55 protein-coding genes and 1 tRNA gene (2 of these 56 only partly in view) are annotated in these 56,495 nt (G+C 65.4%); 49 read left to right on the top strand and 7 right to left on the bottom strand.

The window, feature by feature from the left end; translation table 11 throughout:
* A protein-coding gene (locus LDO27_RS23240; protein ID WP_224044208.1) for a penicillin-binding protein 1A crosses the window boundary here: on the bottom strand, positions 1-2,208 show its 5' portion. 171 nt of this gene lie to the left of the window's left edge; only the first 2,208 of its 2,379 coding nucleotides appear in the window; the start codon lies at positions 2,206-2,208; its stop codon lies off the left edge, out of view.
* Between the two features lie 388 nt (positions 2,209-2,596).
* Between LDO27_RS23240 and pilM the strand changes: the two genes are divergently transcribed.
* The 11 genes from pilM (at position 2,597) to LDO27_RS23295 (ending at position 18,342) form a co-directional block, all read left to right on the top strand.
* Positions 2,597-3,667 carry a type IV pilus assembly protein PilM gene (gene pilM / locus LDO27_RS23245; RefSeq protein WP_224044210.1) on the top strand — a complete coding sequence of 357 codons (1,071 nt, stop codon included), beginning with the start codon at positions 2,597-2,599 and terminating at the stop codon, positions 3,665-3,667.
* 19 nt (positions 3,668-3,686) lie between these two features.
* Entirely contained in the window at positions 3,687-4,322 is a 636-nt protein-coding gene (locus LDO27_RS23250) for a PilN domain-containing protein (protein WP_222209609.1), read from the top strand.
* Position 4,323: 1 nt separating this feature from the next.
* Positions 4,324-5,001: a type IV pilus inner membrane component PilO gene (locus tag LDO27_RS23255; protein WP_224044212.1), complete on the top strand. Its 678-nt coding sequence runs from the start codon at positions 4,324-4,326 to the stop codon at positions 4,999-5,001.
* A complete protein-coding gene (locus tag LDO27_RS23260; RefSeq protein WP_224044214.1) occupies positions 4,998-5,522 on the top strand; it encodes a pilus assembly protein PilP in 525 nt (174 codons plus the stop codon). Before LDO27_RS23255 ends, LDO27_RS23260 begins: the two co-directional genes overlap by 4 nt.
* Positions 5,519-7,696, top strand: coding sequence for a type IV pilus secretin PilQ (gene pilQ, locus LDO27_RS23265; protein WP_224044217.1), 2,178 nt, complete (start codon positions 5,519-5,521; stop codon positions 7,694-7,696). Before LDO27_RS23260 ends, pilQ begins: the two co-directional genes overlap by 4 nt.
* 279 nt (positions 7,697-7,975) lie before the next feature.
* Entirely contained in the window at positions 7,976-8,548 is a 573-nt protein-coding gene (locus LDO27_RS23270; RefSeq protein ID WP_224044333.1) for a shikimate kinase, read from the top strand.
* Positions 8,545-9,651 carry a 3-dehydroquinate synthase gene (gene aroB / locus LDO27_RS23275; RefSeq protein WP_222209598.1) on the top strand — a complete coding sequence of 369 codons (1,107 nt, stop codon included), beginning with the start codon at positions 8,545-8,547 and terminating at the stop codon, positions 9,649-9,651. Before LDO27_RS23270 ends, aroB begins: the two co-directional genes overlap by 4 nt.
* A gap of 79 nt (positions 9,652-9,730) precedes the next feature.
* Positions 9,731-10,864 (top strand): deoxyguanosinetriphosphate triphosphohydrolase, encoded by a 1,134-nt coding sequence (locus LDO27_RS23280; protein ID WP_222209596.1) that lies wholly within the window; start codon positions 9,731-9,733, stop codon positions 10,862-10,864.
* Positions 10,865-10,942: 78 nt separating this feature from the next.
* A complete protein-coding gene (locus LDO27_RS23285; protein WP_224044219.1) occupies positions 10,943-11,668 on the top strand; it encodes a transposase in 726 nt (241 codons plus the stop codon).
* Positions 11,669-11,931: 263 nt separating this feature from the next.
* Positions 11,932-16,740, top strand: coding sequence for a glutamate synthase-related protein (locus tag LDO27_RS23290; protein WP_222209591.1), 4,809 nt, complete (start codon positions 11,932-11,934; stop codon positions 16,738-16,740).
* A gap of 138 nt (positions 16,741-16,878) precedes the next feature.
* Positions 16,879-18,342 (top strand): glutamate synthase subunit beta, encoded by a 1,464-nt coding sequence (locus tag LDO27_RS23295; protein ID WP_222209589.1) that lies wholly within the window; start codon positions 16,879-16,881, stop codon positions 18,340-18,342.
* A gap of 67 nt (positions 18,343-18,409) precedes the next feature.
* Here LDO27_RS23295 and LDO27_RS23300 read toward each other — a convergent pair whose 3' ends face one another.
* Positions 18,410-18,943, bottom strand: a complete 534-nt coding sequence (locus tag LDO27_RS23300; protein WP_224044221.1) for a GNAT family N-acetyltransferase — start codon at positions 18,941-18,943, stop codon at positions 18,410-18,412.
* A gap of 379 nt (positions 18,944-19,322) precedes the next feature.
* On the opposite strand from LDO27_RS23300, the gene LDO27_RS23305 reads away from it, so the two are divergent.
* From LDO27_RS23305 to LDO27_RS23435, 27 genes are all read left to right on the top strand, one after another.
* Entirely contained in the window at positions 19,323-20,306 is a 984-nt protein-coding gene (locus LDO27_RS23305; protein ID WP_377747766.1) for a Bug family tripartite tricarboxylate transporter substrate binding protein, read from the top strand.
* Between the two features lie 146 nt (positions 20,307-20,452).
* Positions 20,453-21,274 carry an ABC transporter ATP-binding protein gene (locus LDO27_RS23310; protein WP_222209582.1) on the top strand — a complete coding sequence of 274 codons (822 nt, stop codon included), beginning with the start codon at positions 20,453-20,455 and terminating at the stop codon, positions 21,272-21,274.
* Between the two features lie 5 nt (positions 21,275-21,279).
* Positions 21,280-22,050: a lipid asymmetry maintenance ABC transporter permease subunit MlaE gene (gene mlaE / locus LDO27_RS23315; RefSeq protein WP_377747767.1), complete on the top strand. Its 771-nt coding sequence runs from the start codon at positions 21,280-21,282 to the stop codon at positions 22,048-22,050.
* Between the two features lie 58 nt (positions 22,051-22,108).
* Positions 22,109-22,588, top strand: coding sequence for an outer membrane lipid asymmetry maintenance protein MlaD (gene mlaD / locus LDO27_RS23320; RefSeq protein WP_222209578.1), 480 nt, complete (start codon positions 22,109-22,111; stop codon positions 22,586-22,588).
* Positions 22,585-23,415: an MlaA family lipoprotein gene (locus LDO27_RS23325; RefSeq protein ID WP_224044223.1), complete on the top strand. Its 831-nt coding sequence runs from the start codon at positions 22,585-22,587 to the stop codon at positions 23,413-23,415. The genes mlaD and LDO27_RS23325 overlap by 4 nt, the downstream gene beginning before the upstream one ends.
* A 233-nt stretch (positions 23,416-23,648) precedes the next feature.
* Positions 23,649-24,272, top strand: coding sequence for an MlaC/ttg2D family ABC transporter substrate-binding protein (locus LDO27_RS23330; protein ID WP_224044225.1), 624 nt, complete (start codon positions 23,649-23,651; stop codon positions 24,270-24,272).
* Positions 24,273-24,429: 157 nt separating this feature from the next.
* On the top strand, positions 24,430-24,714 hold the full coding sequence (locus tag LDO27_RS23335; protein ID WP_224044226.1) for an STAS domain-containing protein: 285 nt from the start codon (positions 24,430-24,432) through the stop codon (positions 24,712-24,714).
* A 401-nt stretch (positions 24,715-25,115) separates the two neighbouring features.
* The gene (locus LDO27_RS23340; RefSeq protein ID WP_222209569.1) at positions 25,116-26,066 is read left to right on the top strand and encodes an ABC transporter ATP-binding protein; all 951 of its coding nucleotides are present in this window, start codon (positions 25,116-25,118) and stop codon (positions 26,064-26,066) included.
* 77 nt (positions 26,067-26,143) lie between these two features.
* A complete protein-coding gene (locus tag LDO27_RS23345) occupies positions 26,144-26,914 on the top strand; it encodes an ABC transporter permease (protein ID WP_222209638.1) in 771 nt (256 codons plus the stop codon).
* A gap of 58 nt (positions 26,915-26,972) precedes the next feature.
* Positions 26,973-27,239, top strand: coding sequence for a BolA family protein (locus LDO27_RS23350; RefSeq protein ID WP_224044228.1), 267 nt, complete (start codon positions 26,973-26,975; stop codon positions 27,237-27,239).
* Positions 27,240-27,303: 64 nt separating this feature from the next.
* On the top strand, positions 27,304-28,554 hold the full coding sequence (gene murA / locus LDO27_RS23355) for a UDP-N-acetylglucosamine 1-carboxyvinyltransferase (protein ID WP_224044230.1): 1,251 nt from the start codon (positions 27,304-27,306) through the stop codon (positions 28,552-28,554).
* A gap of 27 nt (positions 28,555-28,581) precedes the next feature.
* Positions 28,582-29,244, top strand: coding sequence for an ATP phosphoribosyltransferase (hisG, locus tag LDO27_RS23360; RefSeq protein ID WP_222209566.1), 663 nt, complete (start codon positions 28,582-28,584; stop codon positions 29,242-29,244).
* A gap of 32 nt (positions 29,245-29,276) precedes the next feature.
* Positions 29,277-30,602 carry a histidinol dehydrogenase gene (hisD, locus tag LDO27_RS23365; protein WP_224044232.1) on the top strand — a complete coding sequence of 442 codons (1,326 nt, stop codon included), beginning with the start codon at positions 29,277-29,279 and terminating at the stop codon, positions 30,600-30,602.
* A gap of 93 nt (positions 30,603-30,695) precedes the next feature.
* Positions 30,696-31,796: a histidinol-phosphate transaminase gene (gene hisC, locus LDO27_RS23370; RefSeq protein WP_224044234.1), complete on the top strand. Its 1,101-nt coding sequence runs from the start codon at positions 30,696-30,698 to the stop codon at positions 31,794-31,796.
* 4 nt (positions 31,797-31,800) lie between these two features.
* Positions 31,801-32,388, top strand: a complete 588-nt coding sequence (hisB, locus tag LDO27_RS23375; protein WP_224044235.1) for an imidazoleglycerol-phosphate dehydratase HisB — start codon at positions 31,801-31,803, stop codon at positions 32,386-32,388.
* A gap of 86 nt (positions 32,389-32,474) precedes the next feature.
* Positions 32,475-33,098: a MarC family protein gene (locus LDO27_RS23380; protein ID WP_222209557.1), complete on the top strand. Its 624-nt coding sequence runs from the start codon at positions 32,475-32,477 to the stop codon at positions 33,096-33,098.
* Positions 33,092-33,748, top strand: coding sequence for an imidazole glycerol phosphate synthase subunit HisH (hisH, locus tag LDO27_RS23385; RefSeq protein ID WP_224044339.1), 657 nt, complete (start codon positions 33,092-33,094; stop codon positions 33,746-33,748). Before LDO27_RS23380 ends, hisH begins: the two co-directional genes overlap by 7 nt.
* A 172-nt stretch (positions 33,749-33,920) precedes the next feature.
* The gene (gene hisA / locus LDO27_RS23390; RefSeq protein ID WP_222209555.1) at positions 33,921-34,670 is read left to right on the top strand and encodes a 1-(5-phosphoribosyl)-5-[(5-phosphoribosylamino)methylideneamino]imidazole-4-carboxamide isomerase; all 750 of its coding nucleotides are present in this window, start codon (positions 33,921-33,923) and stop codon (positions 34,668-34,670) included.
* A gap of 66 nt (positions 34,671-34,736) precedes the next feature.
* Positions 34,737-35,507, top strand: a complete 771-nt coding sequence (hisF, locus tag LDO27_RS23395; protein WP_224044236.1) for an imidazole glycerol phosphate synthase subunit HisF — start codon at positions 34,737-34,739, stop codon at positions 35,505-35,507.
* A 2-nt stretch (positions 35,508-35,509) separates the two neighbouring features.
* On the top strand, positions 35,510-35,914 hold the full coding sequence (gene hisI / locus LDO27_RS23400) for a phosphoribosyl-AMP cyclohydrolase (RefSeq protein WP_222209550.1): 405 nt from the start codon (positions 35,510-35,512) through the stop codon (positions 35,912-35,914).
* A complete protein-coding gene (locus LDO27_RS23405; RefSeq protein WP_224044237.1) occupies positions 35,911-36,285 on the top strand; it encodes a phosphoribosyl-ATP diphosphatase in 375 nt (124 codons plus the stop codon). The genes hisI and LDO27_RS23405 overlap by 4 nt, the downstream gene beginning before the upstream one ends.
* Positions 36,286-36,311: 26 nt before the next feature.
* Positions 36,312-36,701, top strand: a complete 390-nt coding sequence (locus LDO27_RS23410; protein WP_222209546.1) for a DUF4870 family protein — start codon at positions 36,312-36,314, stop codon at positions 36,699-36,701.
* Between the two features lie 70 nt (positions 36,702-36,771).
* Positions 36,772-37,128 (top strand): histidine triad nucleotide-binding protein, encoded by a 357-nt coding sequence (locus tag LDO27_RS23415; protein ID WP_224044238.1) that lies wholly within the window; start codon positions 36,772-36,774, stop codon positions 37,126-37,128.
* A gap of 145 nt (positions 37,129-37,273) precedes the next feature.
* On the top strand, positions 37,274-37,501 hold the full coding sequence (tatA, locus tag LDO27_RS23420; RefSeq protein ID WP_222209542.1) for a Sec-independent protein translocase subunit TatA: 228 nt from the start codon (positions 37,274-37,276) through the stop codon (positions 37,499-37,501).
* A gap of 85 nt (positions 37,502-37,586) precedes the next feature.
* The gene (gene tatB, locus LDO27_RS23425) at positions 37,587-38,099 is read left to right on the top strand and encodes a Sec-independent protein translocase protein TatB (protein WP_222209540.1); all 513 of its coding nucleotides are present in this window, start codon (positions 37,587-37,589) and stop codon (positions 38,097-38,099) included.
* A gap of 135 nt (positions 38,100-38,234) precedes the next feature.
* Positions 38,235-39,023 carry a twin-arginine translocase subunit TatC gene (tatC, locus tag LDO27_RS23430; RefSeq protein WP_222209538.1) on the top strand — a complete coding sequence of 263 codons (789 nt, stop codon included), beginning with the start codon at positions 38,235-38,237 and terminating at the stop codon, positions 39,021-39,023.
* 231 nt (positions 39,024-39,254) lie between these two features.
* Positions 39,255-40,322 carry a porin gene (locus tag LDO27_RS23435; protein WP_224044239.1) on the top strand — a complete coding sequence of 356 codons (1,068 nt, stop codon included), beginning with the start codon at positions 39,255-39,257 and terminating at the stop codon, positions 40,320-40,322.
* Between the two features lie 497 nt (positions 40,323-40,819).
* Here the strand turns inward: LDO27_RS23435 and LDO27_RS23440 are convergent, their stop codons facing one another.
* Positions 40,820-42,013: a Do family serine endopeptidase gene (locus LDO27_RS23440; protein WP_224044240.1), complete on the bottom strand. Its 1,194-nt coding sequence runs from the start codon at positions 42,011-42,013 to the stop codon at positions 40,820-40,822.
* Positions 42,014-42,033: 20 nt separating this feature from the next.
* Here LDO27_RS23440 and LDO27_RS23445 point away from each other — a divergent pair, with 20 nt between their 5' ends.
* A complete protein-coding gene (locus LDO27_RS23445) occupies positions 42,034-42,780 on the top strand; it encodes a Nif3-like dinuclear metal center hexameric protein (RefSeq protein ID WP_224044246.1) in 747 nt (248 codons plus the stop codon).
* 61 nt (positions 42,781-42,841) lie between these two features.
* Here LDO27_RS23445 and mscL read toward each other — a convergent pair whose 3' ends face one another.
* Entirely contained in the window at positions 42,842-43,261 is a 420-nt protein-coding gene (gene mscL / locus LDO27_RS23450; protein WP_290368853.1) for a large conductance mechanosensitive channel protein MscL, read from the bottom strand.
* A 215-nt stretch (positions 43,262-43,476) separates the two neighbouring features.
* Between mscL and petA the strand changes: the two genes are divergently transcribed.
* The 7 genes from petA to LDO27_RS23485 all read left to right on the top strand — a co-directional run bounded on the left by petA (position 43,477) and on the right by LDO27_RS23485 (position 48,893).
* On the top strand, positions 43,477-44,094 hold the full coding sequence (gene petA, locus LDO27_RS23455; protein ID WP_222209530.1) for a ubiquinol-cytochrome c reductase iron-sulfur subunit: 618 nt from the start codon (positions 43,477-43,479) through the stop codon (positions 44,092-44,094).
* Between the two features lie 2 nt (positions 44,095-44,096).
* Positions 44,097-45,500 (top strand): cytochrome b, encoded by a 1,404-nt coding sequence (locus LDO27_RS23460; RefSeq protein WP_222209528.1) that lies wholly within the window; start codon positions 44,097-44,099, stop codon positions 45,498-45,500.
* A 30-nt stretch (positions 45,501-45,530) separates the two neighbouring features.
* The gene (locus LDO27_RS23465) at positions 45,531-46,274 is read left to right on the top strand and encodes a cytochrome c1 (protein ID WP_224044248.1); all 744 of its coding nucleotides are present in this window, start codon (positions 45,531-45,533) and stop codon (positions 46,272-46,274) included.
* A gap of 182 nt (positions 46,275-46,456) precedes the next feature.
* Entirely contained in the window at positions 46,457-47,068 is a 612-nt protein-coding gene (locus LDO27_RS23470) for a glutathione S-transferase N-terminal domain-containing protein (protein ID WP_222209524.1), read from the top strand.
* A 61-nt stretch (positions 47,069-47,129) separates the two neighbouring features.
* Positions 47,130-47,624, top strand: coding sequence for a ClpXP protease specificity-enhancing factor (locus LDO27_RS23475; protein ID WP_222209522.1), 495 nt, complete (start codon positions 47,130-47,132; stop codon positions 47,622-47,624).
* A 52-nt stretch (positions 47,625-47,676) separates the two neighbouring features.
* A tRNA-Thr gene (locus LDO27_RS23480) sits at positions 47,677-47,752 on the top strand.
* Positions 47,753-47,849: 97 nt separating this feature from the next.
* Entirely contained in the window at positions 47,850-48,893 is a 1,044-nt protein-coding gene (locus tag LDO27_RS23485) for a tyrosine-type recombinase/integrase (protein ID WP_224044249.1), read from the top strand.
* A 12-nt stretch (positions 48,894-48,905) separates the two neighbouring features.
* Here the strand turns inward: LDO27_RS23485 and LDO27_RS23490 are convergent, their stop codons facing one another.
* The gene (locus tag LDO27_RS23490; protein WP_224044251.1) at positions 48,906-49,340 is read right to left on the bottom strand and encodes a hypothetical protein; all 435 of its coding nucleotides are present in this window, start codon (positions 49,338-49,340) and stop codon (positions 48,906-48,908) included.
* A gap of 362 nt (positions 49,341-49,702) precedes the next feature.
* Here LDO27_RS23490 and LDO27_RS23495 point away from each other — a divergent pair, with 362 nt between their 5' ends.
* From LDO27_RS23495 to LDO27_RS23505, 3 genes are all read left to right on the top strand, one after another.
* Entirely contained in the window at positions 49,703-49,918 is a 216-nt protein-coding gene (locus tag LDO27_RS23495) for a DNA-binding protein (protein ID WP_224044253.1), read from the top strand.
* 1 nt (position 49,919) lies between these two features.
* Complete coding sequence (locus tag LDO27_RS23500) at positions 49,920-50,678, top strand: hypothetical protein (protein WP_224044254.1); 759 nt, start codon at positions 49,920-49,922, stop codon at positions 50,676-50,678.
* Positions 50,679-50,904: 226 nt separating this feature from the next.
* A complete protein-coding gene (locus LDO27_RS23505; RefSeq protein WP_224044256.1) occupies positions 50,905-51,390 on the top strand; it encodes a hypothetical protein in 486 nt (161 codons plus the stop codon).
* A gap of 705 nt (positions 51,391-52,095) precedes the next feature.
* On the opposite strand, the gene LDO27_RS23510 is transcribed toward LDO27_RS23505, so the two are convergent.
* The gene (locus LDO27_RS23510; RefSeq protein WP_224044258.1) at positions 52,096-55,341 is read right to left on the bottom strand and encodes a type I restriction endonuclease subunit R; all 3,246 of its coding nucleotides are present in this window, start codon (positions 55,339-55,341) and stop codon (positions 52,096-52,098) included.
* Positions 55,342-55,350: 9 nt separating this feature from the next.
* Positions 55,351-56,495 carry the 3' portion of a restriction endonuclease subunit S gene (locus tag LDO27_RS23515; protein ID WP_224044259.1) on the bottom strand. 136 nt of this gene lie beyond the right edge of the window, so 1,145 of the gene's 1,281 nt are visible here — the last part of the coding sequence; its start codon lies beyond the right edge, outside the window — the gene reads right to left on this strand; the stop codon is at positions 55,351-55,353.

The following is a 56,495-nucleotide window of genomic DNA, read 5'->3' on the forward strand; positions in this document are numbered from 1 at the left end:
CACGCCCTCCGGCGGCTGGCGCTCGGGCGCTTCCGGCATGCCCTTGAGCATCTTGCCCATGTAGCTGATCCAGATCGGCAGCGACAGCCCGCCACCGGTCTCGCGCACGCCCAGGCTCTTGGGCTGGTCGTAGCCCATCCAGGCAATGGCGACCAGCTTGGGCGTATAGCCGGCGAACCACGCGTCGACCGCGTCGTTGGTGGTGCCGGTCTTGCCCGCCAGGTCGTTGCGGCCCAGGCGCTGCTTGGCGCTGTATGCGGTGCCGGTGCGCACCACGTCGCGCAGCATGCTGTCGGCGATGAAGGCGACGCGCCCGTCGATCACGCGGACCGCATCCTGCCCGGCGCGCTGCGGCCGGGTTTCGGACACCACGTTGCCGCGCGCGTCGACCACGCGCTGGATCAGGTACGGATTCACGCGGTAGCCGCCGTTGGCGAACACCGAATACGCGGCCGCCATCTGCAGCGGCGTCACGCTGCCCGAGCCCAGCGCCATCGGCAGATAGGCCGCGTGCTTGTCGGCGTCGAAGCCGAAGCGCGTGATGTAGTCCTGCGCGTACTGCGTGCCGATGGCGCGCAGGATCCGCACCGACACCAGGTTCTTGGACTTGGCCAGCGCGCGGCGCATGGACATGGGGCCCTCGAACTTGCCGTCGTAGTTCTTCGGCTCCCACACCTGGCCGCCGGTATCCGGGCCGATCGACAGCGGCGCGTCGTTGATCACGGTGGCCGGCGAAAAGCCCTTCTCCAGCGCGGCCGTGTAGATGAACGGCTTGAAGCTGGAGCCGGGCTGGCGCCAGGCCTGCGTGACGTGGTTGAACTTGTTGCGGTTGAAGTCGAAGCCGCCGACCATGGCGCGGATCTCGCCGTCCTCCGGGTTCAGCGACACGAAGGCCGAAGCCACTTCCGGCAGCTGGGTCACCGTCCACGCGCCCTTGGCGTCCTGGATCACGCGGATGATCGCGCCCGGCCGGATGCGGGTCTTCGGCTGCGCGTTGCTGGCGAGCGAGGGCGCGATGAAGCGCAGCGCCGCGCCTTCGATCGTGACCACCTCGCCCGACGGCAGCGTGGCCTTGACCTGCTTGGGCGAGGCGCTGGTGACCACCGCCGAGCGCAGGTCGTCGCTGGCGGGATGCTCGACCAGCGCGTCGTCGATGGCCTGCTCGCGCTCGGCCGGATCGTTGGGCAGGTCGATGAAGGCTTCCGGCCCGCGATAGCCGTGCTTGCGTTCGTAGCTCATCACGCCGTCGCGCACCGCTTCGTAGGCCGCGTCCTGGTCGGCCTTGGTCAGCGTGGTGTAGACGGTCAGGCCGCGCGTATAGGTCTCCTCGCGGTATTGCGCGTACATCAGCTGGCGCACGATCTCGGCCACGTACTCGGCGTGGGTCGAGAACTCGTTGCCCTCGCTGCGCACCTTCAGTTCCTCGTGAATCGCTTCCTCGTACTGCGCCGGCGTGATGTAGCCGAGGTCGCGCATGCGCATCAGGATGTATTCCTGGCGGACCTTGGCGCGCTTGCGGTTGACCACCGGGTTGTAGGCGGACGGCGCCTTGGGGAGACCGGCGAGCATCGCGGCCTCGGCGATCGTCACGTCCTTTACCGACTTGCCGAAGTACACGCGCGCGGCGCTCGAGAAGCCGTAGGCGCGCTGGCCCAGATAGATCTGGTTCATGTACAGCTCGAGGATCTGGTCCTTGGTCAGGTTGGCCTCGATCTTGTACGACAGCAGCATCTCGTAGATCTTGCGCGTATAGGTCTTCTCGCTCGAGAGGAAGAAGTTGCGCGCGACCTGCATGGTGATGGTCGACGCGCCCTGCGACAGGCCGCCGCGCATGTTCGCGATGCCGGCGCGCAGCACGCCGATGTAGTCCACGCCGCCGTGCTCGTAGAAGCGGTCGTCCTCGATCGCGAGCACCGCCTTCTTCATGACGTCCGGAATCTCGGCAATCGGCACGAAGTTGCGGCGCTCCTCGCCGAATTCGCCGATCAGCACGTTGTCCGCGGTGTAGATGCGCAGCGGAATCTTGGGACGGTAGTCGGTGATCGTATCGAGCGATGGCAGGTTGGGCGCCGCCACCAGCAGCGCATATCCGATCAGCAGCGCCACCGTGACGATACCCGCAGCCAGGAGGCCGAGCGCCCAGAAGGTGGCTCGCATCCAAAGCGGGCGGCGAGCCGGAAGGGCCGGCTTCTGTTGTGCTGTTGCCATAAGGGAAATACCTAGTAAGGAGTGCCGCGATTATATCGCCCGGCCCCCCGCGATCCCGCCATGCGGTGCCCTTCCCGCCGCAATGGCGCTGTTACAAGATGTAATGCAACTGAACACAGAATGAAGCGAAAGGAAGGTCGGAAGAGGCGCCCGGCGCGTCGCGGTAACGGTGCGGTCAGGGAGCGTCGGATTTTGGCAACGCTTTAATGAGGGGGCTCGCAAAAAGAAAGCGTGGTCAGACCGGCACATTGCCACGCCATACTTTCTTTGTGAGAATCCACCAACAGAAAAGACAAAAAACGTTTCATTCCAAGAAACAGCCGCCCGATTAGAGCATCCATGCCAGGGGCGAGTTCAATGTCAGGGGGTCACCTTGCGACGAGGCATCTTGTCGGGGTTTCTGCGCCGTTCTACGGTCGGCGTGGATATTGGGTCGTCCAGCATCAAGGTGGTAGAGCTGTCCGTCGGGGGCAAGCGCAACGACTACCGGCTGGAAAAATGTGCCAGTGAACTGCTGGACCGCAATGCCGTCGCCGACGGCAGCGTGGTCAATATCGAGGCGGTCGGCACCGCGCTGCGGCGCGCGCTCGGCAAGGCGGGAATCCGCGGCCGGGACGTCGTGCTCGGCGTGCCTTCCATGCTCACCGAATCGCAGACCGTCAGCCTGCCGGACAACCTGTCCGACGACGAGCTGTACGTCCAGGTCGAGTCCGAGGCGCATCGCCTGTTTCCGCCTTCGCAGGCCGTCAATTTCGACTATGCCGTGATCGGCCCCAACGAGACCGAGGGCGGCATCGGCGTGCGCGTGACCGCCACCAACAGCGAACGGGTGCAGGAGCGCGTCACCGTGGCCGAGTTCGCCGGGCTCAAGGCGCAGGCGATGGATGTCGAGGAATACGCCGTCCACCGCTCGGTGGCGCAGATGCTCGCGGTGCCCGAGGCGCTGTCCGAGACCGATGCCAAGGACCTGCCGGTGGTGGCGGTCATCCATCTGGGCGGCAGCCGCTCCAAGGCCATCTTCTACCAGGGCTGGAAGGAACTGTACGAGCAGCCGCTGAACAGCTACGGCGACCAGCTCACGCAGAGCGCCGCGCGCATGTTTACGCTCGACGTGCTCAAGGCCGAGATCAAGAAGCGCAAGAACACGCTGCCGGACAACTGGCGCGCGCAGCTGCTCAAGCCCTCGCTCGAGGCGCTGGGCATCGAGGTGCAGGGCGCGGTGCGCAACTTCCTCGCGAGCTCGAGCCTGGGCCGCGTCGACGAGATCCTGCTCTGCGGCGGCCATGCGTCGCTGCTGGGCGTGCAGGCCGCGATCGAGCAGCACACCGGCATCGCGACCACGCTGGCCAATCCGTTCGCCAACATGGCGACCGCCGGCAAGGTGAACGCGCGCTACCTCCAGCGCGACCTGCCTGCCTACATCGTCGGCGCCGGCCTCGCCTTGCGCGGGCTGCAGTGATCCCGGGGAGGGAATTCGTATGGCAAACAACGCGATCCCGACCGTCAACCTGCTGCCTTACCACGAAGCCCGCAAGGCGGCGCGGCGCAGGCAGGCCTATGGCGGGCTCGGCGCGGCCGCGGGCAGCGGGCTGCTCGCGGTACTGCTCGGCGGCTGGTATATCGACCACCAGACCGCGTCCGTCGATGCGCTGAACCAGGTGCTGATCGCCGAGAACAGCCGCATGGATGCGCAGATCCGCGAGGTCAATTCGCTGAAGAAGGATATCGACGCGCTGCTGCAGCGGCAGAGCGCGGTCGAGAGCCTGCAGCTGCAGCGCAACCGGCCGGTGCAGTTGCTGGAGGAACTGGTGCGCCAGGTGCCCGAAGGCGTCTACGTGACGAGCCTGAAGCAGACCGGCGAGGCTTTCACGCTGGCGGGCATCGCGCAGTCGAACGAGCGCGTGTCCGAGCTGCTGCGCAATCTCGGCGCGGTCGCGTGGCTGGACAAGGCCGAGCTGGTGGAGTCCAAGGCGGTGAGCATGACGAACAACCTGCGCGAGCATCGCCGGCTGTTCGACTTCTCGATGCGCTTCGCCTATCGCGCGCCCGAGGCGCCCGCCGCGGGCGCCAAGCCCGGGACGCCCGCCACCGGCGCCACCCAAGGGAAGGGCTGACATGAAGCTCAATAGCGAAATCTCGCTGTCGGACCTGACGGGCCAGTTCAGCGGCCTGAACCTGAACGAGCCACAGACGTGGCCCGCCGCGCCGCGCGTGGTGTTCTCCGTGCTGGCAGCGGCGCTGGTGCTGGGCCTGGGCTGGCAGCTGTACTGGAGCGGCAAGCTCGAGGAGCGCGATCGCAAGCGCATGGAGCAGGAGTCGCTGAAGCAGTCCTACCAGGCCAAGGTGGCGCAGGTCGCCAATCTCGATGCGCTGCGCGCGCAGAAGCGCGAGGTAGAGCAGCGCGTGGCGCAGGTCGAGCGCCAGTTGCCGGACAAGGCCGAGATGGACGCGCTGCTGGCCGACGTCAACCACTCCGGCGTCGCGCGCGGATTGCAGTTCGAACTGTTCAAGCCGCAGCCGGCGGTGCTCAAGCCCTATTTCGCCGAGATGCCGGTCAACCTGCGCGTCACCGGGCGCTATCACGACGTGGCGCAGTTCAATGCCGATGTCGCGGGCCTCTCGCGCATCGTGTCGATCCAGGGCATGCAGCTGACCGCCGGCAAGGACGGCGCGGGCCTGGCGATGGAGGCGGTGGCCATGGCCTATCGCGCGCTCGATGCCGAGGAGCTCGCCGCGCAGCGCAAGGCCGCCGCCGCGGCGGCCGCGGCCAAGGCGCAGGGAGGCCAGAAATGAGCCGCGCGCCGATACGCCGCGCGAGCGCGCTCGCCGTCGTCGCCGCCTGCCTGCTGGCCGGCTGCGGGCCCAGCGACGAAGACATGCTGCGCCAGTGGATGGCCTCGGCGCGCAGCGCCAAGGTGCCGCCGCCCCCGCCGTTGCCCGAGCCCAAGCCCTATGCGGCGCGCGAGTACGCCGCGCGCAATGCGCCGGAGCCCTTCGCGCAGACCAAGATCGGCGAGCTGACGCGGGCACTGTCCGAGTCGCCGGAAGCGCACCGTCCGCGCGAGGCGCTCGAGGATTTCCCGCTGGAGAACTTCAGGATGATGGGGTCGATGCGCCGTGCTGGCGAGACCTACGCCATCGTGCAGGTTGATAACAAGGTCCACCATATCAGGGTGGGTCAATATCTCGGCCAGAGCTACGGCCGGGTGGTCCGCATCACCGATCGGGAGATCGTGCTGCGCGAATTGGTCCGGGAAGGGGTAGGCGAGTGGAAAGAGAAAATGACCAGCCTGAAGCTGGAGGTGCCGGCATGACGATCCGGCGCTGGCATCGGGCGCGCACGCATGCGTGCGCCACGTTGGCGTGGTTCGCGGTGGCCGCCGCGCTGGCGCTGCCGGGGGCGCAGCGGGCCCACGCGCAGGGCGGCGCGCCAGGCAGTGCGCCCGGCAATGCGATCCAGCAGGTCGAGGCCACCACGGTCGGTGAGCAGACCGTGTTTACCGTCACGCTGCAGGGTCCGCTCGCGCAGCCGCCGGCCGACTTCACCACGCAGAATCCCCCCAAGATCGCGCTCGACTTCGTCGGCATGGGCTTCGCGCAGGGACGGGCGCAGTACGACTACGGCGGCAAGCTGCTCAAGGGCGCCAACGTGGTCCAGATCGGCGACCGTACCCGCGTGGTACTGGATCTCACACGGGCGGCGAGCTACCGCACGCAGTCCCGGGGCAATCAGTTCGTCGTGCTGATCGACAACGTGGCGCCGGCCTCGCGCTCGAGCGCGCCGACTTTCGCCGCCAACAACGCACAGGCGCAGTCGCAGCTGTCGTCGCGGCCGGCGCTTCGTCAGATCGATTTCCGCCGCGGGCCCGACGGTGCCGGTCGCATCGTGGTGGACCTGTCCTCGCGCGACGGCGGCGTCAACATCGCGCAGCAGGGCCAGAACGTGGTGGTGGACTTTCTCAACACCGCGCTGCCGGAACACCTGCGCCGCCGCTACGACGTAAGCGACTTCGGCACGCCGGTGCAGGGCATGCGCGCGACCGACACCAACGGCAATGCCCGCCTGACCATCGAGCCGCGCGGCAACTGGGAGTACAGCTCCTACCAGACCGACACGCAGTTCGTGGTCGAGGTGCGGCCGATCAAGGAGGATCCGGGCAAGCTGATCAGCGGTCCCGGCTATCGCGGCGAGCGGCTGTCGCTGAACTTCCAGAACATCGACATCCGGGCGCTGCTGCAGGTCTTCGCCGACTTCACCAACCTGAACATCATCACCAGCGAGAACGTGCAGGGCAACCTGACGCTGCGCCTGAAGGACGTGCCGTGGGATCAGGCGCTGCAGATCGTGCTCGACGCCAAGGGCCTGGCATCGCGCCGCAACGGCAACGTGCTGTGGGTGGCGCCGCGCGCCGAACTGGCGACCAAGGAAAAACTGGAGCTGGAGTCGCAGCAGCAGATCACCGATCTCGAACCGATCCGCAGCCAGGTGTTCCAGCTGAACTACCAGCGCGCGGAGGATGTGCGGCGCATGCTGATCGGCGGCGGCACGGTGGGCGGCACCACGGGCGCCGCCGGCGTCGGCGCGCAGGCGGGCGCGGCGGCCATGGGCGCCAACCGCATGCTGTCGCGGCGCGGGTCGCTGACCGCCGATGCGCGCACCAACCAGCTGTTCGTGTCGGACGTGGCGAGCAAGCTCGAAGAGGTGCAGAGCTTCCTGATGAAGATCGACATCCCGGTGCGCCAGGTCATCATCGAGGCGCGCATCGTGGAGGCGGACGACAAGTTCAGCCGCAACCTCGGCGTCAAGCTCGGGTTCGCCGGCTCGTTCAACAACGCGCGCGTGGGCAACACCTACAACAACGTGCTGCCCGGCGCCACGTCGGACAATGGCCCGTTCCTGAGCCTGCCCGCCGGCTCCATCAACGGGGCCAGTCCGGCCAACCTGGCGGTGAGCCTGTTCAACAGCGCCGCCACCCGCTTTCTCGCGCTGGAGCTCTCGGCGCTGGAGGCCGACGGCAAGGGCAAGATCATCTCCAGCCCGCGCGTGGTCACCGCCAACAACATCAAGGCGCTGATCGAGCAGGGCACCGAGCTGCCCTACCAGGCGGCCACGTCCAGCGGCGCGACCTCGGTGCAGTTCCGCAAGGCCAACCTCAAGCTGGAGGTGACGCCGCAGATCACGCCGGAAGGCAACGTGCTGCTCGATGTCGACGTCAACAAGGACAGCGTGGGCATTCAGACGACGCAGGGCTTCGCCATCGACACCAAGCACGTGCAGACGCAGGTGCTGGTCGAGAACGGCGGCACGGTGGTGATCGGGGGCATCTATACCCAGACCGAGCGCAACGACGTCAACAAGGTGCCGCTGCTGGGCGATATCCCGGTGGTGGGCTACCTGTTCAAGAACAATGCGCGCACCAACGATCGCACCGAGCTGCTGGTCTTCCTGACGCCGCGCATCCTGAACGACAGCGTCTCGCTGAAATAGGCCCAAATCGCCCGGCGCGGGCGCGATGCAGTAGACTGGCAGGCCGCATCGCGCCGATGCGGCTTTTTTTATGGCCCGTTGCGCCGCAGGCGTCGGAAGCCGCGCCGCGGACGTTGGCAGGGCGGCCGAAGCGGCCGCTTTCTTGCGTGGCCCGCCGCAAAATAAGAAGATGATGCCGTTCCTTACCTGCGGGGACGAAGCCTGCGCCAATGCGCCTGCTGCCGTTCCCGCGACACGCCAGTGACAGCAACCCGTCCGAACCTTTTCTTCGTCGGCCTGATGGGCGCCGGCAAGACCACCGTCGGCCGCACCGTCGCCCGCCGGCTCGACTACCCGTTCTTCGACTCGGACCACGAGCTCGAGGCGCGCTGCGGCGTCCGCATCCCGGTCATCTTCGACCACGAGGGCGAAGCCGGCTTTCGCGACCGCGAGGCGCACATGATCGACGAGCTGACCCGGCGCCAGGGCGTGGTGCTGGCGACCGGTGGCGGCGCCGTGCTGCGTCCGGCCAATCGCCAGTGCCTGAAGGAGCGCGGCACCGTCGTCTATCTGCGCGCCAGCCCGCACGACCTGTGGCTGCGCACGCGTCACGACCGCAACCGGCCGCTGCTGCAGACCGAGGACCCCAAGGGCAAGCTGGAGTCGCTGTACGCCGAGCGCGATCCGCTGTACCGTGAGGTGGCCGATTTCATCATCGAAACCGGCAAGCCCTCGGTGGCCCAGCTTGCTAACATGGTGCTGATGCAGTTGGAGATGGCCGGCTTCGTGGCCGCGGCCACCAGCATCGAACATGGCGACGACGACGGCACGCCGTCGCCGCAGGACAGTCTTCCCAACAAGCCCTCCCGATGATTACCCTCGAAGTCGACCTCGGCTCGCGCAGCTATCCCATCCATATCGGCACCGGCCTGCTCGACCGCGCCGACCTGCTGGCCCCGCACGTGCGCGGCCAGCATGCCGTCATCGTCACCAACGAGACCGTCGGTCCGCTCTATGCCGCGCGCGTCGAGGCGGTGCTGTCGGGCCTGGGCAAGAGCGTGCGCACCGTGACGCTGCCCGACGGCGAGTCGTTCAAGCACTGGGAAACGCTGAACCTGATCTTCGACGCGCTGCTGTCGGCCGGTGCGGACCGCAAGACCACGCTGATCGCGCTGGGCGGTGGCGTGGTGGGCGACATGACGGGGTTTGCGGCCGCCTGCTACATGCGCGGGGTGCCCTTCGTGCAGATGCCGACCACGCTGCTGGCGCAGGTCGATTCGTCGGTCGGGGGCAAGACGGGCATCAACCATCCGCTGGGCAAGAACATGATCGGCGCGTTCCACCAGCCCAATGCGGTGATCGCCGATATCGACACGCTGGCGACGTTGCCGCCGCGCGAGCTGGCCGCCGGCTTGGCCGAGGTGATCAAGCATGGCGCCATCGCCGACGCCGACTACTTCGCCTGGATCGAGCGCCATATCGCCGCCCTCAACGGCTGCGACGCCACGCTGATGGCGCAGGCGGTGCAGCGTTCCTGCGAGATCAAGGCCGCGGTGGTCGCCCAGGACGAACGCGAGGGCGGCGTGCGCGCCACGCTGAACTTCGGCCATACCTTCGGCCATGCCATCGAGGCCGGCATGGGCTATGGCGCGTGGCTGCACGGCGAGGCCGTGGGCTGCGGCATGGTGATGGCCGCCGATCTGTCGCACCGGCTGGGCTTTATCGACATCGAGACGCGCACCCGCATCCAGCGCCTGACCGCCGCGGCGATGCTGCCCGTGGTGGCCCCCGACCTGGGCGCCGACCGCTATATCGAGCTGATGAAGGTGGACAAGAAGGCCGAGGCCGGCCAGATCAAGTTCATCCTGCTCAAGAAGCTGGGCGAGGCCTTTGTCACCACGGTGCCCGATGCGGACCTGCGCGCGACGCTGGCCCACGCCGTGCTGCACCCTCCCGTCGAAGCGCCCGTCGCCTGAGCGGGCGGCCTGGCCTTGCAGCCCCGGCGATGCCCGCGTCGCCGGCGCGCCCGCCGCAGTTGCCCAACCGGATAGCCGCATGACCGATCTCGAAAGCCATCTCGCCCCCTACGCCGCGCGCTCGGCCCAGTCGCGCGGCCGCGTGCATGCCGAAGCGGCGTCGTCCTCGCGCAGCGAGTTCCAGCGCGACCGGGACCGGGTCATCCACAGCACCGCGTTTCGCCGGCTCGAATACAAGACCCAGGTCTTCGTCAACCACGAGGGCGATCTGTTCCGCACGCGACTCACGCACAGCCTGGAGGTGGCGCAGATCGGCCGCTCGATCGCCCGCAACCTGCGGCTGAACGAGGATCTGGTCGAGGCCATCGCGCTCGCCCACGACCTGGGGCACACGCCGTTCGGGCATGCCGGCCAGGATGCGCTGAACGCCTGCATGAAGAACCACGGCGGCTTCGAACACAACCTGCAGAGCCTGCTGGTGGTGGACGAACTGGAGGAGCGCTACGGCGGCTTCAACGGGCTGAACCTGACGTTCGAGACGCGCGAGGGCATCCTCAAGCATTGCTCGCGCGTCAACGCCGCCGCGTTGGGCGAGCTCGGCCGGCGCTTCCTGGAAGGCACCCAGCCCTCGCTGGAGGCCCAGCTGGCGAATCTGGCCGACGAGATTGCCTACAACAACCACGATATCGACGACGGCCTGCGCTCGGGCCTTCTGACGCTGGAGCAGATGGACGAGGTGCCGATGTGGGGCCGTCACCGCGCCGAGGTAATGGAAGCCTTTCCCGGCATCGCCGGCCGCCGGATGATCAACGAGACGGTTCGCCGCATGATCAATACGCTGATCGTGGACCTGATCGACACCACGCGCGGCCATATCGCCGAGGCCGAACCGCGCTCTATCGACGCGGTGCGGGCGGCAAGGCCCCTGGTCGCCTTCAGCCCCGCCATGCGCGAGGAGGCCACCGCGCTGAAGCGCTTCCTGTTCAAGCACTTGTACCGGCACTACCTCGTGATGCGCATGTCGGCCAAGGCGCAGCGGATCATCTCCGACCTGTTCGACGCCTTCATGGGCGACCCGCGCCTGCTGCCGCCGCAATACCAGGGGCACGGCGGCGAGCAGCCCCGGTTGATCTCCCACTACATCGCGGGCATGACTGACCGCTATGCGATTCGGGAGCATCGCCGCATCTTCGCGGTGGGCGAGGGCGTCTGACCGACCCTATCCCGACTGTTCCGGTAAATAGGGACAGATGACGTATCATCGCGCCATGGCGTTTTGCGGATCGCATCCATGGCTCGACTTCCCCGTTTTTCCCCCACCGGCATGCCGACGCTGGTGTTGCAGCGAGGCAACAATCGGCAGCCGGTCTTCCTGGGACCCGACGATTACCTGACCTACCTGGACGCACTGCGCATGGCGGCCCGCGAGCACGATCTGGCGGTCCATGCCTATGCGTTGCGGCCCAACCATATCCACCTCGTGGCCACGCCCCGCGCGCCGGACGCCCTCAGCCTGACCATGCAGGCCGTGGGCCGCCGCTACGCGCGCTACTTCAACAGGACCGCTGGGCGCACCGGCACGCTGTGGGAAGGCCGGTTTCGCTCGGCCGTGTTCGAGCCCGAGGCGTGGATGCTGCCCGCCATGCTGTACGTCGAGGGCAATGCCATACGCGCCGGCGAGGTAATGGCGCCCGCGGCCGATCGATGGAGCAGCTACCGCCACCACGTGGGGATTGAAGCCAGTCCGTTTGTCAGCGATCACTCCGTCTATTGGGCGCTTGGCAACACGCCCTTCGAGCGTCAGTCGAACTATCGGGTCCGCTTCGATGAGGGCCTGTCCATGCGTGCCCTCACCACGCTGCAACGCCACGCGCACAGCGGCTGGCCGTTGGGGGACGACGCCTTCCTCGCCCAACTGGAGCGGCATGCGCCGCGCCGCGTGCAGCCTTTGCCACGCGGCCGGCCGAAGCGTACCGAAACTGCCGCTGGCGATGCGCAGTCGGGTGACGCTACTTAATGTGTCCCCATTTAATGACCATAGTGAAAACAGGGCACGAATAATTATGTTCTGACCCCATTTAATATTTTTGCTAGGGTTTGGTGATTCTCTTATAGTTGCTCCACCCACATTCATTGTGCGGCGCGTCACGCTCGTGTACGCCGCTGCGGCTCCCCGCCTGCTCTCGGTCTCCCCGGTTCGTTTCTCCGGCCCCACCGATTTGCCCGCGCAAGCCGTTCCGGTCGGCAGCGGACAGCGCAGCCTCTTACCGGAATACGCCCGTGGACCAATCGCAAATCCAGCCGGCCCAGACCCTGGCCACCCAGGCCGAGGACCAGACCTCCGCCTTCGTTCCCGCCGGCCGTCCCGCCGCGCAGGGCCTGTACGACCCCGCGAACGAGCATGACGCCTGCGGCGTCGGCATGGTCGCCCATATCAAGGGCAAGAAGAGCCACGAGATCGTGCTGCAGGGCCTGAAGATCCTGGAGAACCTGGACCACCGGGGCGCGGTCGGCGCAGACCACCTGATGGGCGACGGCGCGGGCATCCTGATTCAGATCCCCGACCAGTTCTACCGCGAGGAAATGGCAAAGCAGGGCGTGACCCTGCCGCCGGCCGGCGAATACGGCGTCGGCATGATCTTCCTGCCCAAGGAGCACGCGTCGCGCCTGGCCTGCGAGCAGGAGCTCGAGCGCACCGTGCGCCTGGAAGGCCAGGCCGTGCTGGGCTGGCGCGACGTGCCGGTCGACGGCGCCATGCCGATGTCGCCGACGGTGCGCAAGACCGAGCCGGTGATCCGCCAGATCTTCATCGGGCGCGGTCGCGACATCATGACCACCGACGCGCTGGAACGTAAGCTGTACGTGATCCGCAAGACCGCGAGCCACGCCATCCAGGCGCTCAAGCTCAAGCACGGCAAGGAATACTTCGTGCCGTCGATGTCGGCGCGCACGGTGGTCTACAAGGGCCTGCTGCTGGCCAACCAGGTCGGCCAGTACTACCGCGACCTGCAGGACACCCGCGCCGTCTCGGCGCTCGCGCTGGTCCACCAGCGTTTCTCGACCAACACGTTTCCGGCCTGGGAACTGGCCCACCCGTACCGCATGGTGGCGCACAACGGCGAGATCAACACCGTCAAGGGCAACGTCAACTGGATCAATGCGCGTACCGGCGCGATCTCGTCGCCGGTGCTGGGCGAGGACCTGCCCAAGCTGTGGCCGCTGATCTATCCGGGCCAGTCCGATACCGCGTCGTTCGACAACTGCCTCGAACTGCTGACCATGTCGGGTTACCCGCTGGTGCACGCGATGATGATGATGATTCCGGAAGCGTGGGAGCAGCACACGCTGATGGACGACAACCGCCGCGCCTTCTACGAATACCACGCCGCGATGATGGAGCCGTGGGACGGCCCCGCCGCCATCTGCTTCACCGATGGCCGCCAGATCGGCGCCACGCTGGACCGCAACGGCCTGCGCCCGGCGCGCTTCTACGTGACCGAGGACGACGTGGTGGTGCTGGCCTCCGAAGCCGGCGTGCTGCCGTTCCCCGAGTCCCGCATCGTCAAGAAGTGGCGCCTGCAGCCGGGCAAGATGTTCCTGATCGACATGGAGCAGGGCCGCATCATCGACGACAAGGAACTGAAGGACAACCTGGCCAACGCCAAGCCGTACAAGAGCTGGATCGACGCCGTGCGCATCAAGCTCGACGAGCTCGACGCCAAGCCCGAGGACGTGGCCGCCGAGACCAAGCCGTCGGCCAAGCTGCTGGACCGCCAGCAGGCGTTCGGCTACACGCAGGAGGACGTCAAGTTCCTGATGGCGCCGATGGCGCTGGCCGGCGAGGAAGCGACCGGCTCGATGGGCAACGACTCGCCGCTCGCCGTGCTGTCGTCCAAGAACAAGACGCTGTACCACTACTTCAAGCAGCTGTTCGCACAGGTGACCAACCCGCCGATCGACCCGATCCGCGAGAACATGGTGATGTCGCTGGTGTCGTTCATCGGTCCGAAGCCGAACCTGCTGGAGCTGAACAACATCAACCCGCCGATGCGCCTCGAAGTGTCCCAGCCCGTGCTGGACTTCAAGGACATCGCCAAGATCCGCAACATCGAGCACTACACCGGCGGCAAGTTCCGTTCGTACGAACTGAACATCTGCTATCCGAGCGCGTGGGGCAAGGAAGGCATCGAGGCGCGCATCGCGTCGCTGTGCGCGGAAGCCGTGGACGCCGTGCGTTCGGGCTACAACATCCTGATCGTGTCGGACCGCATGGTCGATCCGAACCAGGTCGCCATCCCGGCGCTGCTGGCGACGTCGGCCATCCACCATCATCTGGTGGAAAAGGGCCTGCGTACCTCGACCGGCCTGGTGGTGGAGACCGGCTCGGCCCGCGAGGTGCATCACTTCGCGCTGCTGGCCGGCTACGGCGCGGAAGCCGTTCACCCGTACCTGGCGATGGAAACGCTGGCCGAGATGGCCGCGGGCCTGTCGGGCGACCTGTCGCCGGAAAAGGCCGTCAAGAACTTCGTCAAGGCGATCGGCAAGGGCCTGCAGAAGGTGATGTCCAAGATGGGCATCTCCACCTATATGTCGTACACCGGCGCGCAGATCTTCGAGGCTATCGGCCTGTCGCGCGAACTGGTCGGCAAGTACTTCCACGGTACGGCGTCGAACGTCGAAGGCATCGGCATCTTCGAGGTCGCCGAGGAAGCGCTGCGCCTGCACCGCGACGCCTTCGGCGAGAGCCCCGTGCTGGAAGGCATGCTGGAGGCCGGCGGCGAATACGCTTACCGCGTGCGCGGCGAAGAGCATATGTGGACGCCGGACTCGATCGCCAAGCTGCAGCACTCGGTGCGCGCCAACGACGGCGAGGGCGCCTACCAGACGTACAAGGAATACGCGAACATCATCAACGACCAGAGCCGCCGCCACATGACGCTGCGTGGCCTGTTCGAGTTCAAGGTCGATCCGTCGCGCGCGATCCCGCTGGAGGAGGTGGAGCCGGCGAAGGACATCGTCAAGCGTTTCGCCACCGGCGCGATGTCGCTCGGCTCGATCTCCACCGAGGCGCACACCACGCTGGCCGTGGCGATGAACCGCATCGGCGGCAAGTCCAACACCGGCGAAGGCGGCGAGGACGAGAAGCGCTACCGCAACGAGCTGCGCGGCATCCCCATCAAGCAGGGCGACACGCTCAAGAGCCTGCTGGGCGAGGGCATCATCGAGAAGGACCTGGAACTGCGCGAGGGCGACTCGCTGCGCTCCAAGATCAAGCAGGTTGCCTCGGGCCGCTTCGGCGTGACCGCGGAGTACCTGGCCTCGGCGGACCAGATCCAGATCAAGATGGCGCAGGGCGCCAAGCCCGGCGAAGGCGGCCAGCTGCCCGGCCACAAGGTGTCCGACTACATCGGCAAGCTGCGCTACTCGGTGCCTGGCGTGGGCCTGATCTCGCCGCCGCCGCACCACGACATCTATTCGATCGAGGATCTGGCACAGCTGATCCACGACCTGAAGAACGTCAATCCGGCCTCGGACATCTCGGTCAAGCTGGTGTCGGAAGTGGGCGTGGGCACCGTGGCCGCGGGCGTGGCCAAGGCCAAGGCCGACCACGTGGTGATCGCCGGCCATGACGGCGGCACCGGCGCCTCGCCGTGGTCGTCGATCAAGCATGCCGGCACGCCGTGGGAGCTGGGTCTGGCCGAGACGCAGCAGACGCTGATGCTCAACGGCCTGCGCAACCGCATCCGCGTGCAGGCCGACGGCCAGATGAAGACCGGCCGCGACGTGGTCATCGGCGCGCTGCTGGGCGCCGACGAGTTCGGCTTCGCGACCGCGCCGCTGGTGGCCGAGGGCTGCATCATGATGCGCAAGTGCCATCTGAACACCTGCCCGGTCGGCGTCGCCACCCAGGATCCGGTGCTGCGCCGCAAGTTCCAGGGCAAGCCCGAGCACGTGGTGAACTTCTTCTTCTTCGTTGCCGAGGAAGCGCGCGAGATCATGGCGCAGCTGGGCGTGCGCACCTTCGACGAACTGATCGGCCGCGCCGACCTGCTCGATACCCGCCCGGGCATCGAGCACTGGAAGGCGCGCGGCCTGGACTTCTCGCGCATCTTCCACCAGGCGCCGTTCGGCAGCGACATGTGCCGCTACCACACGGACCGCCAGGACCACGGGCTGTCGGTGGAGGAAGGCAAGGCGCTGGATCACGTGCTGATCGCCAAGGCGCGTCCGGCCATCGAGAAGGGCGAGCGCGTCTCGTTCATCCAGCCGGTCAAGAACGTCAACCGCACGGTGGGCGCGATGCTCTCCGGCATGGTCGCCAAGCAGTACGGCCATGAAGGGCTGCCCGACGACACCATCCATATCCAGCTGCAGGGCACCGCCGGCCAGTCGTTTGGCGCGTTCCTCGCGCACGGCATCACGCTGGACCTGGTGGGCGACGGCAACGACTACGTCGGCAAGGGCTTGTCGGGCGGCCGCGTGATCGTGCGCGCCCCGCACGAGTTCCGCGGCGATCCGACGCAGAACATCATCGTCGGCAACACCGTGCTGTACGGCGCCATCGCCGGCGAGGCGTTCTTCAACGGCGTGGCCGGCGAGCGCTTCGCGGTGCGCAATTCCGGCGCGGTGGCGGTAGTGGAAGGCACCGGCGACCACGGCTGCGAGTACATGACCGGCGGCACGGTGGTGGTGCTGGGCGGCACCGGGCGCAACTTCGCGGCCGGCATGTCGGGCGGCGTGGCCTACGTCTATGACGAGGACGGGCTGTTCGACAAGCGCTGCAACACCTCGATGGTGGCGCTCGAAGCGGTGCTTGCCGCGGCCGACCAGGAGAAGGGGCAGGGCGAGTCCGGCTGGCACAAGCACGAAGGCCGCCGCCAGCTCGACGAGCACATCCTGAAGGGCCTGATCGAGCAGCACTTCCGCTACACCGGTTCCGAGCGCGCCAAGGCGCTGCTGGCGGACTGGACCACGGCGCGCCGCAAGTTCGTCAAGGTCTTCCCGACCGAGTACAAGCGCGCGCTGGGCGAGATGTACGCCAAGGAACAGGCCGCGCGCGACAGCGACCGGGAAGCCATCGCCGCCTGATCCGCGGCCGGCCGGTCCCGAGGACCGGCCACAACCAAACAGCACGGAGCGCGGCGCAGCGCCGCCTCCTCAAGATACTGACCTCACGGCGAGGCCGGCGTATGCGCCGGCGCGCCACAGCATGACCAAGGAAGCGACATGGGTAAGGCGACTGGCTTTCTCGAATTTCCGCGCCAGAACGAAGGCTATGAGCCCGTCACGAAGCGCGTGAAGCATTACAAGGAGTTCGTATTCCGGCTGACGGACGCCGAATCGAAGCTCCAGGGCGCGCGCTGCATGGACTGCGGCATTCCGTTCTGCAACAACGGCTGCCCGGTCAACAACATCATTCCGGACTTCAACGACCTGGTGTATCGCCAGGACTGGAAGGCCGCGGTCGATGTGCTGCACCAGACCAACAATTTCCCCGAGTTCACCGGCCGCATCTGCCCGGCGCCGTGCGAGGCCGCCTGTACGCTCGGCATCAACGAGGCGCCCGTCGGCATCAAGTCGATCGAGCGCGCCATCGGCGACAAGGCGTGGGAAGAGGGCTGGGTCGCGCCGCAGCCGCCCAAGCACAAGACCGGCAAGACCGTGGCCGTGGTCGGCTCCGGCCCCGCGGGCCTGGCCGCCGCGCAGCAGCTGGCGCGCGCCGGCCACGACGTGACGGTGTTCGAGAAGAACGACCGCATCGGCGGCCTGCTGCGCTACGGCATCCCCGATTTCAAGCTGGAGAAGTGGCTGATCGACCGCCGCATCGCCCAGATGGAAGCCGAAGGCGTGACCTTCCGTGCCGGCGTGATGGTGACCGACGGCGCGCTGCCGGCCGGCATCAAGAACTACGCGAACGAGACCGTGACCGCCCAGGCGCTGATGGACCAGTTCGACGCCGTGGTGCTGGCGGGCGGCTCCGAAGTGCCGCGCGACCTGCCGGTGCCGGGCCGCGATCTGGCCGGGGTCCACTACGCGCTGGAATTCCTGATCCCGCAGAACAAGGAAGTCGCGGGCGATGGCAGCAACGAGATCCGCGCCGACGGCAAGCATGTGATCGTGATCGGCGGCGGCGATACGGGCTCGGACTGCGTGGGCACCTCCAACCGCCATGGCGCCGTCTCGGTGACCCAGTTCGAGCTGCTGCCGCAGCCGCCGGAGGAAGAGAACAAGCCGCTGGTGTGGCCGTACTGGCCGATCAAGCTGCGCAGCTCGTCCTCGCACGAGGAAGGCTGCGAGCGCGACTGGTCGGTCGCCACCAAGGAGTTCATCGGCGAGAAGGGCAAGGTCACCGCGCTGAAGGCCTGCCGCGTCGAGTGGAAGGACGGCCGGATGCAGGAAGTGCCGGGCAGCGAGTTCATCCTGCCCGCCGACCTGGTGCTGCTGGCCATGGGCTTCACCAACCCGGTGGGCTCGGTGCTGGACGCGTTCGGCGTGGACACCGACGCGCGCAAGAACGCCAAGGCCGCCACCGAAGGCGACCGCGCCTACTACACCAATGTGCCCAAGGTCTTCGCCGCCGGTGACGTGCGCCGCGGCCAGTCGCTGGTGGTGTGGGCGATCCGCGAGGGCCGCCAGGCCGCGCGCTCGGTCGACGCCTTCCTGATGGGTCATTCGGAGCTGCCGCGCTAAGCGCCAGCCTTCCGGCCCGCTGGGGCAGAACCCGCCGGTGCGAGCCGCGCGGGTTTTTTTTTCGTCCTTACCGGGCCGCGATACCGGCGCGCGCCATCAGCACGGCGTCCGCGCCGTAGCGCGCCAGCTGCGACGGCGCGTCGTCATCGTTCTTCCCAGTGACGGCGGCGTAGCCGAGCCGCTCCCACCAGGCGGCGGCCGCCTGCACGGCGATCAGCCGCGACGAGCGCAGCCCCGCGGTTGCCGCCGCCGCGCGCGCCGCCTCGTACAGCCGGCGCGCCAGTCCGCCGCCCCGGCCCGCCGGTGCCACCGCCATGTCGTGCACGAACCACGTCAGCTCGTCGGCGGGCCATTGGACGCAAGCCGCCGCCAGCGGCGCGTCCAGCGCGGGAAGGCTGTCCCGCGGCCACGGGTGGGTAAACAGATAGGCAGCCAGGGCATCGCCCCGCGTGGCGACCCAGCACAGCGCGGGCGCAAGCGCCAGGCGGCTCGCCAGCGCGGCGGCGGATTCGATCAGGGCGGGGGGATAGCACTGTTGCTGCACCGCGAGGACCGCGGGCAGGTCGGCGGCCACCATCGGCCGCAGCGAGAACTCGGACATGGCCGGCATTATAGCGGCGCGAAGCGCCGCGATCCGTGCGCGTTGGCCGGCGTAGGCACCGGGAGAGAGCGCATGCGGGGCTTTCAGGGTTGTCCCGGCTATGGTTTACGCGCTTTGTGCTGGCTGTGATGTTGTTCGTACAATTTCCTCCATACCAAGAACAAGCACTGCCTCGCCTTTCCTTTTTCAGCCGACCCAGGTGCCCCGGTCACACCCGGCGGCCCGGAGCAAATCGATGTTCAAAGGACGTAAGCCGGGGCAACGTTCGCGAAATGGGGAGTCCTGGCGGGGCAGACTCTCACGGCGCCATGGCGCCAGTCATCGGCGCATCGGGCGCGGGCGTGGCCGCTGGGGTGCCCTGGCCGTCGCCATCGTTGCCGTGCTGATCGCCCTGTTGGCGTTCTCCCCGCCCTTGCTTGCCGCGCCGCGGGGCAGCGAGCGCGCGGCGGAGCGCTCGGCACTGATGTCCTACCCCGGCAGGCCCATCCGGCTGATCGTGCCGTTTCCCGCCGGCGGCGTGCCCGATGCTGTCGCGCGCATGCTGGCGGAGCGGCTGACGCTCACGCTGGGCGCGCCGGTGGAGGTGGACAACCGCACCGGCTCCGCCGGCACCATGGCCGGCGAAGTGGTCGCCAAGGCCAGCTCGGACGGCCATACCCTGCTGTTCCACCAGTCCACCATGCTGATCCAGCAGGGCGTCGATCCCATGCCCTACGACGTGGTGCGTGATTTCACGCCGGTGGTGCGGGTCGCCTCGGCCCCGCTGTTCCTGGTCGTCGACGCCCGCCTGCCGATGCACTCCCCCGAACAGTGGCTGCATGCCGTCCGGTCCAGCCCCGCCGCCTACAGCTTCGGTTCGGGCCAGGCCGGCACCCCGGCCCATCTGTACGCCGAATACTGGGTGCGCGGCGTGCGTAACGGCGTGCCGCTGGTGACCGCCAAGGGCGAGGCCGCCGTGGTCCAGGAGATGCTGGCGGGCCGGATCAGCGCCTGCTTCTGCAGTTTCGCCACGGTGCAGTCGCATGTGCGCAGCGGCGCGCTGCGGCTGCTGGGCGTGACCGGGGCGGCGCGCTCGCCGCTTGCGCCCACGGTGCCGACGCTGCACGAGACCGGCATGGACGGCTACGGCAGCGCCCCATGGTTCGGCGTGATGGCGCCCGCCAAGACGCCGCGCGCGATCGTCGCGCGGCTTGCCACGGCGCTGCAGAAGGTCACCGCCGAGCCGGAGGTGCGCGAGCGCCTGCTGTCGGCGGGACTGACGCCGCTGGAGGACTCGCCCGACGCCTTCGCCACCGCGATCCGCTCCGAGTCCATCCAGTGGCAGGTCATCCTGCGGCAGGCGGGCGGGCCGATCAACCCCTGACCGGCCGCCCCGACCGCCCCCGTCCATGGCGGGGCTGCGGGCCGGGCGCAACCCGCCCGCCGGGGGGCACGGGCACTGCGCTGCACGCCCGCCGGACAGGCGTAGGTGTTAGCACTTATAATGCGCACCTCCAATGCGGTGCCAACGTGACCGAATCCACTTCCAATATCGTCGAGCTCGATGCTGTTGACTTCGCCTACGGCGATGGCGGCAAGCCCATCCTCTCCGGCCTTTCCATGCGTTTCCCGCGCGGCAAGGTCGTTGCCGTCATGGGCGGATCGGGCTGCGGCAAGACCACCGTGCTGCGCCTGATCGGCGGCCAGGTGCGCGCGCAGCGCGGCCAGGTCCGCTTCAACGGCGCCGACGTCGGCACGCTGGGACAGGGCGCGCTGTACGCGGCGCGGCGCCAGATGGGCATGCTGTTCCAGTTCGGCGCGTTGTTTACCGACCTGTCGGTTTTCGACAACGTCGCGTTCCCGCTGCGCGAGCACACCGACCTGCCCGAGGCCATGATCCGCGATCTGGTGCTGCTCAAGCTCAACGCGGTCGGGCTGCGCGGCGCGCGCGACCTGATGCCCTCGCAGATCTCCGGCGGCATGGCCAGGCGCGTGGCGCTGGCCCGGGCGATCGCGCTGGACCCGGCGCTGCTGATGTACGACGAGCCGTTCGCCGGCCTCGATCCGATTTCGCTGGGCCTGACGGCGCGCCTGATCCGCACCCTCAACGACGCGCTCGGGGCGACCACCATCATCGTCTCCCACGACGTCAACGAGACCTTCCAGATCGCCGACTACGTGTATTTCGTCGCCAACGGGCGCATCGCCGCCGAGGGCGAACCGGAGGCGCTGCGCGCGTCGACCGATCCGTTCGTCCACCAGTTCGTGCACGCGGAGCCCGACGGCCCGGTACCGTTCCATTACCCGGGGCCGTCCCTGGCCGAGGATTTCACGGCGGGGGGCATGCGATGATCGGCATGATCACCACGCTCGGCCGCACCGTGCGCGAGGCGGTGGAAGGCCTGGGCCGGGCCAGCCGCATGATGCTGTCGATGCTGGCGATGTCGCCCGCGGTGCTGCGCCGGTTCCGGCTGGTGTCGGACCAGATCTTCTTCGTGGGCAACCTGTCGCTGGTGATCATCGCCGTGTCGGGCCTGTTCGTCGGCTTCGTGCTCGGGCTGCAGGGCTATTACACGCTGAACCGCTACGGCTCGGAGCAGGCGCTGGGCCTGCTGGTGGCGCTGTCGCTGGTGCGCGAGCTCGGCCCGGTCGTCACCGCGCTGCTGTTCGCGGGCAGGGCAGGCACCTCGCTGACGGCCGAAATCGGCCTGATGAAGGCCGGCGAGCAGTTGTCGGCGATGGAGATGATGGCCGTGCATCCGTTGCAGCGCGTGGTCGCGCCGCGCTTCTGGGCGGGCATCATCGCCATGCCGGTGCTGGCCGCCATCTTCAGCGCGGTGGGCATCTTCGGAGGCTACATCGTCGGCGTGCAGCTGATCGGCGTGGACGCCGGCGCGTTCTGGTCGCAGATGCAGGGCGGCGTCGATGTGCGGGCCGACGTACTGAATGGTGTCATCAAGAGCTTTATTTTTGGTATCGCGGTGACGTTTATTGCCCTGTATCAGGGCTATGAGGCCAAGCCGACGCCCGAGGGCGTGTCGCGCGCCACCACCCGTACGGTGGTGATCGCGTCGCTCGCGGTGCTGGGGCTCGATTTCCTGCTGACGGCGCTGATGTTCGGTGCCTGAGCGTCGCTCGGTACCGGCCTCTCGCCGCGGCGTTGCGGTGGTTGAACAAGAGAATCCGATGAAAAAGAACGCACTCGATTTCTGGGTGGGGCTGTTCGTGGTGGCGGGCATCGTCGCGCTGCTGTTCCTGGCGCTGAAGGCCGGAAATATGAGCGCCTTCTCCTTCCAGGACACCTACGCCGTCCAGGCCCGCTTCGACAATATCGGCGGCCTGAAGGCCCGCGCCCCGGTCAAGAGCGCCGGCGTCGTGGTGGGCCGCGTGGCGGACATCCGTTTCGACGACAAGACCTATCAGGCCACGGTGGTGCTCAATCTGGACAAGCGCTACCAGTTCCCGAAGGACACGTCGGCCAAGATCCTGACGTCCGGCTTGCTGGGCGAACAATACATCGGCCTTGAGGCCGGGGGCGACGAGGCCATGCTGGCCGAAGGCGCGCGCATCACCATGACGCAGTCGGCCGTGGTGCTGGAAAACCTTATCGGGCAATTTCTCTATAACAAAGCCGCCGACGCAGGCGGTGCGGGAACGGAAAAATGAAGAAGCGGCACAGACATCAGCACGCGGGGGTCCGGCGGTGGTTCGCGGCCAGCATATTGGCACTCACCGTCACCGGCTGCGCGACGGGGCCGAACGCCGACCCGCGTGACCCGCTCGAGCCGTTCAACCGCGAAGTCAACAAGATCAACGAGGACTTCGACAAGGGCATCCTGCGGCCCGTGGCCGAGCTGTACGCCGACTTCATCCCGTCTCCGATCCGCACGGCGGTGGGCAACGCGTTCTCCAACGTCAGCGACGTCTATTCGGCGCTGAACAACCTGCTGCAGGGCAAGCCCACGCGCGCCGCCGAAGACACCATGCGGGTGGCGATGAACACGGTTCTCGGCATCGGCGGCCTGATCGACATCGCCACGCCCGCCGGCCTGCCCAAGTACAAGGAAGACTTCGGTCAGACGCTGGGCGTGTGGGGCGTGCCGCCCGGGCCGTTCCTCATCCTGCCGCTGTTCGGGCCCAGCACGGTGCGCGATACGGCCGGCATGCTGGTCGACCGCCAGGCCGACGTGTCGGCCTATCTGCATCCGGTATGGCTTCGCAATACGCTGACCGGGGTACGCATCGTCGACGGCCGCGCGCGCCTGCTGGGCGCCAGCACGCTGTTCGAGCAGGCCGCGCTGGACCGCTACACCTTCCTGCGGGACTCGTATCTGCAGCGCCGCCAGTACCAGATCTACGACGGCAACCCGCCCGACCAGGACGGCGACACTCAGGACGGCGAAGAACAGCAGGTGCCGGAAAGGGCGGATGAGCCCAGCCAGACCCTGCCCGTGCCGGCCGTCCCCTCGCTTGGACCGTCGCTGCGGTTCTGATCCCAGCGGCGCTGTCCGGGCCGAAAAGCCGCCGCGGCGGCACTTCGGGACCGAAAAGTGCGGCGCTGCTGCAACAAAGTGTGAGATGTGGTGCCTCGCGCAGGTGGCGTGGGCACCATGAACTCCCCGGGGTCGCCCGGTATCCAATCACCGCGACTCCCGCCGGTCCCACCGGCGCCACGGCGCTCCGCCACGAGCGGAAGCCGCGAGATTGACTGACAAGGACTTAGATCATGCTCAAGCAACTGTTGCTTCCCTTCATTGCCGCCTTTGCCCTCGCCGGTGCCGCCGGTGCCCAGACCGTGGATGCCAGTACGCCGGACGGGCTGATCAAGGGGCTCGTCGACGACGTGATGAGCACCGTCAAGGCCGACAAGGACATGCAGGCCGGCAGCATCCCCAAGATCACCGCGCTGGTCGAGCAGAAGATCATGCCGAACGCCAACTTCCAGCGCACCACCCAGATCGCCATGGGACGCAACTGGTCCAAGGCGTCGCCCGAGCAGCAGAAGCAGATCACCGAGGAGTTCAAGACCCTGCTGATCCGCACCTATGCCGGCGCCATCTCGCAGATCCGCGACCAGACCGTTCAATTCAAGCCGTACCGCGGCGCCGCCGACGATACGGACGCGACCATCCGCACCCAGGTCGTCAACAAGGGCGAGCCGATCCAGATGGACTACCGCCTGGAAAAGACCGCCCAGGGCTGGAAGGTCTATGACATCAACGTGCTGGGTGCCTGGCTGACCGAGGCCTACAAGGGCAGCTTCAACACCATCGTCGGCCAGCAAGGCGTCGAAGGCGTGATCAAGACCCTGCAGGACCGCAACCGCCAGCTGGCCAACGCCAAGAGCTGAGCCCCGGCCCCGTCCTGCCCGTCCCGCCGGGCGAGACGCGCCGCGGCGAAGTGCTCTACAATGCCAACTCGCTCCCGCTTCGGCGGGAGCGCCGTTTCAGGCCCCGCCGTCGTTACGGCATCACGCTGACCCTTCTCTCTGCACGCCGCTTGCCGCCATGCTGTCGCTCGGAACCTCGCTGACCAACCGGAATGCCGCCGCCATGCTGCGTGACGGGCTGGCGCGCGTCGCACAGGGCGAGGCGGAAATCGATTGCGGCGCGCTTGGCCAGGTGGACTCCGCCGCCGTGGCCGTCATGCTGGCTCTGGCGCGTGCCGCCCAGGCGCGCAACACGGCGCTGCGCTTCGTCGCCGTGCCGCGCCAGCTGGCCGAGCTCGCGACGCTGTATGGCGTCGATGGCCTGCTCGGCCTGACCCCGCAGACCGCTCCCCACCGACATTGAACCGGCATCCGTGGCGCCGTGCGGCACGCGCGCCATCGATGCCCCGGTGTCCCGGCGTCGTCCTCCGACGGATGCCGGCCACCGCGCGCAAAGCGGGAATGTCCCCGCATCCCCTATAATTCCGGGTTATTCGGCCGCCAGGGAACTCCCGGGCAGGATGAGGCACGAAGTGCAGTTCCACGGCGCATCGCGCTCCAAGACCATGTTTCGCCGAAGTAGCGGTGTCCCCCTGTCTGGCCGGTTCCAGCGCATCGGATCATGGTTGCGGCTCGCTCCGATCCACTCCCTGGTCCGTTCCGTGCGCCGTTCCACGATCCACCCCTTGGTGTACCGGGTCTGCTCCGACGAGCCGGCCCGCGCGGCGCTGCCATTGCCGGCACGACCGCACAACGATATCGGCCATGAAAGCCATTGAAATTTCCGACGTCCGCAAGCGCTATCGCCAACTGCAGGCGCTCAAGGGCGTGAGCTTCAGCGTCGAGCGCGGCGAGTTCTTCGGCCTGCTCGGCCCCAACGGCGCGGGCAAGACCACGCTGATCTCGATCCTGGCGGGCCTGAACCGCGCCGACTCGGGCAGCGTCCAGGTCCATGGCCACGATGTGGTGTCGGACTACCGCGTGGCGCGCCGCATGCTGGGCGTGGTGCCGCAGGAGCTCGTGTTCGATCCCTTCTTCACCGTGCGCGAGACGCTGCGGCTGCAATCGGGCTATTTCGGCCTCACGCGCAACGACGACTGGATCGACGAGATCATGGCCAACCTCGATCTGACCGACAAGGCCGACGCCAATATGCGCCAGCTCTCCGGCGGCATGAAGCGCCGCGTGCTGGTGGCCCAGGCGCTGGTGCACCGCCCGCCGGTGATCGTGCTCGACGAGCCGACCGCCGGTGTCGACGTCGAGCTGCGCCAGACGCTGTGGAAATTCATCTCGCGGCTCAACCGCGAAGGCCACACCATCATCCTGACCACCCACTACCTCGAAGAGGCCGAGGCGCTGTGCGACCGCATCGCCATGCTCAAGTTCGGCGAGGTGGTGGCGCTGGACCGCACCAGCAACCTGCTGACCCAGTTCGCCGGACTCCAGCTGGCGCTGACTTTCTCCAAGGGCTCGCTGCCGCCGTCGCTCGAGCCGCTGCGCATGCCGGCCAATCCCGGCGAGCGCGCGGTGCGGCTGCGGCTGTCCGGCTACCAGGTGGTCGAACCGCTGCTGGCCACCTGCCGCGAAGCCGGCTGCGAGATCGAAGACATGGAAATCAACAAGGCGGACCTCGAAGACGTGTTCGTCCAGATCATGAAGCGCGAGCGGGAGGACGCCGGCGCGGTGCCGGGCTCGCAGATGGAGGCCGCGGCATGAAGGCGCAGACCGAAGTTAAGACCGCGCGGACGGCCAAGGCGCCGCTGCATCCGGACGACGCCAACCGCCTCGCGCCCATGGCCGTGGGCGGACTGGTGGGCTTTCGCACGCTGCTGTTCAAGGAGGTGCTGCGCTTCTGGAAGGTCAGCTTCCAGACCGTCGCCGCGCCGGTGCTGACCGCGATCCTGTACCTGCTGATCTTCGGCCACGTGCTGGAAGACCGGGTCAAGGTGTACGACCAGATCAGCTACACGGCCTTCCTGGTGCCGGGGCTGGTCATGATGAGCGTGCTGCAGAACGCGTTCGCCAACAGTTCCTCCTCGCTGATCCAGTCCAAGATCACCGGCAACCTGGTGTTCGTGCTGCTGCCGCCGCTGTCGCACTGGGAAATGTTCGGCGCCTATGTGGTCGCCTCGATCGTGCGCGGCCTGGCGGTCGGCGTCGGCGTGCTGCTGGTGACCGGCTGGTTCGCCGACCTGCACGTGGCCAATGTGGGCTGGATCCTGGTCTTCGCGCTGCTGGGCGCGGCCATGCTCGGCAGCCTCGGCCTGATCGCCGGCATCTGGGCGGAGAAATTCGACCAGCTGGCGGCCTTCCAGAACTTCCTGATCATGCCGGCGACGTTCCTGTCCGGCGTCTTCTATTCCATCCATTCGCTGCCGCCGTTCTGGCAGAAGGTGTCGCACGCCAACCCGTTCTTCTACATGATCGACGGCTTCCGCTACGGCTTCTTCGGCGTGTCCGATGTCTCGCCGCTGTTCAGCCTGGCCGTGGTGGGCACCGCCTTCGTGGTGGTCGCGGCCATTGCGCTGCGCCTGCTCAAGACCGGCTTCAAGCTGCGGCATTGAGCCGCGCGCCAGGACCAGACCAGCGAACGCCGATCGGCGACACTTGAGAGATACCGCCATGCTGCCAACACCGGAACAAGTCAGGAACTACATCGCCCAGGGCCTGCCCTGCGAGCATCTGGAAGTGGAGGGCGACGGCCAGCACTTCTTTGCCACCATCGTCAGCGCCGAATTCGAGGGCAAGCGCCTGATCCAGCGGCACCAGCGCGTGTACGCGGCGCTGGGCGACCGCATGCGCGCGGAAATCCACGCGCTGTCGATGAAGACGCTGACGCCCGCGGAATGGCAGGGCGGCCAGGGCGGCGAACCGGCGGCCAAGGCCTGACGGGGCGCGCGCCCCACGCGATTGCATTGGCCGGGTGCGTCCGCATCCGGCGAACGAAGACGATATGGACAAACTTCAGATCCAGGGCAACGGACCGCTCAGCGGCGAGATCCGCATTTCAGGCGCGAAGAATGCCGCGCTGCCCATTCTCTGCGCGGGTTTGCTGAGCGCGGACACGGTATCCCTGGACAACGTGCCGAACCTGCAGGACGTGCGCACCATGCTCAAGCTGCTGCGGCAGATGGGCATGCGCGCGGACCAGGATGGCGCTTCAGTGACGCTCGGCGGCGGCGCGGTCGATTCGCCCGAGGCGCCCTACGAGATGGTCAAGACCATGCGCGCGTCGATCCTGGTGCTTGGCCCGCTGGTGGCGCGCTTCGGCGAGGCCCGGGTATCGCTGCCCGGGGGCTGCGCGATCGGCGCGCGCCCCGTGGACCAGCACATCAAGGGCCTGCAGGCGATGGGCGCGCAGATCTCCATCGAGCACGGCTACATCCACGCGCGCGCCAGCCGCCTCAAGGGGGCCCGCGTGGTGACGGACATGATCACCGTCACCGGCACGGAAAACCTGCTGATGGCCGCCACGCTGGCCGAGGGCGAAACCGTGCTGGAGAACGCCGCCCGCGAGCCGGAGGTCACGGACCTGGCCAACCTGCTGGTAAAGATGGGCGCACGCATCGAAGGCATCGGCACGGACCGGCTGGTGATCCAGGGCGTGGAGCGCCTGCATGGCGCCACGCACCGCGTCGTGGCCGACCGCATCGAGGCCGGCACCTTTCTGTGCGCCGCGGCCGCGACGCGCGGCGACGTGGTGCTGCGCAACGTCGGCACGGACATCCTCGACACGGTGCTGGAGAAACTGCGCGAGGCCGGCGCCTCGATCGAGGCCGGCGACGACTGGATCCGTCTGGCAATGCAGCGGCGCCCGCGCGCGGTGAGCTTCCGCACCTCCGAATACCCGGCGTTCCCCACCGACATGCAGGCGCAGTTCATGGCGCTGAACTGCGTGGCGGATGGCGCCTCGCGCATCACCGAAACCATTTTCGAGAACCGCTTCATGCACGTGCAGGAGCTCAACCGCCTGGGCGCCAGCATCGCCGTGGAGGGCAATACGGCGCTGGTCACGGGCGTCGATGCGCTGTCCGGCGCCAATGTCATGGCCACGGACCTGCGCGCCTCGGCCAGCCTGGTGATCGCGGGCCTGATCGCCGACGGCGAAACCGTCATCGACCGCATCTACCATCTGGACCGCGGCTACGACCGCATGGAAGACAAGCTGTCCGCCGTGGGCGCAAACATCCGCCGCATCGCCTGAGCGGGAATCACAGGAACAAGAATCAAGATGAGCCCCTCTCCCAACCAGCTGACGCTGGCCCTGTCGAAAGGCCGGATCTTCACCGAGACCATGCCGCTGCTCGCCGCGGCCGGCATCGAGGTGACCGAGGATCCGGAAACGTCGCGCAAGCTGATCCTGCCGACGACCGATCCGGACGTGCGCGTCATTATCGTGCGCGCTTCGGACGTGCCCACCTATGTGCAATACGGCGCCGCGGACTTCGGCGTGGCCGGCAAGGACGTGCTGATGGAGCACGGCATGGCCGGCCTGTATGCCCCGATCGACCTGAATATTGCGCGCTGCCGCATGTCGGTCGCGGTGCCGGCCGGTTTCGACTACGCCAGCGCGGTGCGCCAGGGCGCGCGCCTGGCGGTCGCTACCAAGTATGTGCAGACGGCGCGCGAGCATTTCGCCAAGAAGGGCGTGCACGTCGACCTCATCAAGCTGTACGGCTCGATGGAACTGGGTCCGCTGGTGGGCCTGGCCGATGCCATCGTCGATCTGGTCAGCACCGGCAACACGCTGCGCGCGAACAATCTGGTCGAAGTGGAGGAGATCGTGCAGATCTCCTCGCGCCTGGTGGTCAACCAGGCAGCTCTGAAACTCAAGCGCGAGCGGCTGTCGCCGATCCTCGACGCGTTTGAACGGGCCTCCGCGGCCGTGGTCTGACGACCATGACCGACGGCCCGGGGAATGGAGTCATGAAAGAAGAATCCTTGGCAATACGCCGGCTCGATTCGTCCGAGCCCGGCTTTCCTATCGCACTGCGTCAGGTGCTGGCCTTCGAGGCCGGCGAGGACGAGGCGATCGACCGCACCGTGGCGCAGATCCTGGCGGACGTGAAGGTCCGCGGCGACGCGGCGGTGCTGGAATACACCGCCCGCTTCGACCGCATGGAAGCGGAATCGGTGGCGGCGCTGGAACTGGCGCCCTCGGCGCTGGAAGCGGCGCTGGACGAACTCGAGCCCAAGCGCCGCGCGGCGCTGGAGGCGGCCGCGGCGCGCGTGCGCGCCTACCACGAGAAGCAGAAGATCGAGTGCGGCAGCCATAGCTGGGAATACACCGAGGCCGACGGCACGGTGCTGGGCCAGAAGGTGACGCCGCTCGATCGCGTCGGCCTGTACGTGCCGGGCGGCAAGGCCGCCTATCCGTCGTCGGTGCTGATGAACGCGATCCCGGCCCGCGTGGCGGGGGTCAAGGAAGTGATCATGGTCGTGCCCACGCCGGACGGCGTGCGCAACGAGCTGGTGCTGGCCGCCGCGGCCATCGCGGGCGTGGACCGCATCTTCACGATCGGCGGCGCGCAGGCGGTCGGGGCGCTTGCCTACGGCACCGAGACGCTGCCGCAGGTCGACAAGATCGTCGGCCCCGGCAACGCCTATGTCGCCGCGGCCAAGCGCCGCGTGTTCGGCACGGTCGGCATCGACATGATCGCGGGGCCGTCCGAGATCCTGGTGATCTGCGACGGCACCACCGACCCCGACTGGGTCGCGATGGACCTGTTCTCGCAGGCCGAGCACGACGAACTGGCGCAGTCCATCCTGCTGTGCCCCGACGCGGACTATATCGGCCGCGTCGAGGAAAGCATCCGCCGCCAGCTCGACACCATGCCGCGCCGCGACGTGATCGCCGCCTCCATTTCCGGACGTGGCGCGCTGATCCAGGTCCGCGACATGGAGGAGGCCTGCGAGATCGCCAACGCCATCGCCCCCGAGCACCTGGAGATCTCCGCCGAGAACCCGCGCCAGTGGGCCGAGAAGATCCGCCATGCCGGCGCCATCTTCCTGGGCCGCTATACGAGCGAGTCGCTGGGCGACTACTGCGCGGGCCCCAACCACGTGCTGCCCACCTCGCGCACCGCGCGCTTCTCGTCGCCGCTGGGAGTCTATGACTTCCTCAAGCGCTCCAGCCTGATCGAGGTCAGCGAGACCGGCGCGCAGATGCTGGGCCAGATCGCCGCGGAACTCGCCTACGGCGAGGGGCTGCAGGCGCATGCGCGCAGCGCGGAATACCGGCTCAAGCGCTGAGCGCCGGGCCCCGGCGTCCGCTCCCCAGTTTTTCTTCGTCCGACCGGCCGGCAGGCCGGCGGACGCCATCCCCTCCTACCTGATGAGGAAACCATGCCTGCAGTCGACCCTACCCTGATCGAGCGGATTGTCCGTGATGATGTGCGCGCCATGGGCGCGTATCACGTGGCCGACTCGCATGGTCTGGTCAAGCTCGACGCCATGGAGAACCCTTACGGCCTGCCGGACGATCTGCGCCGCGAGCTGGCGGCGCGGCTGGCGGACGTGGCGCTGAACCGCTATCCGGTGCCGAGCAGCGCGGCCCTGCGCGCAAGCCTGCGCAGCGTGATGAAGGTGCCCGAAGGCATGGACGTGCTGCTGGGCAATGGCTCGGACGAGCTGATCAGCATCCTGTCGCTGGCGGCCGCCAAGCCCGGCGCCAAGGTGCTGGCGCCGGTGCCCGGCTTCGTGATGTACGCGATGTCGGCGCAGTTTGCCGGGCTGGAATTCGTCGGCGTGCCGCTGCGCGCCGATTTCACGCTGGACCGCGAGGCCATGCTGGCCGCGATGGCCGAGCACCAGCCCGCCATCGTGTACCTGGCCTATCCCAACAACCCGACGGGCAACCTGTTCGACGAGGCCGACATGGAGGCCATCGTCAGGGCCGCGCGGGGCCCGGCCAGCCGCAGCCTGGTGGTAGTCGACGAGGCCTACCAGCCGTTCGCCCAGCACAGCTGGATGCCGCGCCTGCCCGAATTCGACAACCTGCTGGTGATGCGCACCGTCTCCAAGCTGGGCCTGGCCGGCATCCGCCTGGGCTATCTGGCAGGGCCGCCGGCGTGGCTGGAGCAGTTCGACAAGGTGCGCCCCCCGTACAACGTCAACGTGCTGACCGAGGCCACCGCGCTGTTCGTGCTCGAGCATGCCGACGTGCTCGACGCGCAGGCCGAGCAGCTGCGCGCCGAGCGCGCGACGGTGGCCGCCGCGCTGGCCGCCCTGCCGGGCGTGACGGTGTACCCGAGCGCCGCCAATTTCCTGCTGGTGCGCGTGCCCGATGCGGCCAAGATGTTCGAACGGCTGCTCGCGCGCAAGGTATTGATAAAGAACGTGAGTAAAATGCACGCATTGCTGGCCAACTGTCTGCGCGTGACGGTCAGCACCCCCCAAGAAAATGCGCAGTTTCTCGAAGCCTTCGCGGCTTCGTTGCAGGATTAACACCATGCGTGTTGCTGAGGTCACCCGCAATACCTCCGAAACGCAGATCCGCGTTTCGCTCAATCTCGATGGCTCCGGACGGCAGAAGCTGGCGTCCGGCGTCCCGTTCCTGGACCACATGCTGGACCAGATCGCCCGCCACGGCATGTTCGACCTCGAGGTCGAAGCCACCGGCGACACCCACATCGACGACCACCATACCGTCGAGGATGTCGGCATCACGCTGGGCCAGGCCGTCGCCAAGGCCATCGGCGACAAGAAGGGCATCACGCGCTATGGCCACAGCTATGTGCCGCTGGACGAATGCCTGTCGCGCGTGGTGATCGACTTCTCCGGCCGCCCGGGGCTCGAATTCCACGTGCCGTTTACCCGTGCCCGCGTGGGCACCTTCGACGTCGACCTGACCATCGAATTCTTCCGCGGCTTCGTCAATCATGCGGGCGTCACCCTGCATATCGACAATCTGCGCGGCATCAATGCGCACCATCAATGCGAAACGGTGTTCAAGGCCTTCGGCCGGGCGCTGCGCATGGCGGTGGAGCGCGACGCGCGCGCGGCCAACACGATTCCATCGACCAAGGGCACCCTCTGACCTTTGCGGCATGACCGCGTCGCACGGGGCCGCCCGCGAGGGCGGGCCCGCGCGCCGAGCACGGGCAGTGTGGCCGACCCCAAACGATGGATACGCTCAAGTCGTTCATCTCCCTGCTGGCGCTGATCAATCCGATTGGAGCGATTCCTTTCTTCATCAGCCTGACGGCGCAGCAGACCGAACTGGAAAAGCTGCGCACGATCAAGATTGCCTCGATATCGGTGGCGATCGTGGTGGGCATGTCGGCGCTGCTGGGGCAGCAGATCATCGAGTTCTTCAATATCTCGGTGGCGTCGCTGCAGGTCGGGGGCGGACTGATCATGATCATGATGGCCATGAACATGCTCAACGCGCAGACCAGCCGCACCAAGGCGACGCCGGAAGAAGAGGACGAGGCGGGCGCGAAGGCCAGCATCGCGGTGGTGCCGCTGGCGCTGCCGCTGCTGACCGGGCCCGGCTCCATCAGCACGGTGATCGTCTACGCGGGCAAGACCCAGCACTGGTATCAGTTGGCCATTCTGGTGGGCATCGGCATCGTGCTCGGGGCGGTGGTGTATCTTGTGTTTCGCGCGGCCGATCCGATCGCCCGCATTATCGGGCGCACTGGCATCAATATCGGCACGCGACTGATGGGTCTGATCCTGTCGGCGCTGGCCGTCGAATTCATCGTGGACGGGCTGAAGACGCTTTTGCCTGTTTTGAAATCATGACTACCATAGCAATTGTTGACTACGGCATGGGCAATCTGCGCTCGGTGGCGCAGGCCCTGCGCCAGGCCGCGCCGGAGGCCGACGTGCGCATCGTGGACGCGCCCGAGGGCATTCGCACGGCCGACCGGCTGGTGCTGCCGGGACAGGGCGCGATGCCGGACTGCATGGCGGCGCTGGGCGCCTCGGGCCTGCAGCAGGCCGTGCTCGAGGCCGCGGCCAGCAAGCCGATGCTCGGCGTGTGCGTTGGCGAACAGATGCTGTTCGACGCCAGCAGGGAAAGTAGGGCCGGTGGCACCAGCACGCCGTGCCTGAGCCTGATGCCCGGCGAGGTCGTCCGTTTCGAGCTCGACGGCATGACGCAGCCGGACGGCTCGCGCTACAAGGTGCCACAGATGGGCTGGAACCGCGTGCACCAGACGGTGTCGCACCCGATGTGGAACGGCATCGCCGACAATAGCTGGTTCTATTTCGTGCACAGCTACTACGTGGTTCCGGAAAACCCCGCGCATACCGTGGGCGAAACCGAATACGGCGCCGTGTTTACCAGCGCGGTGGCGCGCGATAATATTTTTGCCACGCAGTTCCACCCGGAGAAGAGTGCGGCGATGGGCTTGCAGCTTTACCGGAATTTCGTGCACTGGAACCCGTGATGGCGCTCCCGTTGCGGCTTCCGTCGTCCGGTCGGCCCAGTATTCGGTTACCTTTCCGATCGTCCGTCCGGTCCGTAGTCCGCTTCATTGTTCGAACCTTTACCTGCACCACCCGGCACGCACCGCAGGTCGCGTCGGGACACCTTTTCACTCAATCACGCTCGTCACGCTTATGTTGCTCATTCCGGCCATCGACCTGAAGGACGGTCAATGTGTACGCCTTAAACAAGGCGATATGGACCAGGCCACCGTCTTTTCCGAGGATCCCGCCGCCATGGCACGTCACTGGGTTGAGCAGGGCGCGCGCCGCCTGCATCTGGTCGACCTGAACGGGGCGTTCGTGGGCAAGCCGCGCAACGAGGCGGCCATCAAATCCATCATCGCCGAAGTGGGCGACGAAATCCCGGTGCAACTCGGCGGGGGCATCCGCGACCTGAACACCATCGAACGCTGGCTCGACGACGGCCTGTCGTACATCATCATCGGCACCGCCGCGGTCAAGAATCCGGGCTTCCTCAAGGATGCGTGCTCCGCGTTCGGCGGCCATATCATCGTGGGACTGGACGCGCGCGACGGCAAGGTCGCCACCGACGGCTGGAGCAAGCTCACCGGCCACGAGGTGGAAGACCTGGCCCGCAAGTACGAGGACTACGGCGTCGAGGCCATCATCTATACCGATATCGGGCGTGACGGCATGCTCCAGGGCATCAATATCGATGCGACCGTGCGGCTCGCGCAGTCGGTGTCGATTCCCGTCATCGCCAGCGGCGGCCTGTCGAACCTCGCGGACATCGACCGCTTGTGTGGTGTGGAGAACGAGGGCGTGGAGGGGGTGATCTGCGGTCGCGCCATCTATTCCGGCGACCTCAACTTCGCCGAAGCCCAGGCCCTCGCCGACAAACTCGGGGCCGAACAGCAGTAAGCCAGGCAACGCGCCGACGGCGCAGCCGCCGTCCCGCCCGGCGCGGGGTGGCGGACAAGGAAACACATGCTAGCCAAACGTATCATCCCCTGCCTCGACGTGACCAACGGGCGGGTGGTCAAGGGCGTCAACTTCGTCGAACTGCGCGACGCGGGCGACCCGGTCGAAATTGCCCGGCGCTATGACGAGCAGGGCGCCGACGAAATCACTTTCCTGGACATCACCGCGACCAGCGACGGCCGCGACCTGATGCTCCATATCATCGAGGCGGTCGCTTCGCAGGTATTCATCCCGCTGACCGTTGGCGGTGGCGTGCGTACCGTCGAGGACGTGCGGCGCCTGCTCAATGCCGGCGCGGACAAGGTCAGCGTCAATTCGTCGGCGATCGCCAATCCGCAACTCGTCTCCGATGCCACGGCCAAGTACGGCTCGCAGTGCATCGTGGTGGCCATCGATGCCAAGCGCGTCTCGGCACCCGGCGAGCCGTCCCGGTGGGAAGTGTTCACGCACGGCGGGCGCAAGGCCACCGGCCTGGACGCGGTAGCCTGGGCACGCGAGATGGCGGAGCGCGGCGCCGGCGAGATCCTGCTGACCAGCATGGACCGCGACGGTACCAAGAGCGGGTTCGACCTGGAACTGACCCGTGCGGTCAGCGACGCGGTGCCGGTCCCGGTCATCGCCTCGGGCGGCGTCGGCGACCTGCAGGACCTGAGCGACGGCATCCGCCTCGGACATGCCGACGCCGTACTAGCCGCCAGCATCTTCCACTACGGCCAACACACCGTGGGCGAAGCCAAGGCATTCATGGCCCGCGAGGGCATTCCCGTGCGGATGTGATCATGCCGAAGAAGTGGCTCAACAAGGTCAAGTGGGACGACAACGGCCTGGTGCCGGTGATCGTGCAGGAAGTCGGTTCGAACGATGTGCTGATGTTCGCGTTCATGAACCGCGAGGCGCTGCTGCGCACCGCGGAGATCGGCGAGGCCGTGTTCTGGTCGCGCTCGCGCAAGCGCCTGTGGCACAAGGGCGAGGAATCCGGCCACGTGCAGAAGGTGCATGAGATGCGCCTGGACTGCGACGAGGACGTGATCCTGCTCAAGGTCACGCAGGTGGACGGCATCGCCTGCCACACCGGCCGGCATTCCTGCTTCTTCCAGAAATTCGAAGGCGACGCAGACACCGGCGACTGGCAGACGGTCGAGGCCGTGCTCAAGGATCCTTCGGCCATCTACTCCAAGCCATGAGCGATACCCCCACCAGCCAGGCCGACGTGCTGGCGCGCGTTGCGCAGACGCTGGAGTCGCGCAAGCCGGAAAACGGCGGCGACCCCGACAAGTCGTATGTCGCGCGCCTCTTCCACAAGGGCGACGATGCGATCCTGAAGAAGATCGGCGAAGAGGCCACCGAGACGGTGATGGCCGCCAAGGACGCGCGCGCCGCCGGCCTGTCGCGCGAAGCGGTGGACAAGGTCGTCTACGAGGTGGCCGACCTGTGGTTCCATAGCATGGTGCTGCTGGCCCGCCTGGGCGCCACGCCCGCCGACGTCGTCAATGAACTGGCGCGCCGCGAGGGCCTGTCGGGCCTGCAGGAAAAGGCCATGCGCCGCGACGGCTAGCATGGCGGCAACGTCGGGAGAGGGCGATGAGCAATGACTTCACGGGGCAGGTGGTGACCACGGACGCCGAGCGGCTGTCCAGCCTGCGCAAGCTGACGCATATACTTTATGCGCTCTACGCCATTTTCTGGGTCACCGGTGGCATCACGGCGGTAATCGCCATCATCGTCAACTACGTCAAGCGCGACGATGCCCATGGCACTCTCTATGCGTCGCACTTTACGTGGCAGATCAAGTCGTTCTGGTGGTCGGTCGCATGGACCGTCCTCGGCGGCCTGCTGTTTGCCACGGTGGTGCTGATCCCGGCCGCATTCGCGGTGTGGGGCGTGTTGTCGCTGTGGATGCTTTACCGTATCGTCAAGGGCTGGCTGTATCTGAACGACAGCAAGCCGATGTACCAGGACCGGGCGCCCTGACGGCGTGGGGGCGTCCCCATGGGGTCGCTCCGCGCTTTGCGTGACTTTTTGGCTTCGCCATAAAACTTTCATGAACGCACAAGACAATTGCATCTTTTGCAGGATCGTGGCCGGGCAGATCCCCTCGCGCAAGCTGTACGAGGACGACGACATGGTCGCCTTCCACGATATTCACCCGAAGGCACCGGTCCACTTTCTGATCATTCCCAAGTCGCATGTCGAGTCGCTCAACGAGTGCGGGGAGGGCGAGGGCGGCGTGCTTGCTAGAATGCTGCTCAAAGCGCCGCAACTCGCCCGCGAGGCGGGATGCGGGAACGGGTTCCGGACGGTGATCAATACCGGACCCGACGGCGGGCAGGAGGTCTACCATCTCCATATGCACGTCCTCGGTGGACCCCGGGTCGAATGGAAGGCGCCGCTGCCCTGAGGGCAAGGCGCAACACGGTTTCAACGACCGGGCCGGCGGGCCCGGTCGAGCTTCGCCGGCCACCGTCGCCCGGCGCGGCCATTCATGGACGGAGTAACGGGTCCGGGCGGCAAGGTATCGTCCGGGGCTTTATCAGGAGCAGGAAATGGGTTCGTTTAGCATTTGGCATTGGGTCATCGTCCTGGTGATCGTCATGCTGGTTTTCGGTACCAAGAAGCTGCGCAACATCGGGCAGGACCTCGGTGGCGCGGTCAAGGGCTTCAAGGACGGCATGAAGGAAAGCGAGGAAGCCAAGGCCGCGCAGGCCAAGGAACTGCGCGAGCCCACCACGATCGACGTGGACGCCAAAGAGAAATCGCATTCGCAGCAGTGAGGCCGGCCCTTCTGGTGGATACGCGCCCGGCGCGTCCGCGCCTGTGCGCCGTTGAGCGCCAATTCCGTTTCGCACCGGTCCCCGCATGATCGATCTCGGCATTTCCAAACTGGCCCTGATCGGTGCCGTCGCGTTGATCGTGATCGGCCCCGAACGGCTGCCCAAGGTGGCGCGCACCGTCGGCGCGCTGGTCGGTCGCGCCCAGCGCTATATCAGCGATGTAAAGGCGGAGGTCAGCCGCGAGGTCGAGCTGGAGGAGCTGCGCAAGATGCGCACGGAGTTCGAGGACGCGGCCCGCGACGTCGAACGCACCATCCACAAGGAAGTGGATGAGCAGGCCCAGGCGATCAACGAGGCATTCACCGGCGAAACGCCCGGCGGTGCCGGCAGCGGCCTCGAGGGCGGCAGCGGCTACGTGCCGAGCTGGACCAGCGCCCACAAGTCCCACAACGGACGTAAAAGCTGGCGGGTCAAGCAGGGCGCGATGCCGAAATGGTACAAACGCCAGCATAATGTCCGCACCTGGGCGCAGTCCGGCGCTGCACGGGTGAAGCGACACCGGCCGTCGTCCCGTCCCGCCCGCTCGTTCTTCGAATAATCATGCAAAGCCATGGCACCACGCCGGTAGCCCGTCGCGCCGCCGCGGCGCCGGCTTGTCGATGATGCGCCCGCCAGGCCGGTTTTCCGCCACCCACCTTTCGATGCCGTCCGCGCTTGCCGGGCGGTCGACGCCATGAGCGAACCCCGTTCCCAAGACCCCCAGGACGAATCCCCTCAGGAGACGTTCATCTCCCATCTGGTGGAGTTGCGCCAACGCATCGTCCGGGCGGTGGCCGGCGTCCTCGTGATCTTCATGAGCCTGGTCTACTGGGCGCCCGACATCTTCAATCTGTTCTCCAAGCCGCTGATCGAATCGCTGCCCTCGGGCGGCAAGATGATCGTGACCGACGTGACCGGCTCGTTCTTCGTGCCGATGAAGGTCACGCTGCTCGTGGCATTCCTGATCGCGCTGCCGTGGGTCCTCTACCAGATCTGGCAATTCGTGGCGCCGGGCCTGTACCAGCATGAGAAGCGGCTCGTCATGCCGCTGGTCACCAGCAGCTACATCCTCTTCCTGTGCGGGGTCGCCTTCGCGTATTTCCTCGTCTTCCCGACCGTCTTCCACTTCATGGCGCACTACAACGCGCCGCTCGGGGCGGAGATGTCCACCGACATCGACAAGTACCTGAGTTTCGCCATGACCACATTCCTGGCCTTCGGCATCACGTTCGAAGTGCCGGTGGTGGTGATCGTGCTGGTGCGGTTCGGCGTCGTGCCGCTGGAGAAGCTCAAGCAGATCCGTCCCTACGTGATCGTGGGCGCCTTCATTATCGCGGCCATCGTGACCCCGCCGGACGTGCTTTCCCAATTGCTGCTGGCCATTCCGCTGATCGCGCTTTATGAGCTCGGTTTGCTGCTGGCGCGCTTTATCGGCCGGCCTCCGGAAGAAGTCGCGAGCTCCGGGGAAACGCAGACGCATTGAGCCGAAGGGCTCCCCCGCAGGCCCCAAATGGCCTCCGGACCGGGAAATCTGGCTATCGCGCTGTTGCTGACCAGCAACATATTCCGTCGGTAATGTCGGTTTACGTAGAAAAAGCCTTCAGGCCGCCGGGGGGGCTGACACATAATACGCACCAGACGTGAAGCAAAATGCGTCGCCCAAGCACTTGGGCAAGCCAAGATTTCCCAATCAGTTGACAAGGAAAGTGTCGATATGAAGATGAAACTGTTTGCAGCTGCAGTAGCAGCCCTGGCCGCCGGCGGCGCGTACGCCCAATCGAGCGTGACCCTGTATGGCGTGGTCGACGCTGGTCTCGAGTACAACAGCAATGCTGGCCAAACGGGTGAGAACCTGTTCCGCATGGCTTCGGGCAACCAATCGGGCTCGCGTTGGGGCCTGCGTGGTGTCGAGGACCTGGGCGGTGGCCTGAAGGGTATCTTCGTGCTGGAAAGCGGTTTCGAACTGGACGATGGCCGTTCGGCTCAAGGTGGCCGTCTGTTCGGTCGTAACGCCTACGTTGGCCTGCAAGGCAACTTCGGCTCGATCCTGCTGGGCCGTCAACAGACCACCCTGTACGACTTCGCCCTGATCTATGATCCGATGGCCATCTCGACGCGCTACTCGAGCACGGCACAAGCTCCCGAGTTCGCCTCGCGTGCTGACAACGCCGTCAAGTACGTCGGCAAGTTCGGCGGCCTGACCGCGTCGGCTCTGTACTCGTTCCAACGCGATGGCGCTGAAGTCGCTGGCTCGAACGTGTTCGGCCGCGAAATGGGTGCCTTGCTGTCGTACAGCGCTGGCCCGTTCTCGATCGGTGCTGCGTATGACGACCTGCACGTCGGCACGCCGACCGCTCAGGATCCGGTGATCCGCCGCGCTACCGTTGCTGGTACGTACGCATTCGGTCCGGCCAAGGCATTCGTCGGCTACCGTTGGGCGAAGGCCTACGACGGCGCAGTGCTGCCGGGCGCAACCGGCGGCTCGAGCTCGTCGAACCTGTACTGGGCTGGCCTGGCTTACCAAATGACCCCGGCCTTCTCGCTGTCCGGCGCGGCTTACTACCAAGACTTCCGCAACACCGGTGCTGATCCGTGGCAATTCGTCGTGACGGGCGACTACGCGCTGTCGAAGCGCACCGACGTGTACACGTCGCTGTCGTACGCCATGAACAAGGACGGCTCGGCTCTGGGCGTGAGCGGTTTCAACTCGGGCACCACGTTCAACGTGGAACCGGGCAAGGACCAGTTCGGCGCAGTGGTTGGTGTTCGCCACAAGTTCTAAGCTGACGCGATCGTAAGATCGCTGCGACTTGGTTAGAAACGCCGGCATCCGCGAGGATGCCGGCGTTTTGCTTTGTGCGTCCGCATGGCGGCGGTGCCGGACCGCCGCGGTGTGGTTGGATAGCTCTGTCGCCGCGCGTCGGCGGGTCGCCATGCTGGCGCCTGTTCGACCGGGCGACCGGCTCCTTCGGCGGGTTGGGGGTGCCCGGAGTTGAACTTGGCCCGTGGCCGGCCGCCGGGCGCCATGCGGGTCGGTGGAGCTTCGAGCCGTCAAGCGACCGATCCCCCCGATCAAGGCATGTCCCGGCTCCTAGCCTTGGCGCCGGCAAGCAGCGCGGGCCGATCCCGCGTGGGACCCGCGGTCAAGCAGTCCCGCCAACGCCAGCCGTCTTCCCGTACTGCGCATAACAAAAAAGCCCCAACGCGCATCGCGGTGGGGCTTTGTACTTTCCAGCAGTTTGCAGTCTGGCGGCCAGAACCGTGTCCGGCCGCTAAGCGTTATTCCTCTTCCTCCAGCGGCAGTGCGCGCCGTGGCGGGGGAGGCCGCTTGCCGATCGTCACCGTGACCTCGGTCGGCTTGCCACGCCGCACCAGGTTCATCTTGACCGCGGCACCGGGCTTGAGCTGGGCGATGGCGTTGAGAAGCGCGGTGGTATCGGAGATCGACTGTCCGTCGACCGACACCAGCACGTCGCCCGGCTTCACGCCGGCCTTGTCCGCAGGGCCGCCCTGCACGATGGCGGCGATCAACGCGCCTTCCTTGGCGTCCAGGCCGAAGGACTCGGCGATCTCCGGCGTCATGTCCTGCGGCTCGACGCCGATCCAGCCCCGCGTGACCGAGCCCGTGGCGATGATCGACTCCATCACCTGCTTCGCGGTCGAGACGGGAATCGCGAAGCCGATGCCCAGCGAGCCGCCGGAGCGCGAATAGATGGCGGTGTTGATGCCGAGCAGGTTGCCCTGCGCGTCCACCAGCGCGCCGCCGGAGTTGCCGGGGTTGATGGCCGCATCGGTCTGGATGAAGTTCTCGAACGTATTGATGCCCAGGTGGCTGCGGCCCAGTGCGGACACGATCCCCATGGTGACCGTCTGGCCAACCCCGAAGGGGTTGCCAATCGCCAGCACCACGTCGCCGACCTTCACGTTCTCCAGCCGCCCGAGCGTGATCGCCGGCAGGTCCTTCAACGTGATCTTGAGCACCGCGAGGTCAGTTTCGGGATCGGAGCCCACTACCTTGGCGTCGGCCTTGCGGCCGTCGGTCAGGGCGACCTCGATCTCGTCGGCGCCGTCCACCACGTGGTGGTTGGTTAGAATGTAGCCCTCGGCGCTGACGATGACCCCGGAGCCCAGGCTGGACACCGGCTCCTGCCGCTCCGGCAGCCGGTCTCCGAAGAAAAAGCGGAACCACGGATCATCCGCCTGCGGATGCGGTGCGCGCTTCGATCCGTTCTTGCTGGTAAAGATATTGACGACCGCCGGCATGGCCTCCTGCGCGGCCTCGCTGTACGAGCGTTCGGCCAAGGGGCCGGGAACGTTCGGCACGACCTCCTTCAGCGCGACGATGGGCGAACCGGATTGCACCGCGACCCGTCCGCGTTGCAGCCATTCGGGTTTCAGAGTCGCCACAACGAACCACACGGCGAGAACGACCGTGACGGCCTGGGCAAAGAACAGCCAAAAGCGGCGCAACATATTGGGAGTTTGAGCGGAAAATGAAAACAAAAGAGCTTGAATTGTACTTGAACGACCTTCTGGAAGTGCCCCGCTACAAGGATTACTGTCCTAATGGCATGCAAGTCCAGGGCCGGCCCGAAACCGGCCACATCGTCACCGGCGTGACCGCCAGCGTTGCACTGCTGGACGCGGCGATCGAGGCGGGCGCGGACACCATCCTCGTCCACCACGGCTATTTCTGGAAGGGCGAAGATGCCCGGGTGGTGGGCCAGAAGCACGCCCGGTTATCGCGCCTGCTGGGAGCCGATATCAATCTTCTGGCGTATCACCTGCCGCTGGACGGCCATCCCGAATATGGCAACAACGCCCAGTTGGGGCTGCAGCTGGGCTTCGTGCCGACCGGGCGTTTCAGCGACGATGGCCTGGGCTGGATCGGCACGCTGCCGCAAGCCATGCCGCTCGCCGCGCTGGCGGCGCATGTGTCGGGCGTGCTGGGGCGCGAGCCGCTGGCGATCGGCGAGCCGGACCGGCCGATCCGCACGGTGGGATGGTGCACGGGCGGCGCGCAAGGGTATTTTGGCGCCGCGGTCGCGGCGGGAGTCGATGCCTACCTGAGCGGCGAAATCTCCGAGCAGACGACGCATCTGGCGCGCGAGAGCGGCGTCGCGTATCTGGCTGCGGGCCACCACGCGACCGAGCGCTATGGCATACGCGCGGTTGGGGAACACCTGGCGGAGCGGTTCGGCCCGCGCCACACGTTCATCGATATTCCGAACCCGGTATGAAATCGGCGGGCATCGCGCCCGCCGTCATCCTGCCCGCTATCCTTCTATCCCTCTCTCCCGCTCAGCGCTTCAGGCTGTCGCGAATCTCGCGCAGCAGCATGATGTCTTCCGGCGTGGTCTTGGGCGGCGGCGGTTCCTGGGCGCGCAGCTTGTTGATCGCGCGCACCATCAGAAAGATGATGAACGCCAGGATCACGAAGTTGACGAGAATGGTCAGGAAATTGCCGTAGGCAAAGACCGGCACGCCGGCTTTCTTCAACGCATCGAGCGTTCGGGGTATTCCCGGAGGCGGGTCGGCCAGCACGATGAAGAGATTGGAAAAATCCAGTTTGCCGATGACCCGGCCCACCAGCGGCATGATCAGGTCATTGACCACCGAATCCACGATTCTCCCGAATGCGGCCCCGATAATGACGCCAACGGCGAGGTCGACGACGTTGCCGCGCACGGCGAAAGTCTTGAATTCCGAGATCATTCCCATGCCTGGACTCCTTTTGTTCGTTCTTCGGGTTGAAGCGGCCTTGCCGTTTACCCTGCCCCAGGAACGGCCATAACGCAACCCCGAAGGCGCTTTTTCGGTGCCGGGCGTGCATCCGGGGCGTGCATCCGGCGCCACGATCCTTTCATCGGCGCATGTGCCTAAGGTACAATTTACGGTTGACGCAAAATCTAATTTGACATCCCCTGGGGTTTGGAATGAGTGACCAGCAAAACGTGAAGAACGTGGATAAGGGTCGCCGCAATTGGTTGATTGCGACGTCTGTCGCTGGCGGCATCGGAGGCGTGGCGGTCGCGGTGCCGTTCGTCAGTACGTTTGCGCCGTCAGAGAAGGCAAAGGCCGCCGGGGCTCCGGTCGAGGCCGACATCGGTGCCCTGAAGCCGGGCGAGATGATGACCGTCGAATGGCGCGGCAAGCCGGTCTGGATTCTGCGGCGTACCGAGGAAATGCTGGCCTCGCTCAAGAAAACCGAGGGTGAAGTCGCCGATCCGAACTCCGAACTTCCCTTCACGATGGAGACCCCGGAGTACGCCAGGAACGAAACCCGTTCCCGTCCCGAGCACAAGGACGTGCTCGTCGTCGTGGGGATCTGCTCCCACCTCGGTTGCTCGCCTTCCGGTCCTTTCCCCGCTGGTGCCAACCCCACGCTCGGCGCCGACCCCGGCTTCCTGTGCCCCTGCCACGGTTCGACCTTCGACCTGGCGGGCCGCGTCTTCAAGAACAAGCCGGCTCCCCAGAACCTCGACGTTCCCCCGTACCAGTTCCTATCCGACAGCAAGATCGTGATTGGCAAAGACGAAAAAGGAGAGGCTTGATCATGGCGGCCGAAAAAGAAGTCAAGACGACTGGCCTGCTCGGCTGGATCGATGCCCGCTTCCCCGCGTCGCAGCTGTGGGAAGACCACCTCTCCAAGTACTACGCGCCGAAGAACTTCAACTTCTGGTACTTCTTCGGCTCGCTCGCCCTGCTGGTGCTGGTCATCCAGATCGTCACCGGCATCTTCCTGGTAATGAACTACAAGCCCGACGGCACGCTGAACGCGGCCGGCGTGCCGGTGGCGTTCGCCAGCGTCGAGTACATCATGCGCGAAGTGCCCTGGGGCTGGCTGGTGCGCTACATGCACTCGACCGGCGCCTCCGCCTTCTTTGTCGTGGTTTACCTGCATATGTTCCGCGGCCTGCTGTACGGCTCGTATCGCAAGCCGCGCGAGCTGGTCTGGATCTTCGGCTGCCTGATCTTCCTCACGCTGATGGCCGAGGCTTTCATGGGCTATCTGCTGCCGTGGGGCCAGATGTCGTACTGGGGCGCGCAGGTGATCGTGAACCTGTTCTCGGCCGTGCCGGTGATCGGCCAGGACCTGTCGCTGTTCATCCGCGGTGACTACGTGGTGAGCGACGCGACGCTGAACCGCTTCTTTGCATTCCACGTGATCGCCGTGCCGCTGGTGCTGCTGGGCCTGGTCGTCGCGCACATCATCGCGCTGCACGAAGTGGGTTCGAACAATCCCGACGGCATCGAGATCAAGGCGAACAAGGACGCCAACGGCATTCCGCTCGACGGCGTACCGTTCCACCCGTACTACTCGACGCACGACCTGCTGGGCGTGGGTGGCTTCCTGCTGATCTTCTCGGCCGTCATCTTCTTCTTCCCGGAAGTCGGCGGTTATTTCCTCGAGCACAACAACTTCATCCCGGCCGATCCGCTGAAGACGCCGCCGCATATCGCTCCGGTGTGGTACTTCACGCCGTTCTACTCGATGCTGCGCGCGACCACCTCCAGCTTCCTGCCGGTGCTGTGGCTGTTCTTCGCCGTGCTGCTGGGCATGCTGTTCCTGCGCACGAAGAGCATGCGCGTGAAGGGCATCGCCGTCGCGGTCGCCGTGCTGCTGGCTGCGGGCTTCTACTTCATCGAAGCGAAGTTCTGGGGCGTGGTCGTGATGGGCGGCTCGGTCGTGATCCTGTTCTTCATGCCGTGGCTCGACCATTCGCCGGTCAAGTCGATCCGTTACCGTCCGGGCTTCCACAAGACGATCTTGTCGGTATTTGTCGTGGTGTTCCTGGTCCTCGGCTACCTCGGCGTTCAGCCGCCGTCGCCGGTGGGCGAGAAGGTGTCGCAGCTGGGTACGCTGCTGTATTTCGCCTTCTTCCTGGCCATGCCGCTGTGGAGCCGCGTCGGCCAGTTCAAGCCCGTGCCTGATCGCGTCACGTTCAAGCACCACTGAGCCCGAGAGACAGAGGACAAGGACACAAGCATGAAAAAGCTGCTTTCGATTCTCGCGCTCGCCGGCGCCTGCTTTGCCGGTGCGCCCGCCCAGGCTGCGGAAGGGGGCTATCCCCTGGAGCCGGCTCCCGTCAACACCAGCGACCTGTTCTCGCTGCAGCGTGGCGCCAAGCTGTTCGTCAACTACTGCCTGAACTGCCACGGCGCGTCGATGATGCGTTACAACCGCCTGCGCGATGTCGGCCTGACCGATGAGCAGATCCGCGAGAACCTGCTGTTCAGCGCGGACAAGGTCGGCGAGACGATGACCATCGCCATGCAGCACAAGGACGGCAAGGAGTGGTTCGGCGCCGCGCCGCCGGACCTGTCCGTGATCGCCCGCGCCCGCGGCGACGCCTGGCTGTACACGTATCTGCGTACCTTCTACCGCGACGACGAACGCGTCACGGGCTGGAACAACCTGGTGTTCCCGAACGTCGGCATGCCGCACGTGCTGTGGGAGCTGCAAGGCCAGCGCGCCGCCAAGTTCGTCAAGGAAGACCACCACGGCGAGCAGGTGACCAAGTTCGCCGGCTTCGAGCAACTGACGCCGGGCAAGCTCAAGCCGGTGGAATACGACCAGGCCGTTGCGGACCTCGTCACGTATCTGGACTGGATGGCCGAGCCGGCGCAGAACCACCGCAAGCGCCTGGGCGTCTGGGTGCTGCTGTTCCTCGGCGTGTTCACGGTCTTCGCGTGGCGCCTGAACGCCGCCTTCTGGAAAGACGTCAAGTAAGGTAATCGTCCCCAAAGGGGCTAGAGCGGAGGTTGCGCCATGCGACGCCGCCCTGGCCCTTTTCTTTTTGGTTGCATCTGGGGCCGCTTTTGCGGCCTATTTGTAACGAATTTGCTTTCCGATAGTCGGTTCTGACAGAATGTTTGACCCAACTTCGGCTTAGCCCTGCAAGGAATCCAACCATGATGGTGTTGTATTCGGGCACCACCTGCCCGTTCTCCCAACGTTGCCGTCTCGTCCTGTTCGAAAAAGGCATGGACTTCGAGATCCGCGACGTTGACCTGTTCAACAAGCCGGAAGACATTTCGGTGATGAACCCGTATGGCCAGGTTCCCATCCTCGTCGAGCGCGACCTGATCCTGTACGAGTCCAACATCATCAACGAGTACATCGACGAGCGCTTTCCCCACCCGCAGCTGATGCCGGCCGATCCCGTCCAGCGCGCCCGTGCCCGCCTGTTCCTGTTCAACTTCGAGAAGGAGTTGTTCACGCACGTCTACGCTCTCGAGAACGAGAAGGGCAAGGCCGCGGAGAAGAACCACGAGCGCGCTCGCGCCGCCATCCGCGATCGCCTGACGCAGCTCGCACCGATCTTCGTCAAGAACAAGTACATGCTGGGCGAAGACTTCTCGATGCTCGACGTCGCCATCGCCCCGCTGCTGTGGCGCCTGGATCATTACGGCATCGAACTGTCGAAGAACGCAGCGCCGCTGCTCAAGTACGCCGAACGCATCTTCAGCCGCCCGGCCTATATCGAAGCGCTGACCCCGTCCGAAAAGGTGATGCGCCGCTAAGCCGTCCGCGAGGCGGTCCGATTCCGGATCGCCCCGCGCGGCCGACGCCATTGGAAGCTCCATGCCCGAAACGTCCACCAAGCCTTACCTAGTTCGCGCCATTTACGAATGGTGCACGGACAACGGATTCACGCCGTATATCGCCGTATTCGTCGACGCCAACACAAGCGTCCCGCGCGAGTTCGTCAAGAACAACGAGATCGTGCTGAACGTCAGCTTCGACGCCACCAGCGGTCTGGACATGGGCAACGAGTGGATTACCTTCAGCGCGCGCTTCGGCGGCGTCTCGCGCAAGATCGACGTGCCGATGGAGAACGTGCTGGCAATCTACGCCCGCGAGAACGGCCAGGGCATGGCCTTCCCGGTGGAGCGCAGCGTCCCGGACACCCAGGCCGCAACGGAACGCGAACTGAATCCGCCGCCCAAGCTGAGCTCGGTCGACAGCGAAGCGCCGGTGGAAGCGGAAGTGGAAACGGCCCCGCAGGACGACGATCCCAACCCGCCGCCGGTGCCCCGGATAGGCGGCAAAAAGCCCGCCCTGAAGGTCGTCAAGTAAGACCTCGTCAAGGCAGACCGCTTCAAGTAGAATCCCGGTCTGCACCAGACATGCCGGCTTAGCTCATCAGGTAGAGCAGTTGATTTGTAATCATCAGGTGGCGGGTTCGAGTCCTGCAGCCGGCACCATATAAAACAAGGGGTTACGCGAAGTTTGCGTGACCCCTTGTGCTTTCTGGGCGCCGAGAAGTACATTTTCGGTACAGTCAGCTCCCAGAACAGGTACATGGCGACCATTGTCAAGACGCCTTCCGGCACGTGGAAGGCCGTCATCCGCAAGACCGGCTGGCCAACCACGGCCAAGACCTTCCGCACCAAGCGCGATGCCGAGGATTGGGCGCGAAGAACCGAGGACGAGATGGTTCGCGGTGTGTATCTGTCTCGCGCACCGTCCGAGAAACTGACTGTATCCGCTGCGCTAAAGCGCTACCTGGCGGAAGTGTCGACGACCAAAAAGCCGACTACGCAGCGCAGTGAGCGCTTCACGTCCCAGCATCTCGAAGCCTTCTTTGGCAAGTACTCAATGGCGGCGGTCGGCGCCGAGCTGGTCGCCAAATATCGTGACGAGCGACTAGCGGCTAGTAAGTCAAACAACACAGTCCGCATCGAGCTGGCGCTGCTGGGTCACCTCTTTCGCATCGCGATTCAGGAGTGGGGCATCGGTTTGACCTTCAATCCGGTCGCCAACGTCCGTAAGCCGAGTCCTGGAACCGGTCGGAGTCGCCGCTTGAGCATTGCGCAGCAACAGCAGCTGCTCGACGCGGTCAGGGCACACTCTAATCCAATGCTCGGATGGATAGTGACCCTCGCCATAGAGAGCGGCATGCGCTCGTCCGAGATCACTGGGCTCAGGCTCTCACAGGTCGATGTGGAGCGACGTATCGTCAGACTACCCGATACAAAGAACGGGTCTATTCGCTTGGTACCTTTAACGCGGACGGCGACAGAGGCCTTAAGGGCGGCTATCGACAACCCCCTTCGACCTGCCGAAACGGATCTAGTCTTCTTTGGAGAGCCCGGGCGCGACGGAAAGCGGAAGCCCTACGTATTCCAGAAGCTATGGGCGGCGGCCGTACAGAAGCTGGGGCTCGCGGACCTGCATTTCCACGATTTGCGACATGAGGCGGTGAGCCGCTTAGTGGAGGCTGGCATGAGCGATCAAGAGGTCGCGGCCATCAGCGGTCATAAGTCGATGCAGATGCTGAAGCGCTACACCCATCTTCGGGCGGAGGATCTGGTCGGGAAGTTGGATAGACTGATTGGCACGTAATGCGACTCGCCGTCAGCTTGCCTGCTCGGAGTCTTCTGCTACTGCGTTCTCCTCGAGGCGCGCCCAAATGTCAGCGCGCCAAGCCTTCCACTTCTCGATCGAGGATAGGTCGGTCGGATCGACTGCAGGTTCCCCACTGACGCTTCCCAGCATGATCCACTCGGTGAAACGTGGACGATAGCTGCAGACGAGTCGGATCATCTCGATCGTAGGTTCCTCCATACGAAGGACAACCTTCGACCAGTCCGCCGCGGGAATCCGCCCACCCGACTTCCCTTCGAGATACCTGAAAAGGTGCTCTCCGCTGGGGGATGCCCATTCTTTGATCACCCAGTTCAGACGATCGCCCACCGTTTGCCCTTCCCAATCATGTGGGATGGGCGCAGCAAAGGGAAAGCCCTCTTTAGCGGACTGATCGATGCCGGTAGTGAGCCACACCTTTTCCATGGGGTAGCTCTTACACCAAAACTCCAGCATATCGGGCGTGGCGTCTTGCTTCCGATAGTAGAAGTTCTTCCACCGAGCAGCCGAGATGCCGCTAATTTCGGCAAGGACTGTGAACCTTCCCCTGGACGGATACTTATCGTCTATCAGGCATCGGAGCCGCTCACTGACCTCTTGACGATTGGAGTCTCTGACCAATGGCATCTCTCACACCACTTGTGACGTGTATAACAACAGTGTAAATTGAGTACACCATACCGGAATATGGCGTATGCAGTGTCGCCTCGGACGGGGCGATATCAGTGTACTTGAACTTGCGCCACTGAAGCGCTGCTGCCGCTGTCGAAGCGGCCAAAGGAACGTTGATGACCAAAACTGAGCAAATGATCGTCGGCCGGTTCGGCGTCCTGTTGTCACTGGACGACTGTGCCACGTTGTTGAACAGAAGCCCCCAGGGACTCCGCGTCACTCTTAATGGTGACAACGAACTAGCGCAGCGGCTCCGTCCAGCGAAGCTGAAGATCGGCCGCCGAGTGTTGTTCCGCGCGACTGAGCTGGCCAGGCTCTTGGACGAGGCCTGAAATGGGCCGACAACGTACGATCGACGATGCCAGCTTCTGGCGCTCTCCCGCCATCTCCGAATGTACCCAGGAGGACAAGGCGACGTTGCTGTACCTCCTGACCTCCCCGAGCAGCAACGTTATTGGGGTCTACCAAATCGTGATGCGGGTCGCCGCGGCGGAGATGGGCTGGACGCCAGATCAATTGGCACAAGTGCTTCGTCGCCTGCAGGAAGCGCAGCTGATTCGCTTCGACGACAAAAGCAGCTATGTCTGGGTCAAAATCTGGTGGGCACACAACTCGGCCAAGATGGCCGTGGGCCAGAAGCTACGGGAGCGGACGCTTGTTCAGATCTCTCAGATACCCCCGCAATGGGTGGAGGAGTATCTTGCCGATTTCGCGAAGCAGTTGCCGCGTGATCTGCAACAGGCGCTAGGCCTCTTGATCGATGGCAACTTATCCACAGTAGCCGGCGACCTTCAGGGTCGTCAGCTCTCCGATAGCGTATCGGATAGGGTATCCGACCGCGGTGGCCTTAACACTAACTCTATTAATATTCAAAACAGTAACTTTACGGCCGCAGCAAGGGCTACGCCGGCAGCGGGCGAAGTGTCCACCTTCGCAAGGCTGTCTACGCTGTTTGACCTGCCGGCCGCCAATCCCGCTGTCATAGCGCAGAGCACTGACGGGCGGACCGTTGTACCCGGAGTGGCGGAGCTTGAGTTGGCTAAGATTCGGAGCATCCGGTTGAGCCGCGAAGAGCGCGGCGGTCGCGGGTGAAAAAAGCAGCCAATCCCAGCCAATCATCGAAGAGGACGAAACGCATGCCTTTGCCCCCACGGTTAGACGCCGAACATTTGAAGAGCCTATTCGCCGCTGGTAAGCGTCCCGAAGACGTCGTGATGCCGTGTCAGGCATGCGGTGTCATGCCGGCAATCAAGGTCAATCTGGTAGGCGTGGAAAAGCGGCTGTGCTCGCCTTGCCATAGCAATGAGTGTTCCGACAATTGGGAAATCTGGAACAGCTGATACCTTCTGCGCAAGGCACCGAGCCGCAAGCCGTGGTGGAACGATGCCGAGCACTGGGACTGTCGATCGATCAGGCGCGGCGTCTAGCCTCCATGCTGAGCGCTACTGACGCTCACGCCCTTGCCCGCGCGCTGGGGCTCGACACGAGAACATTGCAGCCGCTGAAGGCGCGCCGCTGGCTTTGGATGGCTGCTCAGTCTTCCAGCGTGAGCTACCGCGGAACGCTTACCGAAGACGAGCTGGAAGACATTCTCATCACCGGTACTGTTCCTGTTGGGCGTGAGGCGCATGTTGGGCACTTCGTTGATGAGGTGCCGATCCAGGTGGTCGTTATGGCGATCGAGCAGGTGGCCCTACGTCGAAGGATTCCCATCGGTGAGGTATGGGCGGTCTTCGGCCGGCTCTTGCGCAAGTACGGCTACCAAAAGCAGGCCGCACAGTGGCTTGAAGTGCTGCAGCACTGAATTCCGCCTCGCACCTATCAAGGGCCTTTGCTTCACCGTCACATTCCCCTTCACCGTTGAGTCCAACGCGAACCGCTACGTCGGCCTCCAGGACAGCTTCTGCGCCAGACTCGACGGCAGCTTCGACTTGTGAGCAGCAAGCTCTTGGACAGGATAGGGAATGTACGTACGCGACGAGTCTTGCACGTACACCAGACAAAAGCACTCCGTGGCATTCGCCCCATCGCACTGTTGTCCGTTCCATTCAACTCAGGGCTCCGCCCCGAGACCCATAAGCGCCAGGTGGGGGAGCAGTCGGCGATCTCGTTGTGCCGAGAAGAGCGGCTACGACATGGCGCGTCCAACCTATCCTTTCTTGGTCAAGCTGAACTTTCCGTCTGGCCCCAGATGCATTGCTTGGATGTACTTGCCGCAGCAGCTGGTATCAACATTGCTCCGGCTGAGCTCGATCTGGCTACCGTGGTTGGCAATACCGTGGACCAACTCCGTGCAACTCATCCGGACCGCTGCAATATCGCCTTTGTCGCAAGCTTTCTCAAACCGACCCGCCACCGGTACATCCGGTGAATGCCCGAGCGTGGCCGTTCCCCGATAAGGTGGCAGGCCGGCCTGCAGCGCTCAGCTCGGCTCTGGCGGCCGGTGCCAGACTGCCTTGGCTATCCCGCCCGCTGTCTGCTCGATCAGCGACCTTGAAGAAACCGCGCATTAGATGCCAACGGCAGCTGCATCGATCTTGGTTCCCGACTTGATCATCTCGTAGACCAACGCCACCAGTGGTGCCATGGCCTGCTGGTCGTTCTTCATCACATGCTCGGCTAGGTCGGAATGCGAGGTCATTGCCCGTACGACAGCGGACTGGACTGTGCCCTTGATGTTGCCGCTCATGGCCACCTCGCGCGGGTTGTTCTCGATCTGAGCTATGGTGTTGGCGTCCTCGCGGGCGATATCGGCGATGTGGTTCACAAAGGCAACCTTGTCCGTGAGAGGCGTAGCCTCGCCGAAAATCGAGTTCAGGCGGGCAATCACCTGCCGCAGGTAGACCGGCAGCGCGGCCTGGCCATCGCCGCCGGGGCCCACTGGCTTGAGGATCCGATCGTCCTCGTTGCCTTGGCCGGGGTCAGGTAGCTCCTTCGGTTTGATGTCGAAGCCGGTCAGCAGAAGTGCGGAGACATCGACCTGATCCGGCGGTATGCCTTCCAGACGTTTGGACAGTAGTCGCGCAAAGCTGGCGAAACCTTCGAGACTAGCATCACCGAATTCGATGGTCTGGGCGATGTAGGTGTAGAGGGTCCCAAACCGGGCCAGCCCAGACTTGAAGTTCAGTAACCCTTGGAGCGCATCGGCAGCTTCGTTGCGGCGGGCATCGGCGGCCTTCATGCCATGCTCATTGCCCTGGCCCTTGGCGGCCTCAAAAGCGGCCTCGGCCGACTGGATCTCGCCGCGCAGATTTTGTAGGCGATCGTTAAAGCGCTGGGTTGGCGCACTAGTCGCAGCGTAAAGCTCCTTGTGCTGCGCCTGCTCGCCTGCGGCGTAGGCCGCCGCCGACTTGAAGCGCACCGCAGTGAAGGCAGCCACCTCGGCCGGCGTGTAGATACCGGCTTTTTCCAGCTCGGACTGGAGATCGTAGACTACATTGGCATCCTGGACGGTCTGGATGCGGGCACCAGCATCGTACTTGGCGAACGCGTCCAGCACTACCTGCGGGTCGTTTACGAAGTCGACGACGAAGGTGGTGTCTTTGCCCGGGGCGATGCGATTGAGACGGGAGAGCGTCTGGACGATCTCCACTGGATTGGCGATCTTCTTGTCCAAATACATCGCGCACAGCTTGGGCTGGTCGAACCCCGTCTGGAACTTATTAGCTACGACCATCACCCGGAACTCCGGACGATCGAACACCTTGCGCAGATCGGTGCCATACTGGCGCGGGTTCATGGCGCTTTCGGTGAACTGCTCATCATCCTGGGCGGCGAAGTGGTCGTCCCCCAAATTGTCGTCGGATGGGTGCTTGACCTCCTTGCCTGTCAGCGAACCGGAGAAGGCGACCAGGGCTCGGAAGGCATTGTGCTGCGGATGCGCCTGCGTGTACGCGTCGAACGCCCGCTTGTAGCGCACGGCTGCGGCACGCGAAGATGTCACGATCATTGCCTTGGCCGAGCCGCCCAGCAGTGGAGCGACGTTGGCGGCGAAGTGCTCGACGATGAATTCAACCTTCTGGGTGACGTTAGTCGCATGAAGCGAGAGCCACTTGGCCAGGGCGCGCTTGGCCGCCTTGCTGTCCACGCGCTTGCCGTCCTTGCTTGGCTCGGCCAGGTTAAACGCGGTCTTGTAGGGCAAGTAGCCCTGAAGCACATCCAGGATGAAGCCCTCCTCGATGGCCTGGCGCATCGGGTACTTGTGGAAGGAGATCGGCAAATTGTCCTTGCTCGCCTGCTGACTCGGGTCGGCTGGCCGGCCGAACAGGGTCATGGTGGCGTGCTTGGGAGTGGCAGTGAAGGCGAAGTAGCTGACGTTTTTCGGACGGACGCGCGAGGCCTGGATCTTCTCCAGTAGCTCCTCGACAGTCAGGCCTTCCATGGCATTGGCATCCCGGAGCGCCAGGGTAGCCTGAAGCTTCGAGGCGGCGGTGCCGGTCTGGCTGGTGTGGGCTTCGTCGATGATGACCGCGAAGTTGCGGTCAGCAAGCTTCCCGTTGGTAAGAATCTGCTCCATCGCGTAGGGGAAGGTCTGGATCGTGACCACGATGATGGGAGTCTGGCGCTCCAGCGCTTCAGCCAGTTCTGCCGACTTGCTCCTGCCGGTGTCCTTGTCGCCGATCGCGGCGATCATGTCGTGCTGGTGGTCGATCTGCTGGACGGCGTCCTGGAGTTGCTTGTCCAGCACGGTGCGGTCGGTGACCACGATGACAGAGTGGAACAGAGAATCGCCGTTGGCCGTGCGCAGCCGGATCAGGTCGTGTGCGGTCCAGGCGATGGTGCTGGTCTTGCCGCTGCCTGCCGAGTGCTCACACAGGTAGGGCTGGCCGGGGCCTTTGGCCTTGGCGTCGGCGATCATTCGGGTCACGGCGTCCCACTGGTGGAAGCGCGGGAAGATCAGCGTCTCCTTCCTATGGTGATTGCCGGCCAGGTCGACCGCGTCCTTCTTCTCGGTGTAGACGAAGCTGTGGAAGATGCGCAGCCAATTGTCGCGCTGGCAGACTTGCTCCCAGAAGTAGGCCACCGGGTACTCCCCATCGGCGCGCAGTGGGTTGCCGGCATGGCCGTCCCGGCCCAAGTTGAAGGGCAGGAAGTAAGTGTCGGCGCCGGCCAGTTTGGTCGCCATTCGTATGTCGCTATCCGACATCGCGAAATGGACGACTGCGCCGCGCTTGAAGGTGAGCAGCGGCTCGACGCGACGGGAGGTCGGATCCACCGGCAGTCGGTCGTTCTTGTACTGTTCCACGGCCGCGCCCGCGAACTGGGTGAAGTCGGTCTTGACCTCCGCCGTGGCCACCGGGATGCCATTGATGAAGAAGACCAGGTCGATGGCCAGTTGGCTGCCGGGGCGGTACTTCAACTGCGGCACCACACGCAGACGGTTAGCCCCGTAGCGCTCCCAGGCAGATGGGTCGCGCTTGTCCTCGGGCAGGCCCTCGCTCAGGCTGATCTCGCCCACACCGGCCAGCTTGATGCCGCGGCGCAGGACGTGGACCGTGCCTTCCTTGTTCAGGGCCTGGGCCAGGCGGTCCATGAGGGTGCCCGTGGCCTTGTCACCGTTGCCCGCCACCAGCTTCTCCCACCTAGACGGCTGTGTGGCCTTAATCCACGCGACTAGGTCCTCTGGGTAGAGGGCGTGGTTCTGATCATAGCCGGAAGTCTCGCCCACCAGCCAGCCGCGCGCGGCGAGCTGCTGGACGATGTAGGCCTCAAAGTACTTCTCGCGGTGAGCGGTGTCGGTAAAGGCGGGGTGCATGGCTGGTCCTTATGCCGCGTCTCGGAGGTCAATTTTGCCGGTGACGGCTGCAGTGATGAGGGCGGTGCGGTGCTCGCGCAGCAATTCGATCGAGCGCTCGGTCTTGGCGATCAAGGTATCGATGCGAGCGGTAGCACGGTCTAGGTAGGCGACGATGGCGCGCTGCTCTGGAAGAGGAGGCATGGCGATCATCTGGGCCTTAAGCCATTCATCCTGAACGCGCTTCTGGCCAGCAGATCCTTCCATGTGGCCCTCGGCATAAGAACGGAACCCAGTCGCAGAGAATAGCCACCAGGAAAACTTGCCATCGGTACCTGGCGATGGCCGCAGAACGATGAGCTCCGTTGTGCCAAAGCCGATTCCACCGACCAGCCCTTCTACGCTGGCGCCTTTCCCGTTTTCGAAGCAAGGGGTGATCTTCGCAATGACGGTGTCTCCGTTCGCGAAATATGAGTAACCGGATTCAACCTCACCAATCGGCCGTACCCGCGTAAGGTCCAGCTCGCCGCGTTCGCTGATTGCCTCCATTGGCAAAAAGGAAACTTCCTCGTCGCGGGAGCGCCTAGCGATCTCCCTCTTGGATGGATTGAACGTTAAGAAGCGGCGGGCAGCGCCAATGGTCCAGCTCGCCGGCACCTCCCCCAGCCACTCGACCCCGCTATCCTTCATCGGCACGCCCGCATCCAGCCCCTTGGTCACGGCGTGCGTGATCAGGGCCTGGCGCTTCTCGCGCAGCAGCTCGATAAAGCGGGTCTTCTTGGCGACAAGGCCGTCGATGCGGGCGGTGGCGTAGTCGAGGTAGGAGGCGATCAACTCCATTTCGTCATCTGGTGGGACGACAACAGGAAGGCGCTTGAGATCCGCGAACTTCATGGATTGCCGAATGCCACCGCCGATCCCATAGAACACCTTGGTTGTGTCGTACGAGCGCATCAGGTACTCAAAGAAGCGCGAATTGGCATGAGGGCGGACGGTGACGTAAGCGGAGGTGATGATGCCGCGCTCCTGGGCTCGGGCGGATCGCAAGCTAGTCTGGTCGTTTTGAAGATCGGTAAGCCGAAAGACGATGTCGTTGGCCTCGATGACGTTGTAGCCCTCGAAGCTGGCTGGAGTCAGGCCATTCAGGCGATCAATGTCCTTTCGGACCAAGCGGC

The sequence above is a fragment of the Cupriavidus respiraculi genome (genome assembly GCF_914271545.1).
GTDB lineage: Bacteria > Pseudomonadota > Gammaproteobacteria > Burkholderiales > Burkholderiaceae > Cupriavidus > Cupriavidus respiraculi.

Bases quoted from the DNA above. Each gene is read 5' to 3' on its own strand.
- LDO27_RS23250 (WP_222209609.1), top strand. From the start codon at position 3,687: ATGGCAAACAACGCGATCCCGACCGTCAACCTGCTGCCTTACCACGAA.
- LDO27_RS23255 (WP_224044212.1), top strand. From the start codon at position 4,324: ATGAAGCTCAATAGCGAAATCTCGCTGTCGGACCTGACGGGCCAGTTC.
- LDO27_RS23260 (WP_224044214.1), top strand. From the start codon at position 4,998: ATGAGCCGCGCGCCGATACGCCGCGCGAGCGCGCTCGCCGTCGTCGCC.
- pilQ (WP_224044217.1), top strand. From the start codon at position 5,519: ATGACGATCCGGCGCTGGCATCGGGCGCGCACGCATGCGTGCGCCACG.
- LDO27_RS23270 (WP_224044333.1), top strand. From the start codon at position 7,976: ATGGGCGCCGGCAAGACCACCGTCGGCCGCACCGTCGCCCGCCGGCTC.
- aroB (WP_222209598.1), top strand. From the start codon at position 8,545: ATGATTACCCTCGAAGTCGACCTCGGCTCGCGCAGCTATCCCATCCAT.
- LDO27_RS23280 (WP_222209596.1), top strand. From the start codon at position 9,731: ATGACCGATCTCGAAAGCCATCTCGCCCCCTACGCCGCGCGCTCGGCC.
- LDO27_RS23285 (WP_224044219.1), top strand. From the start codon at position 10,943: ATGGCTCGACTTCCCCGTTTTTCCCCCACCGGCATGCCGACGCTGGTG.
- LDO27_RS23295 (WP_222209589.1), top strand. From the start codon at position 16,879: ATGGGTAAGGCGACTGGCTTTCTCGAATTTCCGCGCCAGAACGAAGGC.
- LDO27_RS23300 (WP_224044221.1), bottom strand. From the start codon at position 18,943: ATGTCCGAGTTCTCGCTGCGGCCGATGGTGGCCGCCGACCTGCCCGCG.
- mlaE (WP_377747767.1), top strand. From the start codon at position 21,280: ATGATCACCACGCTCGGCCGCACCGTGCGCGAGGCGGTGGAAGGCCTG.
- mlaD (WP_222209578.1), top strand. From the start codon at position 22,109: ATGAAAAAGAACGCACTCGATTTCTGGGTGGGGCTGTTCGTGGTGGCG.
- LDO27_RS23325 (WP_224044223.1), top strand. From the start codon at position 22,585: ATGAAGAAGCGGCACAGACATCAGCACGCGGGGGTCCGGCGGTGGTTC.
- LDO27_RS23330 (WP_224044225.1), top strand. From the start codon at position 23,649: ATGCTCAAGCAACTGTTGCTTCCCTTCATTGCCGCCTTTGCCCTCGCC.
- LDO27_RS23335 (WP_224044226.1), top strand. From the start codon at position 24,430: ATGCTGTCGCTCGGAACCTCGCTGACCAACCGGAATGCCGCCGCCATG.
- LDO27_RS23340 (WP_222209569.1), top strand. From the start codon at position 25,116: ATGAAAGCCATTGAAATTTCCGACGTCCGCAAGCGCTATCGCCAACTG.
- LDO27_RS23345 (WP_222209638.1), top strand. From the start codon at position 26,144: ATGGCCGTGGGCGGACTGGTGGGCTTTCGCACGCTGCTGTTCAAGGAG.
- LDO27_RS23350 (WP_224044228.1), top strand. From the start codon at position 26,973: ATGCTGCCAACACCGGAACAAGTCAGGAACTACATCGCCCAGGGCCTG.
- murA (WP_224044230.1), top strand. From the start codon at position 27,304: ATGGACAAACTTCAGATCCAGGGCAACGGACCGCTCAGCGGCGAGATC.
- hisG (WP_222209566.1), top strand. From the start codon at position 28,582: ATGAGCCCCTCTCCCAACCAGCTGACGCTGGCCCTGTCGAAAGGCCGG.
- hisD (WP_224044232.1), top strand. From the start codon at position 29,277: ATGAAAGAAGAATCCTTGGCAATACGCCGGCTCGATTCGTCCGAGCCC.
- hisC (WP_224044234.1), top strand. From the start codon at position 30,696: ATGCCTGCAGTCGACCCTACCCTGATCGAGCGGATTGTCCGTGATGAT.
- hisB (WP_224044235.1), top strand. From the start codon at position 31,801: ATGCGTGTTGCTGAGGTCACCCGCAATACCTCCGAAACGCAGATCCGC.
- LDO27_RS23380 (WP_222209557.1), top strand. From the start codon at position 32,475: ATGGATACGCTCAAGTCGTTCATCTCCCTGCTGGCGCTGATCAATCCG.
- hisA (WP_222209555.1), top strand. From the start codon at position 33,921: ATGTTGCTCATTCCGGCCATCGACCTGAAGGACGGTCAATGTGTACGC.
- hisF (WP_224044236.1), top strand. From the start codon at position 34,737: ATGCTAGCCAAACGTATCATCCCCTGCCTCGACGTGACCAACGGGCGG.
- hisI (WP_222209550.1), top strand. From the start codon at position 35,510: ATGCCGAAGAAGTGGCTCAACAAGGTCAAGTGGGACGACAACGGCCTG.
- LDO27_RS23405 (WP_224044237.1), top strand. From the start codon at position 35,911: ATGAGCGATACCCCCACCAGCCAGGCCGACGTGCTGGCGCGCGTTGCG.
- LDO27_RS23410 (WP_222209546.1), top strand. From the start codon at position 36,312: ATGAGCAATGACTTCACGGGGCAGGTGGTGACCACGGACGCCGAGCGG.
- LDO27_RS23415 (WP_224044238.1), top strand. From the start codon at position 36,772: ATGAACGCACAAGACAATTGCATCTTTTGCAGGATCGTGGCCGGGCAG.
- tatA (WP_222209542.1), top strand. From the start codon at position 37,274: ATGGGTTCGTTTAGCATTTGGCATTGGGTCATCGTCCTGGTGATCGTC.
- tatB (WP_222209540.1), top strand. From the start codon at position 37,587: ATGATCGATCTCGGCATTTCCAAACTGGCCCTGATCGGTGCCGTCGCG.
- tatC (WP_222209538.1), top strand. From the start codon at position 38,235: ATGAGCGAACCCCGTTCCCAAGACCCCCAGGACGAATCCCCTCAGGAG.
- LDO27_RS23435 (WP_224044239.1), top strand. From the start codon at position 39,255: ATGAAGATGAAACTGTTTGCAGCTGCAGTAGCAGCCCTGGCCGCCGGC.
- LDO27_RS23440 (WP_224044240.1), bottom strand. From the start codon at position 42,013: ATGTTGCGCCGCTTTTGGCTGTTCTTTGCCCAGGCCGTCACGGTCGTT.
- LDO27_RS23445 (WP_224044246.1), top strand. From the start codon at position 42,034: ATGAAAACAAAAGAGCTTGAATTGTACTTGAACGACCTTCTGGAAGTG.
- mscL (WP_290368853.1), bottom strand. From the start codon at position 43,261: ATGGGAATGATCTCGGAATTCAAGACTTTCGCCGTGCGCGGCAACGTC.
- petA (WP_222209530.1), top strand. From the start codon at position 43,477: ATGAGTGACCAGCAAAACGTGAAGAACGTGGATAAGGGTCGCCGCAAT.
- LDO27_RS23460 (WP_222209528.1), top strand. From the start codon at position 44,097: ATGGCGGCCGAAAAAGAAGTCAAGACGACTGGCCTGCTCGGCTGGATC.
- LDO27_RS23465 (WP_224044248.1), top strand. From the start codon at position 45,531: ATGAAAAAGCTGCTTTCGATTCTCGCGCTCGCCGGCGCCTGCTTTGCC.
- LDO27_RS23470 (WP_222209524.1), top strand. From the start codon at position 46,457: ATGATGGTGTTGTATTCGGGCACCACCTGCCCGTTCTCCCAACGTTGC.
- LDO27_RS23475 (WP_222209522.1), top strand. From the start codon at position 47,130: ATGCCCGAAACGTCCACCAAGCCTTACCTAGTTCGCGCCATTTACGAA.
- LDO27_RS23485 (WP_224044249.1), top strand. From the start codon at position 47,850: ATGGCGACCATTGTCAAGACGCCTTCCGGCACGTGGAAGGCCGTCATC.
- LDO27_RS23490 (WP_224044251.1), bottom strand. From the start codon at position 49,340: ATGGAAAAGGTGTGGCTCACTACCGGCATCGATCAGTCCGCTAAAGAG.
- LDO27_RS23495 (WP_224044253.1), top strand. From the start codon at position 49,703: ATGACCAAAACTGAGCAAATGATCGTCGGCCGGTTCGGCGTCCTGTTG.
- LDO27_RS23500 (WP_224044254.1), top strand. From the start codon at position 49,920: ATGGGCCGACAACGTACGATCGACGATGCCAGCTTCTGGCGCTCTCCC.
- LDO27_RS23510 (WP_224044258.1), bottom strand. From the start codon at position 55,341: ATGCACCCCGCCTTTACCGACACCGCTCACCGCGAGAAGTACTTTGAG.